Raw genomic sequence first — 57,671 nt, forward strand, 5'->3', positions numbered from 1 at the left:
ATCAAGATGCAAAAAAAGAGGGTGTGTAGCAGGACTTGCTACAATTTAGAAGTTGATTAGGTAGATGCTTGATGGAGAATGCACCATCTAAAGGGAATGAAGGTAATCATCGTCCAAGAAAATCAAGATGCAAAAAAATGAAGGTGTGTAGCAGGACTTGCTACAATTTAGAAGTTGGTTAGATGGATGCTTGATGGAGAATTCGCCATGTAAAGGGAATGAAGGGAATCATCAACCAAGAAAATCAAGATGCAAAAAAAAGAGGGTGTGTAGCAGGACTTGCTACAATTTAGAAGTTGGTTAGATGGATAATTGATGGAGAATGAGCCATGTAAAAGGAATTAAGTGATCATCGACTAAGAAAATGATGACACCAAAAAACGAGAGCATGTAGCAGGTTTTGCTACAATTTAGAAGTTGCTTAGATGGATACTTGATGGGAAACGAGTCATGTAAAGAGAATTAAGTGGTCATCGACCAAGAAAATCAAGATGCAAAAAAAAATGAGAGTGTGTAGCGAGAATTGCTACATACTAAAAACGCCAATGATAAGATAGTTTTATCAAAACGCTGTTGTAAAGGTATTTAGGATTAATAATAAGTCTTTCAAAAAGTGTGTAGGTAGCAAGGCCTGCTACCTTAAATAAGGGCGCTAGGATGATGAAAGGACGGCAGAGTAGCCTGACATTAGTTGTGGTCTTTTACCGATTTTGATCAGATGTAAAAAGAAATAAGCCTTAAGCCAAGTAGCATTTACTTGGTTTAAGGCTTATTTTATTTGTCAATTAGAAATGAGATGCGAGGTTTATAGGCCAAATAAATCCCCAATTTGACTGTCATCAATCGTTCTGTCAGATTGTTTATTAGCATTTTCCAATAACATCTCCAAGCGGTTCTCGACCGCTTGTTTCAGTAACGCCTCATAAGGCGCACTGCGCAAGGTGAAAAATAAGGTTGGATCTTCGTCAAGGCGAGCACCTACGCCATAGAGGACAGCAGCCACGTGTTTGCACATGACAGCCCAATCAGGGCAGGAACAATCTAGGTTAATTTCGTTTGGTGTGGGAAAGAGACCGTCTCCTTTCAGGGTAAACAAGGAGTCCAGTTCTTTAGGAAATTTTCCCAAGGCTAATTCTTCCAAACTATCGATGGAGTGGCCACATGTTTTGGTAATTAAGAATCTAGATTAAGGTGCTAATAGTTTAAGCCTTTTGTACCGCCTAAAGAAAAAAGTAAGCCTAGGGGAAAACAATCAATTTAAGGGATTTAGCCTTTGAGTGGAGAATTAATAGTAAATATTAAATTGGGTCAGATTGATAATGCCATTTTTACTGCTGGTTATGTTGGAGTGGATACAGTTGGTGTTGTAGAAGGCCTAATCTTTTTGAGTATTATCAAGAGTTGCTGGATGCCGTTTTAGCTGATGATTATGAGGGAGATTACCTTTGTCAGGTACAACGGGCTCGCTTGAATTTTTTTGTGAAGTATTGAATGATGTCAGACATGATTTTGTACAAATAAAGAGCAACCTATAACTCATGGGAAACGATTACTTGCAAGGGGGAAAACCGAGCCAGGTTATGATCTGATGACCGGTCTGGCAGGGATTGGTTATACACATTTAAGAAGTAGCACTAATAGTGTTTCTAATATTCTAGTATTAGAATAATAATATAGATGGAAGGATGTGTCACATGAGCAAGAAAGATGATAATTTAGAAAAAGAGGTGCCGGAAAATGAATTTTCTGGTAAAAAGTTTGAGGATTTAACAGAAGAGGAAATGGATGTTATCCAAGGCAGCGGTAGCGATGATGTAAAAGTAGAAGGCATCAGTATTATGATTAATTTATTACAGTCAAAAGCACCCATTAAGTGTCGATAATGATAAACAAAAGCAAAGAACGTCATCGGATTAATAACTACTCCTGATGGCGTTTTTTCCTTTGTGTTTTGAAAAGTGCTCGCTCTACCCAAAATCCAAATAATACCGATACTTACTGCCAATGTAAAAGCACTCCGTATACTCAAAAAAGTTCATTTCTTTTTGAGAGGTAAAACGTACTCGTTTCAAAATGGGCTCATTATCCCCAATTTTTAACAATTTCTGCAGTTCCCGTGTCGCAGAAATCGCTTCGATGTATTCATTTTCCTGATTGACTCGAATGTCTTTTGTGGCCAGATAGTCATAGAAAGAGCCGTAGTAGTCTTTTGATTTTAAGGAATAATCCTCACGGAAAATGATATGTGTCTTAAAGAAGGCCACAATGTTTTTGCCGTCTCCTCTAACCCGTTTTAGAATTAAAATATCATCTCCTGGTTTAATCTGCAAATATTTCGCGATTTTATGATCGGCATGGCTTTTGCTAATGTCCGCTTGTAAGGTGGTGGCATTTTTGCCTTGTTCTCGTAATTCCTGGGTAAAGCCTTTGACGACAGTCGCGTATTCGTTAGTGTCTGGGCTAAACTGTTTAACGAAGGTCCCTTTAGCCCGCTGGCGATACAAGAGGTTTTCACTGACGAGTTCATCAATGGCTTTGCGAATGGTGATACGGCTGACGTGATAAATGTCGCACAGGTCCATTTCTGTTGGGATGCGTTCTCCTTCTTGCCATTTTTCTGTTTGAATATTGGCTCGTAGTTGATCGGCAATTTGGGCATAGAGTGGGTAGGCTGAGTCATGGCGCATGTCTTTGGCTCCTTTCAATCTACAGTAGTTGTTATCAGTATAGCATAATAAAATTGCGTCTATAGTTCTATTGTTATAACAATAGGCGAGAAAGCCCGTAAACAGTGAGGTTGAAAAAGACATTTGCGGCTTAAAAGCTGTGCTATAATTTTGTTAAGTTAGTTTTTAAGGAGGAGACTGTAGTGGTTTATGATTTTTTTCCGGAAATAAAGGTAGGAACACAGGGATCGGTTTATTCTGGCGGGGAAATAGTTTCGCTGCTTAAAGAGCGGATGGACACTGAAGAGCTTAATGTTATAACAATGGAAAGTTATCCCTTGGTTGATACAAGGTTATTGCAAGAGTCATTATTGGCGTTATTGGATCTCGATTTAATTATTGAGAGCCAGTCGATTTTTTATGACAGTCAACAGGTGACGGAGATGATCGCTGATAATTTAACGGATGATCGGGTTTTTGGGCGTATGTCTCATCATTCGTTGAGTGACTTCGTTGACCCCGTCAAGCAATCTGCTGTGGTTAAGGGAATTGAAACCGCTCTAAAGTCGGGGCAGCGGGTGGGGATTGTTGGGGTTGGGGCTAGTTTAGTTTACCCAAGTGACTTGCTACTGTATGCTGATTTACCTCGGTGGGAGATTCAAACCCGCTATCGGTCGGGGGAGTATAGTAATTGGCAAGGGAATAATGCTGGTGAAGATCCTTTGCGGATGATCAAGCGTGGTTATTTCTTTGAATGGCGGGTGGCGGATAAGCAGAAGCGTCGCATTTATCCTCAGGTTGACTATTTTCTGGATACGTTACAAGCGGACTGGGTGATGGTTGGCAGAGAGACTTATGACCAGGCCTTGCAGGAAGTGGCCTATCAGCCTTTTTCCTTGGTGCCCTTTTTTGATCCTGGGGTCTGGGGTGGTCATTGGATGCAGGAGCAGTTTAACTTCCGTCGGGATGAGGTTAATTTAGCTTGGAGCTTTAATGGGGTACCAGAAGAAAACAGTCTGATTCTCAACTTTGGTTCGGCTAAAATGGAAGTGCCTGGTAATAATTTGGTGTACTTCCATGGGGAGACCTTGATGGGGCCTCGTGTCTATGGTCGTTTTGGGGCTGATTTTCCGATTCGCTTTAATTTTCTGGACACGGTTGGTGGTTCTAATTTAAGCTTACAAGTCCATCCGACGACGGAGTATGCTCAGGATGTTTTTGGGGCTACCTACACGCAAGATGAAAGCTATTATATTTTACATGCAGAAGCGGATGCCAAGGTTTATTTAGGGGTCAAACAAGGGGTGACGAAACCAGCTTTAATGGCGGCTTTGGAGCAAGCAGCGAGTGAAGGCAATTTCCCAGATGAAGCCTTTATTTACCAGCAGCCAGTTAAAACCCATGATCATTATTCGATTCCAGGTGGAACCATTCATTCCAGTGGGGCCAATTCCGTTGTACTGGAAATCAGCGCCACTCCCAATCGCTATACCTTTAAGTTGTGGGATTGGGGACGGGTTGATTTGGATGGCTTGCCGCGGCCGGTTCACTTAAATCACGGGGAGCCGAATATCGACATTCGTCGTGATGAGGAGTGGGTTAAAAGAGAGTTGGTCAATCCTTTTGTGGTAGTGGCTGCGGGGGATGGCTGGCTGGAGGAGCGGACGGGGTTGCATGAAACGGAATTTATTGAAACTCGTCGCCATACGTTTTCCGTTCCGGTTGTCCATGACAATCATGGCAGTGTTAATGTCTTAAATTTAGTGGAAGGTCAGGAGGCTCTGGTGGAGAGTGTGGATGGTTCCTTTGCTCCCTTTAAGCTTCACTATGCTCAGACGGTGATCATTCCTGAAAGCATTAAAACTTACCGCATTAGCCCCAGCGGCGACAGTCTAGGGCAAACGCTGCAAACAATGAAGGCTTATGTCAGATAGGGAAGTGATGAGATGAGTGGTTATTATTTTTTAATGGATGTGGGAGGAACCACGGTTAAGGTTAATGGGCTAAATGAAAAAGGAGAGCCTTTATTGATTGTTAATCGTGAGTTTCCCGCTCAAGCCCAGGGAAGCCAAGCGATGATTTTGGCTAATTTTAAGGAGATTATCGTCTCGGTCAATCAGGAGTTGCTAGCTCAAGGCTATGAGCTTCTCGGTGTGGGAGTGGCATTTCCTGGTCCCTTTAATTATCTGGAAGGCCATAGTTTAATGAAGGGCATGCGGAAATATGATGAGATTTACGGGGTTAATTTAAAGGCGTTAATCAAGGGCTGGCTAGCCGAGTATTTTCAGCTGGAAGTTCCGATTATATTTGAAAATGATGCCACTTCTTTTGGGTTAGGCGAGTATGATCAACGGCACAGTCAGGCACCTGGCCGAGGGATTTATCTGACATTGGGCACAGGCTGTGGCTCGGCTTTTATTGCCGATGGCCAATTGATTCATGGCTATGGTTTGAATGAGCAAGGCATGTTATATGACAGTCCTTTTAAGGAGAGTCGAGTGGATGATTATCTGTCGGCTAATGGGCTGCAGCTCTTAAGTCGGGAATTCTATCCAGAAGGGTTGACAGGTTACGAGTTATTTCTTAAAGCTGAAGAAGGGGAGGCAGGAGCTTTAAGGGTATTTGCTGAGTTTGGTCAATGGATTCGTGAAGCATTGGACCCTTTTATTACTGAGTTTAAACCAGATGAGCTAGTTTTTGGTGGTGAAATAAGTGGTAGTTTGGCTTATTTTTCTAGGGCCTTAGCTAGGGAAAATCTGGCGATTCGTAAAAGTCAAAACACCAGTTTAGCCACACTTCAAGGATTAGTCACGTTGCTTCAAGCCAAATAAAACAGTCGAAAAAAGAAGCGAAGGAGAAGATTATGTCAAAACGTACATTGTATTTAGTCCATCATTCCCACACAGATATTGGGTATACGGATCGTCAGGAAAAAATTAGTCGCTATCATGTTGATTTTATTAAAAGTGTTATGAGGTGTTTGACGGAGATTGAAGGGGGAACTCGTCCTGAGTGGGAAGGCTTTAAGTACACCTGTGAAAATTATTGGCAAGTGGAACAATTTATGGCCAACAGCTCCCCGGAAGAACAAGCTCAATTTGAGTATTTTGTTAAAAAAGGCTGGATCGATATATCACTGAGCTATTTAAATATGACGGAATTAGTCGATGATGGGGTTCTGAATAAGATGTTTGCCAAAGGCCGTCGTTATGTGGCGGGACTGGGACTAGAGGCTAATTCAGCGATGACGGCTGATATTAACGGCTTTTCCTGGGGCTATGCCGAGGCTCTCTATCAAAATGGCATTGAGAATCTGTTTTCTTGCCTTCACACTCATCACGGGATGTTTCCGCTATTTAAAAAGCAACTGCCTTTTTGGTGGGAAACGCAGCAAGGGAATAAAGTTTTAGTTTGGAACGGCGATCATTATCAAACGGGCAATGATTTTCTGTTAGTGCCTAATTCTGATCAGTCGAAGCAATATGGGCTTGATGGTTATGGTGAACGGGAGGCAGAGGCTCAGTTTAAGGTGACAGAAGAGCGTGTCTTTGCTCACTTTGAGCTCTTGGCTGAAGAGGGCTATCCCTATGATTTTGTGCCTGCGATGATCAGTGGGATCGTGACAGATAATGCGCCGCCAAATCCACGGATGATGGAAACCATTCATAAGTGGAATCAACGCCATGGCTCGGAGATTGAAATCAAGCTCGTGACCTTAAATGAGTTTTTTGTTTTCTTGCGCCAGCAACCCTTAGAGATACCAACTTACAGTGGTGACTGGGCTGATTGGTGGGCCGATGGTGTGGGGTCAACACCGGCTCCTACAAAAATTTATCGAGACGCTCAACGCAAATATCGTCTTGCTAATAAGTTAGATCCGTCAGTTATATTAGGCAAAAAGGACTGGTTGGTGGAGGCGGAACAAGACTTGATGATGTACGCCGAGCACACTTGGGGCTATCATTCTTCTGTGGGCCAGCCGTGGAACACGTTCGTCAATGATTTGGATTATCGTAAGGCGGCTTACGCCATTAACGCCAACAGTGCGGTTTCCCGTCATCTAGATGAGATTTTGGCTAGGATGGGGGAAGAGTCGATTCAGATGAATCGCCAGCCTTATTATAAGGTGATCAATCCTCATCAGCGACCGGTCACAGAACATGCCAGAATTTACATCAAACATTGGGAGCAGGTGGATGATTCCTATTTCCATCTGGAAACAAATGGCTTTGTTGAGGTGGTGGATTGTCAGACAGGGGAGGTGATTCCCTCTCAAGTAGCGGATACGTCATTAGGCAAGGAAATTGAGTTTTTGATTCCTTTAGAAGCCAAGGAAGAACGGTTGGTTCGCTTACGTCGGACAACTAAAAGCGCTCGAAAAAATTGGAATCACGCTTACATTGGCACAGAACAAGTGGCTGATGTGGCTTCTTATGAAGGGTATGATCATCTAGTCTCTCCTTATGGGATGGAGACGGCTGATTTTAAATTAACCATTAACCATGCAGGGATTGAGTCGTTAATCGACAAGAGAACAGGACAAAGCTTGTTGCAAGAGAATCGTGAAGCGCCTTTTGCTGGGGTCTATGAAGTGACGCCGATTACGACTGATGCCTGTACGGAACGACGTATTATGGGGCGCAATCGTAAGGGCCGGGTAACGGAGCGATCTTTTGCAGAATTGACTGGTGTGAAAGTCACGAGTGACGGTCCTTTATATACGGTTTTTGAATTGACTTATCAATTAACAGGGACTCAGATGTATACGGTGGTCTTGCGTGGGTATAAAGATTTGCCTCAAATTAATGCCACCCTTAGAATTCAAAAGGACAATCAGTGGGCACCGGAAAATCTTTATGTGCCACTGCCCTTTAGCTATGGAGATGACAGTCAGTTTTATGTGGAGAAGAGTGGCACGATTTTCCGTCCTGCCATCGATCAGCTACCGGGAACGAATACGGACTTCTATTTGTTAAACAATGGCTTAACGTTTACTGACGGTCAAAATGCCTTAGTGGTAGCCATTAAAGATACACCTTTGATTACTTTAGGGGCGCTGGACAGTCATTTGGTGGAGTTATGTTCACGGTCAACGGCCTCCAAAAATAAAGAGATGGTTTATTCCTGGCCGATGAATAATTTTTGGGAGACCAATTTTAAAGTGGACTTGTCTGGTTTTTACGAATTTGAGTATCAGTTATTCCTAATGGCAGGTCAAACACCGACTGAATTAATTGAAAAAGCCACCGAGTTAAACGAAGGCATTATTACCATTGCCTATAATCCGACTGATCTGGAAAGGGAGACAAGATAATGACAAAAACCTTGCATGTGGTATTTAAAACCCATTTGGATATTGGGTTTACGGATTTAGCGAAAGAGGTAGTTCAGCAGTACTTAACGGATTTTATTCCCCGAGCTTTACAAATTGGAGAAGAGGTACCGGAACAGTTTGTTTGGACGACAGGGTCTTGGTTGATTCATTTCTATTTGAATCATCCCGAAGTCAGTGAAAGTGACAAGAAGCGCATGGTCAAGGCTATTAAGCGAGGTACAATTAAGTGGCATGGTTTGCCAGTGACCTTCCATAGTGAATTGATGGACCAGCCTCTATTTGAATATGGGCTGTCACTGTCTCAAAACTTGGATCAGGCATATGGTACCCGAACAGTAGCGGCTAAGTTAACGGATGTACCTGGGCACACCATTGGGATTGTGCCACTAATGGCCAAGGCTGGCTTGAAGTACCTTCACATTGGGGTTAACGCCAGCTCAGCTTTACCTAACGTGCCTGAAATGTTTCTATGGCGCAACCAAGATGGTTCGGAACTAGTCGTCCACTATGCTCAGGATTACGGGGAGACGTTTATTCGTGAGGGCTGGGATGAGATGTTATACTTTGCCCATAGTCACGACAATGCAGGGCCACCAAAGGACAGTCAGGAAGTGATTGAGTTGATGGCTCGGTTAGGGAAAGAACATCCAGAGGCAGTGATAGTGGCCTCAAGTTTGGATGATTTTGCCGAATCAGCTTGGGAGAAGCGGCAGACTCTGCCGGTGATTGAAGAAGAAATTGGTGATACGTGGATTCATGGTGTAGCCTCAGATCCGAAAAAAATTGCCGATTATTTGAGCTTGCTGCGGTTGCGTGATCAGTGGCTGGCAGATGGGCAATGGACGGTATCAAGTCAGGAATATCAGAATTTTTCAGAGCAACTGATGTTAGTGGCAGAACACACTTGGGGTGGCAATGGTAATGTCTTTTTGCCGGATTATACCAATTATTTAATCGAGGATTTTCAGGCTGCTCGCCAACGAGATGTCATTACGTTTAATCACGATCGCTCTACGATGGACTTTGGTGATTTAATGGCATTGATTAGCACAGACATTGAGTCAGAAGTCTTTCGTCCTAAACGTTCTTATGGGTTGTATGAAGAATCCTGGCAAGAACAGCGGGATTATCTAACAGCGGCAGTTGCTTGTTTGAGTCAGGAACGGCAACTGGTAGCGAAAAAAGTCTTGTCTCTGCCTTCGATAATTCCTTTGGAAAAGGGAGAGAACGTGATGCCGGGTCGTCTGTACCAATTCGGTGAGCTGACCTTAAGCTTTTCGACAACAGGGGGGCTCAATCGGCTTCAGCTTAATGGACGCAATTTAATAGCTGAGGGTCGGGAATTTGGGGGACTCTCTTATGAACGGTTTGATTTTGCTAATTATAGCGACTTTTTAAGTCGCTATAGTCGGTTGACAAGGTGGACCTCTAGTTGGTGTTTAGTTGACTTTGCTAAGCGGGGGATTGAAGCTTTTCAGGACATTCGTTATGAGTTAATCAAACCGATGATCGCCGACTCCGTGATTCAGTCTGATGGGCAACTGGTGACCATTGCCTTTGATTTGAGTTACACAAGTTACCAACAGAAGATGTGGGGGTTACCAACGAACAACCGCTTAGTTTACGAAGTTGATTTAGCTAAGAAGACGGTTAAACTGTGTCTTCAGTGGCATGGTAAGCAAGCTAATAAGATGCCAGAAGCTTATTGGTTGGAAACTAGTTTGCAAGTTGCCAACCCTTATCGCTGGCAAATGGATAAGCTGGGAACGAGCGTATCCCCTTACGATGTGGTGGAAAATGGCAATCGCAATCTCCACGTCTCCCAGAAAGGATTATCCTATGACGGCATCGAAGGGCAGAGACGTATTAAGAGTGTGGATGCCCCCTTGTTTTCTTTTGGTCGTCGAGGGTTATTGCAATTCGATAATCAACAGTTATCATTAAATGAAGGGATTTACGTTAACTTGCACAATAATGTCTGGGGCACTAATTTCCCAGCTTGGTTTGAAGATGATATGTTGTATCGGGTTGAAATGACATTAGCGTAAGCTAGAATATCTTAAAAACACGGAACCTCTAGAGGTTCCGTGTTTTTAAGGTCATGAGGATATGACATACCTTGCAAAAGTTACATATTGAGGCCCTGGCTGACTTGCATTAAACTGGTAATAAGCTTATTTTTTGTTATCGGATGGACGACGAGGGAAATCAATTTGGTTATGCTGAATTGATAGCGTCTTCAAAAGGGAAGTAAGTCTTAGTAGTGGTCATGACTTTGTGAAATGACGCAGTATATTGCTTTTTTTTATTGAGAACGGTATAGTGTAAACTATGTTTTTCTAATAGCGCTTACATGTTTAAAGAAGGAGGATCAGAATGAACGGTTTTGCGAAACAAAGTGTTAGAATAGGTGAGTGGCTGTTAAAATTATGGCAGTTACAGTTGTTTTGGGTCCTTTATACCCTAAAAGGAGGGGTGGTTTTAGGCCTATTCCCGGCTACCGGAACTGTGTTTAAAATCGTTTATCAGTGGTTAAGCGAACCTGCTTCAGACCGGTCGATAAAAGAAGTCTTTGGGACTTTTTACCGTCAAAATATGAAGGTGCTCAATCAGCTAGGCTATGGCTTGACGGCTGCTCTTGGAGTGGTTTTATTGGATTTGCAAATATCCAAACAGTTTATACACGTCTATCTTTTGCACTATTTTTTAGTGGCCTTATTTATTTTAGTCTTAGGGACCGCTCTTTATGTTTTTCCGATTTTTGCTCGCTATGAGCTATCGACGGTTAATTATTTGAAGCAGGCCTTTTTCTTTTTCTTTACCAATATCATCGAAACGATTGCCATGTTATTAGGTTTTTTACTGGTGGTTATCGTAGTGACTTTTTTACCGATCTTGGCAGTTGTCGCTGGTATGCCCCTCTTTTGTTTGCCGGTCAGTTGGTTTGCTTATCAAGCCATGAAAAAAGTGGAGTTGCGGAAGCTAGTGTAAGGAACGTTCTTTGTTCAATTATTTAAGCGTAGACAATGTCAGGAAAGGAACTATGAGGGGGAGAGAAAGTGAAGAAGTTTATTAATAAATGTCGCAACGGGTTGTTATTTAGGTATTTTTTTTCATATTTAGCCATCTTTTTGATTCCTTTTTTAATTTTAACCTTAGCTCTCTACTATTCCTCTGTCTTGGGGATGGAGAAGCAATTGAAAACGGCCAATTTAAATAGTTTACGACAAGTGGATACCATGCTAAATGAGCGCTTTAGCGAATTGGACAAACTATCTGATAATATTAAGTTAAATCCCAGTTTGAGTAATTTTATGTTGGAACACCCTTATTATAGTATTGAAGGACGTTCTGAATTAGGCAAATTACAAGCCAGCAACACCTTCATCAGTGAGATGTTTATTCACTATCGCAACAGTGATCATATCTATTCCAGCAATGGGACTCAGAGTTTGTCTTCTTTAACGGAAAAAAAGTACGCCCGCTTTGAATTGGATAATGCTAGTTTGGCTGCCAGTTTTGAAGAAACGATTCCGACTGTTAAAGTCAGTTACGGTAATCTTGCTGGGCAAAGTGATTCTCTTCTTCAGTATTACCGACCGCTTACCAGTGGTGGCTCGATGTATGGCACGGCTTTTTATTTTATTCAAGAGGCGGAGCTTCAGCGAATGTTAAACAATTTGATGATGGATTATACTGGCAGTGCCTTGATCATTAATCAAGAAGGCCAAATAATTAATGCCTCAGACGCCTCAATCCCCTTTAAAACCTTTGATACCTCCTTGTTAGGGAAAGAAGAAGTGGTCTTTGATAAACAAACGTACCACCTATCATCGTTAACGTCTGAATTGACGGGACTGACCTTTGTCAAAATAGTGGATGCCAAACAATTTTTACAACCACTGGCCAACATTCGCAATTTGTTTTATGTCTTAATTGCCCTCTTTTTGCTGATGGGATTTGGCTTAAGCTATATTATGGGCTTGCGGCAATACCGTCCCATTAAGCAACTGGACAATGCCTTTAAAAAAATTACGAATCAAGAAGAAAAAACAGAAGATGATGAGTTGACCTTAATCGAGCGTCGCCTGAGTCATTTTGTAACCGAACAGCAGACGTTAAATGCTGCCTTAAGTCAGCAACAGGCGTATTTGACTGATTATTTTTTTGGTAAGCTCATTGATGGCAAATTTAAAGATGAGTCTCATTTAGAGGCTAAGATGGCTGAATTATCCATTGAATTAAAGGGCAATCACTTTTATGTGATGTTGCTAGATAGTCAGTTTTCAGCCAAAATCGAAGATAATGTTAAGAAAAAGACCGTTCTTTTAAATGGATTTCCTCTAAAGATGGGCCAAACAGAGATTCATGCTGTCGAGTTGCCCTTGAAAAAACAGTTGGCATTGATTGTTGGCACTAATGTGACGGATCATCTAAAGCAAGTCAAGGAAATGAAAGAAATCTTGGATGAGCGCTTGGATGAAGATGTTCAGTTGGATGTAGGGGGTGTCTATCATCAGCTAATATATGTTAACCGTTCTTATATTGAGGCGATTTCGGCAAATGAGTTTCATCAAACCAATACGAAGGCCTCTGTGTTTTTCTATAAAGACATTATTTATTCCCAACCTCAGTTTCTTAGCATCCCTAGCGAGTTAAAAAGTAAGCTAACTCAAAGCCTTCATCAGGGGGATGAAACAGTGGTAACCGAAACCCTTCACACGATTTTTAGCCACTCGTCAATCGCCACGATGACCACCTTTGAAGCTAAGTATTATTATTTTGATGCCTTAAGCACTGTGATTAATGCCATTAGTTCATTAGGCTTTGAAGAGTTACTGGATCATTTTAATGAAATTGTGGAGTATCGCTCACCGGAAAGTCTTCGTCAGGAGTTGTTAGAATTGGCGGCAAAGTTGTGTCAAAATATGTCGGCTCGTAAGGTGGCTGAAACCACGCAGTTAGAATCGGCTATCATTGTTTATTTGAATCAACATTTTCGTTCTCATGATCTGTCCTTGGAGCAAATTGCCATTGAATTTGATTTTTCCATTTCTTATTTAAGTCGTTTTATTAAGGAAGAAACAGGGATTACGTTTTCAACATACATTCAAGAGCGACGTTTAAACTACATTAAGGATAAATTGATCAATACGGACGATGCCATCAAAGACATTGTCACCAGTGCCGGTTATTATGACGTGTCTAATTATACCCGCAAGTTTAAGAATATTGTGGGGGTGACACCTGGCCAATATCGAAAGCAAATGCAAAATGACCGCTTAAAGACCCAATCGAATTAATAAGAAAAGCCCCTTGAAAACCGTTTTAGGTTTTCAAGGGGTCTTTTATTCACTGATTTCCACAGGTATTAGGCATTGGTAATTAGTCGCTTCCACTGATAGATCAATCAGATGAGGGACTAGCTCCATGCGGTTGTTTAAGCTGTAAATCGGCCAGCTGTTCTCGGGGATTTCAATTTGAATGGTTTGTTCTTCGCCGGGATCTAGCCAGATTTTTTTGAAGGCTTTTAGCTCTTTGACTCGTGGTACGATTGGCAGTTGCCTGCGTTTAAAGTAAACTTGAACGACTTCAGCTGCCGGATACTGGCCGGTATTTTTAATGGTTAGGCTGACGGTTAGGTTCTGACTAGCAGTAGGCTGAGCTGACAGCACTTGCCGGTTAACTGTGGCTGGGCTGAGTTGGAAGCTGCTGTAAGACAAGCCGAAGCCAAATGGAAAGGCGGCTTTGCCGTCATCATCAAAATAGTTTTCTTTGTGTTGGCTGTCTTTGTAATTATAATAAATCGGTAGCTGACCACTGGAAGTTGGCATGGACATGGCTAATTTACCCGAAGGAACGCTTTTGCCGAAAAGTAGCTTGGCAATCGCCGTGCCTCCTTGTTCTCCAGGGTACCCACAATTGAGTATGGCCTGAAAGTGGTGGCTAATGGCACTAATGCTGTGTTGTCGACCTTGAATCAACAGGGCGATCATCGGTTTATTTAGGGGAGCCAGGGCTTCAATTAGCTCAATTTGAGACGAGGGCAAAGCCAGTTGACTTAAGTCGATGTTTTCTCCACAGTTCATTTGGCCTGACCCACTGAGGGCGGCGCCGTTGTCATCGAATTCGGTATTGAAATCACGGGCGCTAGAACCTCCTAGTGTTAAAATAATCACCTCGGATTGGGCCGCTAATTTAAGCGCTTTATCGATCCCTTGCGGAAGCGGACTAGTAACCTCAGAGCCTTGTTCATAGCCTAATGTGATAGTTGATTCTTGAATGGTTTCTTGTATGCCTTCTAAAACGGTTCGGCAGTTGGTTTCTTTTTTGTAAGGGGTGTAGTCTCCCAACTGATTATAAAGTTTATGGGCATTTGGTCCGATTAAGGCAATGGTTGTGGGCTGGCCTAAGTCCAATGGCAAAATGCCCTGATTTTTTAATAAAACGGTGCCTTCTTCCGCTAGTTGGACGGCTAGTTCTTGCTGCTCTTTTGGGGAGACTGTTGTGGTGGCAAACAAGCTGGGTGACTCCCTTAAAAGGCCGAGTTCTTCTTTTAATTTAAGGACTCGCAAGACGGCACGGTCAAGGGCTTCTTCTGTCAGATAGCCCTTTGTTAGAGCTTCCTCAAGATAGGGGAAAACATTGTCCCATAAACTGATATCGACACCACTAGTTAAGCCCAGAGCAGCGGCTTTGGCTGGGGAGCCCGTTAGTCGAATCAAGCCATCAAGAGCGCAGCCGTCAGACATAACCGCTCCAGTAAACTGGAGTTGCTCTCTTAAGATAGTGTTTAATAAATGGCTATTAGCGTGGCATAAGACTCCGTCGATTTCATTGTAAGCAGCCATGCAGACTTTGGCGCCTGCTTCAATGCCGGCAGCCATGGCAGGTAAATGAATTTCCCACAGCTCTCGTGGGCCGATCGACGCCGGAGCTGCGTTGTGACCACCCATGCCATCTCCTTGGGCGGCAAAGTGTTTCAGGACTGCTAAGACGTTCTCCGGTCCTACGTCCTGCCCTTGAAAACCTTTGACCGTTGCTTGGGTATAGACAGAAGCCAAGTAGGGGTCTTCGCTAAAGCCTTCTTCCGATCGTCCCCAGCGAGGGTCTCGAATAATATCCAAAGTTGAGACTAGTCCTAGATGAGCCCCTTTTATTCTCAGTTCTTGGGCAACTAATCTTTGGGAGCGTTCCAGAAGCTGAGGATTCCAAGTTTGGCCGGTGGTGATGTTTGCTGGCATGGAGGTGGCATCCAGAGCTTGATGGCCATGAGGCGCTTCCTCTGCCAGAAGGATAGGGATTTTTAAGCGAGTGTGTGTCTGAATATAGTCATTGACTAGCTTGACGTATTGTTGGGCTTCTTCTGTGGATAAGCCTGTGGTTAAATCTCGTCCTGACCAGGGATCTGAACGAAAAGCGCCGTAAAGAACACCCATACCGTCCCAGCGAGCGACTTCTTCTTTAAAGAGTTCTGTCAGTTGAATGCCTTGGTCAGTTTTCTCGAATGTTTGCCAGCCATAGAGCCGTTGGTTTAATTGGCCTACTTTTTCTTTTAAGGTCATTTCTTTTAACAGTGATTCTGCCTTCATGTGTAACGTCCTTTCTGTTGTCGGGATGATGGGGCGAAGCCGATTACGGTGAACCCTAGATAAAGCGAGTATCGCTCATGGCGGTTTCGGCAATTTTCCATTGTCCCTGTTCTTTAATTAAGGTGTGATTGGCTTCGGAAATATGATTGCGATAGTTTTTTTTCTGTTTTTGACCTGGTTGAGTCACGGTTTGTTGACTGACTTTCAGCATGATTTCCGAGGGTGTTTGTTTGACTACTTTAACCTCGAGAATGGTGTGTTCCAAGCTATAATCTTCAAAAAATTGCCCGATTTCAGTTCGGGATTCTTCCTGGGCAGTCTCGATCAAGGTGCTGACGTAGGTATCAATGTCCTTAGTTGTAGCGGCATCTAAATTCTGTTGAATCACATCGATGGCGGCAGCTATCTCGGTTTCATCGGTTATGGAGCCAATCACATCGACAGGCGTTTTTCCTAAGAGCAGGGGTTTTGGTTGGTTTAACACGCCGATGAGCAATAACCCGAATCCCACCAGCAACCATTTGTATGTTCGATTCATGTGGCAACCTCCTTTCATCTAAGTGCTACATCATCATTGTACGTCCTTTACCTAAGAGATGAAAGGGGTTTCCATGTAGTACATAGTCAGAAAAAAACACACATTGATGAAAGGGGGATTGCCCTTTATATTGAAAGTATCACGTAAGAAACGAGGGATGAGAATGTCAGAGAATCGCGGCGATATTGAATTGACTAAAGAGACAGTAGCTGTTGAAGGGACATACCCAGAAACGGCTATGTTAAAAGAACGCTTGGAGTGGTTTCAGGATTTAAAGCTGGGCGTTATCATGCATTGGGGCTTATATGCCGAGGCGGGAATCGTGGAATCTTGGCAGTTGTCAGAGGAGGATCAGTGGGCCAGAGAGCCCATCCCTTGGCGAGAGGACATGAAAGAACTGCAACGAGATTACTGGGACTTAAATAAAGTGTTTAATCCAAAGGACTTTGATCCAGTGACTTGGGCTAAGATTTGTAAAGCAGGAGGCGTTCAGTATCTCTTAGTCACGACTAAGCATCACGATGGCTTCAATATGTATGACACCCAGACAACGGATTATAAAATAGGTGGCAAGGACAGTCCTTATGAAGGTCCAGATCCTTTAAAGGCCATATTTGAGGCCTTTCGCCAGGAAGGAATCGCCGTTGGAGCTTACTATTCAAAAGCAGACTGGCATTCTCCCTATTATTGGTTACCAGATGAGTCTGTTAAGGGGCGACGAGCTAGTTATGATACCTCACGCTATCCGGAAATTTGGGGAAAATATGTGACATTTGTCCATGAGCAAATTTATGAAATCACCCATGACTATGGTGAACTAGATTTTCTGTGGTTGGATGCCGGCTGGAGTGGGCAAGGCAAAGAAGACTTGCAGATGGACAAATTTGCGGAGATTGCCAGAGAGATCCAGCCTAATTTGATTATTGTCGATCGGACAATGGGTGGGCGTCATGAAAATTACGTGACACCGGAACGGAAAATTCCCGAGCTATCAGAGTTGCCGGAAAAAGTCTGGGAAAGCAACATTCCTTTGGGAAATGACTGGGGCTTTAATCCTGATGATACCTTTAAAAGCAGTCAAGAGGTGATTGAGACCTTGGTTAAGGTAGTGGCTAGAGGAGGCAATTTAGTTTTAGGTGTTGGACCGACCCCTCAAGGAACCATAACGGATCAAGAACGTCAGATTTTAGCAGATTTGGGAAGTTGGCTGAAAATTTATGGCCAGGGGATTTATGGCACCCGTATGTTTGGGACGATGGGCAGTTGGTTAGTCACCCGCAAAGAAGACGCCTATTACGCTTTTATATCTGTGGCGGAATCTTTTCCTAAGATGGTAACTCTTGCTGAGTTGTCTCTGAATCTTTCTGAGATAGACAGAGTCATTGACATGAAAAGTGGCAAAGAGCTGAATATCGAGGGAGCCATCCAATTACCGGAAAGCTGTCCGGAGACCCTGGGTTATTATGGGATTAAACTGCTAAAAAAATGACAAGAAAGACATAGTTTGATGATGAAAAGGCTGTCATTAAGGACTTTTACCATCAGATAATCAAAGCAAATCTTACATATTGTGAAATGAGGACCAAAGGAATTATGATGAAGGAGTCGTGAATCCGATTACACAATTGGGTGAGACTGATTGCCTCAATAAAAAGCAGTACTTATGAAAGGAGTTGACAGAATGGCAGCGGAAAAACTTGGACCTGCTAGCAAAAAGAAAAATGGTGGCCTGAAACGAGTCTTGTCGAGTTGGCAATTATATGTCTTTGTATTACCAGCTTTTCTATTTTTCTTGATTTTTCATTATGGGCCGATGTACGGGGTCATTATTGCTTTTAAAGATTATATGCCTTCTTTAGGAATCTGGGACAGCCCTTGGGTAGGGTTCAAACATTTTCAACGATTTTTTGATTCTTATTACTTTTGGGAATTAATTAAGAACACCTTAGGGATTAGTTTTTATTCCTTAATTGTTGGTTTTCCCTTGCCAATTATTTTAGCCTTGGCATTGAATGAAGCCAAGGAGGGTTTTTTTAAGAAGTTTACTCAAACCGTTACTTATGCGCCGAACTTTATTTCAGTCGTCGTATTAGTCGGGATGTTGATTTCCTTTACATCACCGTCAACAGGTCTGATTAATCACTTTTTGGAATGGCTTGGCATGGAGCGAATTCCCTTTATGACCGATCCGAAATGGTTTAAACACATTTATGTCTGGTCGGGTGTTTGGCAGTCTACAGGTTGGGGATCAGTTATTTATTTAGCGGCCTTATCAGGAGTAGACACACAGCTTCATGAGGCGGCAACCGTCGATGGGGCTTCCAGGTTACAACGGATTTTCTACATTAACTTGCCGACGATTATTCCTACGATGGTCATTTTATTGATTATGAATGTGGGAAGTTTAATGGCCATGGGTCACGAGAAAATCTTATTGTTGCAGAACCCGTTGAATTTGGAAGCATCCAACGTGATTGCGACCTTTGTTTATAAGCAGGGGTTGTTGGACGGTCAATATAGTTATGCCTCAGCAGTTGGGTTATTTAATTCCGTTATTAATGCCGCCTTGTTAATCATCGTCAATAAAATATCCCGTAAAGTCAGTGAAGTTAGTCTATGGTAAAGGAGGTCACGAGATGTTAACGACAAAAACAATCAAGGAAAGTAAAACTGATAAAATATTTACAGGCGTGGTCTATGTCTTTCTTGTCTTGGCTTTAATTGTGGTGCTCTACCCGCTGTTGTACATTATTAGCGCATCAATCAGTGACCCACAGTTGGTTAATTCGGGGAAAATGTGGTTATGGCCTAAAAATATTACCTTTGAAGGGTATAAGACGATATTTGAAAATGATAGTATATGGAGAGGTTATCTAAATACCATTATTTATACAACATTAGGCACTACCATTAATTTAATTGTGACATTGCCGTGTGCCTATGCCTTGGCTCGAGTGGATTTTTACGGCAGAAAATTATTTATGAATTTTTTGATCGTGACAATGTTTATCAGTGGTGGTTTAATTCCTAGTTATTTAATCGTCAAAGGATTGGGGATGAATAATACGATTTGGGCGTTGCTTATTCCCAATGCAGCCTCTGTCTATAATATTGTGGTGACAAGAACCTTCTTCCAGTCAACGATTCCTAGAGAAATGGAAGAAGCAGCGATAATTGATGGCTGTACGGATTTTAATTTATTCTTTAAAATTGTCTTGCCCTTGTCGATGCCGATTGTCGCTGTTATGGCCTTGTTTTATGGTGTGGGACATTGGAATAGCTACTTTAGTGCGTTAATTTATTTATCGGATAAAGCACTTTATCCCTTGCAGATGGTCTTAAGAGAAATCTTAGTTCTGCAAGATCTGTCATCCTCCCAAGTCGGCAATATGTCAGCCAGTATGGCAGAGATGTTGTACAGTAAGCAACAGTTGGTTCAAGTCATTAAATACGGGGTGATGTTAGTATCGACCTTACCTATTATTGTGGCTTATCCATTTTTACAAAAATATTTTGTTAAAGGAGTTATGGTTGGTTCGCTTAAGGGCTAATCCAGCTTTTGGTAAACCATTTGTATCTTAGGAACACAAACAGATGAAAGAAAAGGAGAAACGGATCATGAAAAAAGCATTAACAGGGTTAAGCATCTTGCTCTTGTCGACGATCTTAGTCAGTTGTGGTAGTAAAGAAAGCAAGGATGAGAAAAAGCAAAGTAATGTGAAAGTGGAAGAAACAGGTTTTCCGATTACCAAAGAGAAGCTTGAGATGACCATGATGGGGCCAGGCACAGGGATGGCAGAGTGGAAAGATATGCCAACCTTAACGGAGTATGCGGATATGACTAATATTAGCTTTAAATATACTACGCCACCTTTAACGGATTTCCCAACTAAACTTAATTTGGCATTTGCCAGTGGTGATTTGCCGGATATTATCTTTGGTGCTGGTACCTCGAATTTAACCCCTGCCATGGAAGTGGATTACGGCTCTCAAGGGATTTTAGTGGCTTTAGAGGAGCTGATTCCTAAGTACGCACCTAATTTAAATAAATTAATGGAAGAAGATCCAACGATTAAACAGTCGATTACGACACCAGATGGTCATATTTATTCCTTGCCAGTTGTGTCTCGTGGAGATTCAGCGATTTGGCCTCGTGGCCCAATGTGGTACCGTGGTGACTGGTTAAAAGCGGTAGGTGTGAAAGAGTTGCCTAAAAATACCGATGAATTTTATGAGTTGCTAGTGAAATTCCGTGATGAAGACCCAAATGGAAACGGCAAAAAAGATGAAATTCCTTTGACAGATACGAAACTAGATAGTACGAGACCGTGGTTGATGGCTAGTTTTGGCATGAAAAATCAGGGGATTGAAGAGATAAATGGCAAAGTTCGTTACAGTCCTGTGACGGAAAACTACAAAGAATTTGTGACTTTTATGAACAAATTATACACAGAAGATTTATTGGACAAAGAGGTTTATTCTCAATCGGATGAACAGCGCAAAGCCAAAGGTCAAAATAATGTCTTAGGTGTTTTCCCAGACTGGTTCTCTTTCTTCACAACGGGCCAGACCGAAGAAGAAGCCTTAGCCAATCCAATGTTTTATCCTCTCTCAAGTGACATTAGTAAAGAGACCGTTGTCCCTGGTAGTCCTCGACTAGTCCGTGGTGCCTTTGCGATTACTAAAAATAATCCAAGCCCAGAAGCCTCTTTACGTTGGGTTGATTACTTCTTCACGGAAGAAGGGTATCAATTCCTTAATCAAGGGCCAGAAGGGGAATTATGGGAATACGCGGAAAATGATAAGGGTGAAAAAGTGCGGGTCTATGCTGAAGGCGTCGACGTTACGAAGACCGAAGAAAAACGTGGCACAATCACACCGGCATACGGCATTGCCGCACCAGCTTTAGATATGACGATTCCCTCACCTAAAGTGAATGCCAATGATCCAGATCAAAAACCTTTTGAATTATTTATTAAAGAAGAAACAGAAGCAAAAATCGTGCCTTTCGCAGAAGTGCCTTATCCGTTAGTCTACTTGTCAAAAGAAGAACAGGATAAAGTAAGTGCCGTGGAAGTGGACTTGAAAACCTATGTGGAGCAGATGGAAGCGAAATTTATTACTGGCGTGGAACCAATTGCCAATTGGGATAAATACGTGGAAACCATTGAATCAATGGGTTTAAAAGAGTATGTTTCGGTTTACCAATCAGCTTACGACACGTGGGCCAAAGCTAAGTAGTAGGTTATTTAGGCAAACAGTTATGAAAATTAAAGGAAGTGGGACCTCTGTCTCACTCCTTTTTAAATTAAGCTAAGGAGCTCAGTAAGATGAAAACACTTTATTTGATCCATCATTCCCATACAGATATTGGCTATACGGATCGTCAGGAAAAAATCAGTCGTTATCACCGGCATTATATTAAAGAAGTGATTGGTGTACTTGATCAAATAGAAGCAGGTGAGAAGGCGGAATGGTCTGGTTATAATTACACCTGTGAAAATTATTGGCAAGTGGAACAATTTTTAGCACACAGTACGGCAGCAGAGCGGGAAACGTTTAATGAGTACGTCAAAAAAGGGGCCATCGATATTTCCTTGACCTATTTAAATGTGAATGATCTAGTGGACCGTGATAGTTTACAAGAAAAGTTTGTCGAGGCAAAAGCTTACGGGGATCAGTTGGGCGTTAGCTTAAATTCTGCTATGACAGCTGATATTAACGGAGCCTCTTGGGGTTATGGAGAAGCGATGGCGGAGACGGGGATTGAAAACTTTTTTAGCAATACGCATACTCATCATGGAATGTTCCCTCTGTATCAGAAGCAAGTGCCTTTTTGGTGGGAGATGCCAAAGGGTGAAAAAATTCTGGTGTGGAGTGGCGATCATTATCAAATTGGCAATGATTTCTTCTTGATTCCCAATAGCGATCAAAGTCAGCAGTACGGCTTGGACGGTTATACAAAAGCCGAAGAGGAGCGCCAATTTGCTTTAACGGAAGAGCGGGTGGCTGATTTATTCCAGCGTCTAGCAGAGGAAGACTATCCCTATGATTTTATTCCCCAAATGATTTCCGGCATTGTGACCGACAATGCGCCGCCAAATCCGCGGATGATGGAAGGGATTCATCGTTGGAATCAGGTCCATGGTCAAGAGGTTGAGATAAGATTGGTGACCTTAAATCAATTTTTCAAGGAGTTACGCCAAAAAGAGCTATCATTTCCAACTTATCGTGGTGATTGGCCGGATTGGTGGGCTGATGGAGTGGGAACGACGCCAGCCGCTACTAAATTATACCGTGATGCCCAACGGAAACGCCGCCTTGCTAAGAAGCTGGCTCCGAAAAAAGGCAGTCGCTTTTTAGCAGAAGGGGAAGAGGCCTTGCTGATGTACGCGGAACACACATGGAGTTACCATTCGTCTACGGCTGAGCCATGGGACTCCAATGTGAACGAGCTGGATTTTCGGAAAAGCGCTTATTCGGCGAATGGTCACCGCTTGATTTCGGAACATCTTGATGATGTTTTAGAGGAGCGAGGGGAAGAGCCTTTACAAATGAACCGTCAAAGTTATTTTAAAGTCATCAATCCTCATGAAACATCTCTTAGTGATGTGGGGCGGATCTACATGAAACACTGGCAGACCGTAGATGATTCGTATTATGCCGGTGCCAAGGAAGACTTTGCCGAGTTAGTTGATTGTCGGACAGGAGAGGTAATTCCCAGTCAAACGCGGGAAACATCTAAGGGCAAAGAAGTGGCATTTTTGATCTCTCTGGAACCAAAGGAAGAACGTTTGGTCCAATTGAGACGAGTCATCAAGCCTAATCGTTACCCTAAATTTCTTAACCAGGCTGCTGTGGCAGCTGATTCGATTGCCGATTTGGTCTCACACAAAGGGTATCACAATTCAGTGACGAGTCATCAAGTTGAGACGGCTTATTTTATCTTGCAGTTTGATTCTGACAAAGGGCTTAAAAGTCTCTGGGATAAACAAAGCAATCGTGAACTAGTATCTCCTGATGGGGTTCATGGGCCATTTCAAGGGGTCTATGAAAAAACCCCTATTCGCACAGACCCTTGTACCGAAAGACGGCGAATGGGCCGCAATCGCAAAGGTCGAATTGCGGAGCGCCATGCTGCTCGCTTAGTTTTTGTGGAAGTGGTTGCCGACGGGGCGGTTTTTGCCACCATAAAACTGGATTATCAGTTAGAGGGAACTCAGCTGTATAGTGTGTTTTACAACGTCTATAAAAATAGTCCTAAGATTGAAGTTAGCGTGCGCGTTCAGAAGGACAATGAGTGGGCGCCAGAAAGTCTTTATGTGCCACTACCATTCAGCTATGGTGAAGAATCAGAGCTCTTTATTGAAAAAGCGGAGGTGTTGGTTAGACCAGCGATTGATCAGTTACCTGGCACAAACATCGATTTTTATATGCATGATACGGGCTTGGTTTATACCGATGGGACAGGGGGCATCATCATTGGCATAAAAGATACCCCTTTGATAACTTTGGGAGACTTAGAGCATCATGATATAGAGTTAGCTAGCGAAAGGACTCAGTCGAAAAATAAGGCTGATGTTTACGCTTGGGTGATGAACAATATTTGGGAAACTAACTTTAAGGTAGACTTGGCTGGTTTTTATGAGTTTGCTTTTGATGTGGTAAGCGTGAGAGGTGAACAAAGCCCTGAGGACTTGGTGGTGCTGGCCCATGAAGTGGATGAAGGGATTGTGACCATTGCCTATAATCCGCGTGATGAGGAAATTGCTACTGGCATTCTTGGTAATTAGTTTTTGTTCTTGGGGAAAAGCTTCACGCTGATTCTGGCGTGAAGCTTTTTTGAGAAGAGGGGTGATAAGAGATTATTTTTTGAAATGGTGTTTACAACATAGTATATACTAGTTATAATCGAGTATAATAACAGAATTGAAAGGGGTTTACTACATGTCATTTGGAATGATTGCAACTTGGCGAATGGCCTATGAAGGGGTTGTGAAAATGACAGCAGAATTAGCAAAAGGTGTGACTGCTAATCAAGCACTTGTCGAAGCGATTAAAATGGTGGAAGATTATCCCTATTATAAATCAGTGGGGTTTGGCGGTTTGCCAAATGAAGAGGGGCAATTAGAGTTAGATGCGGCTTTTATGGATGGGGATACCTTGGATATCGGTGCTGTAGCAGGGATTCAGGAGACTAAAAACCCGATTGTTGTGGCTGAAGCCTTAAGTCACGAACGATTCAATTCGTTTTTAGTTGGTTTAGGTGCGACTAAATACGCGAAGGAACAGGGCTTTGAGCAACAAGAGATGGTCACAGAGCGTGCGAAGCGTCTCTGGGAATTACGATTAGAAGAGGTTCAAAAAAATAATTTAAGTCCATATGATGGTCATGATACAGTTGGAATGATTTCTTTGGATCAAGCAGGGAAGATGGTGGCGGGGACCTCTAGTAGCGGCTTATTTATGAAGAAAAGAGGACGTGTCGGTGATTCCCCTTTATCTGGTTCTGGTTTTTATGTGGACAGTCAGATTGGAGGGGCCACAGCGACAGGTTTAGGAGAAGATTTAATGAAGGGCTGTTTGAGTTACGAGACGGTACGCTTAATGGGAGAAGGACTCTCACCTCAAGCAGCCGTGGATCAAGCTGTTTATCGTTTTAATGATAAGTTGGTTGAACGGAAGAGCAAAGCCGGAGCTTTGTCATTAGTGTGTATGAATCCTCAAGGTCAGTGGGGGATTGCCACCAATGTGGAATTTTCGTTTGTAGTAGCCACAGAGACAGAAGCCCCAGAAGTTTATATTGCTAGACCAGAAGGCAATCGGACTGAGATAGTGGTAGCCACTAAAGAGTGGTTAAAGGCGTATGATTTGCGAATTAAAAAGCCTTTGAGTTAGTCGGATAGCAAGCCGGGACATAAAGTCGTGAGATTGAAGCGTAAAGCCTTAACTCTCTGCGATGTCCCTTATTTCTAAGACAATAAATTGGCAAGAATAACGGCAGCAAATAAAGATAAGGGACACTACACTTCGTTCCGATCGCATCAATCGCTAAACGCTAAAGCCTTAAGCCGTGACGGTCGAAGAGAGCAGACTTTTGGAGCGCGTCTATTGTACAATGTACGTAAAAATATCGGAGGGTGGGACAATTGTCCCACCCCCTTCAGATGATCAATAGTGACAGCCGGTTAGGCATTATGTTAAGGAGGATGAAATGAAAACGATTAAACAAAGGCAGGTCCATTTGGATTTTCATACGAGTGAGTATATTGAGGGGATAGGGAAAGCCTTCGACAAAGAAGTGTTCGCGAGTACTTTAGAGAAAGCGGCGGTTAATTCGATTACCTGTTTTGCTCGTTGTCATCACGGTTGGCTTTATTACCCGTCTAAATTACAGCCAGAGATGATTCACCCTCATTTGGCGAATCATAGCTTATTATTGGAGCAAATTGAGGCCTGTCACAGCCGAAGAATTGATGTACCGATTTACACAACGGTCCAATGGGACGGCTACTTGGCCCGTCAACATCCTGAGTGGTTGTGCCTGGATGGCCAAAGAGACTTTATCAACAGTCAAGGAATACCGGAGCCTCATTTTTATTACAGTTTGTGTTTGAATAGCGGCTATCGTGACTACTTTAAAGCTCATTTGCTGGATATCATCGATGTGGTGGGGGAAGAACAGATTGATGGGATTTTCATGGATATTTTATTCCGAGTGGCTTGTGATTGTCAACATTGCCAAAAAGAGATGAAAGGCAAAGGGATTGACCATTTCAGTGAAATAAATCGGTTGGCTTATTCAGAAATCATGTTAAATGAGTTTAAATCAGAAGTCACGGAATTGATTCGCCAAAGGGCACCCAAGGCCACGATTTTTTATAACGGTTCCCATGTGGGGTTTGCAGATAAACAAAACGTCGATGCTTATAGTCATTTAGAATTGGAAAGTTTGCCTAGTGGTGGGTGGGGTTACGATCACTTCCCAATTACCATGCGATATGCCCGTAATCTAGGGAAAGAAGTGATCGGTATGACAGGTAAATTCCACACATATTGGGGGGATTTCCATTCCTTGAAAAACCAAGAGGCGTTGGAGTTTGAGTGCTTTAATATGCTGGCTTTAGGAGCTGGTTGTTCCGTTGGCGACCAGTTACATCCAGATGGTGAGCTATCGCCAGGGGCTTATAGCTTAATAGGCAATGTCTATCGACAGGTGGCTATGATGGAGGAGGCTTGTCAGTCAGCAGCTATTCCAGAAGTGGAAATTGGCGTGATGACACCTGAGGAAACCTGGGTGGCAGGTGGGCATAGTTTGCGGATTGATCCAAGCTTGATTGGGGTGAACCGAATGTTGCAAGAGTTGAATTATCAATTTGATATTATTGACAGTCAAATGGACTTTAGCCGCTATAAGGTGTTAATTTTACCAGATGTGATTGGCTACAGTCCCCAGCTACAAGAGAAGCTAAATGCTTATACGGAAAATGGTGGCGCGGTGATTGGCAGTTATCATTCTTTACTTGATGAGGACCATGCCCAGAATGATTGGTACGGCCTTGATTTTCTAGGGGAAGGGGATTTTGAGCGTGATTTTATCATGCCCAATGAGCGGATTGGCAAAGAGTTGCCAAAGGAAGAGTTTGTGATGTATCTAAAACCTGCTAAGGTGAAGGTGACAAGTGGGGATGTGCTCCTTGAGTCGGTAAGGGCTTATTTTAATCGAGAAGGAGAGACCTTTTGTTCTCACCAACATGCACCATCAAGGAGACAAGCTGGGGCTCCGGCGGCAACGATAAATGGTAAGGTTGTTTATTTTGCTCATCCAGTGTTTAACATTTATCGAAAGAACGCTCCTCGATGGGTTAAGGAGCTAGTGAAGGATGTTTTAAGTGAGTTAATTCCGCATAAATTATTAAGGCACAATGGACCAAACACCTTGCTGACGACGGTTAACCGATCAGAGGATGGGAGGCAACATCTGATCCATGGGCTTCATTATATAACGCAAAAAAATTCGGAAGAGATTTACACGGTTGATGGAATTATTCCTCTGTATCAGATAGAAATCAAGTTGTTAATTGGATGTCAAAAGGTGGCGAGGGTGACGGATGTTGTGACAAAGGAAAGTCTTCCATATCGCATAGAAGGAAATTATGTGGTAGTTGAAATCGAAAAAATAATGGGACACAAGTTAATTGAGGTTGTGACGGATTGAAAGGAAAGAACACAGTTCCCAGTAAAATAGGGGTGCCCTGGCTTAAGGCGTGATCGTCTTTATAGAAGGGTTAGCCAAAGGAAAGGTGAAAATAGAAATACCAACTATTACATACCTATTAGCAGATGATTTAGGGGATGACGCTAGCAATCTTGCTGAAGGTAGCCAATACAGGTTGGGATTCTTGGAAAGAGCTGGAAACTATTGTTGATTTCTCGTTTCCATAATCAGTTATTTGAGAAAAATTAACTATGGAGGTGCTGTGTTAATGTATCTAGTCATCGATATCGGTGGTAGTAGTGTGAAAAGTGCCATCTGGCATCAGGGAGAGCTGCTGGAACAAGAGCAGTTTCCTTCAGGGGGTGATTGGGAGGAGATGCTAGGGCAGATAATCGCCTTAAAGGAAAGAAAAAGTCAGTTTTACCGATTAGAGGCAGTTAGCTTTAGTTTACCTGGAATTGTTAACGAAGCAACGGGTGTTCTTGAAGGGGCCAGTTCTTTGGCATATTTACATGGCTTTGCTTTTCGGGAGGTCATGTCCAAGGCATTGGACTTGCCTGTTTATATGGAAAATGATGCTAATTGCGCCGCCTTGGCTGAACAGCGTTATGGTGTGGCAAAAAAGAAACAAAATGTGCTATTTGTTGTGATTGGAACGGGGATTGGTGGTACAATTATCAGCGATGGCCAGATTCGCAGAGGGCATCATTTATTTGGTGGTGAATTTGGCATGATGTTAATTAATGGCCACGATGAATGGGCGATTTTAGGATCTGCCGTTCATATGGCCCGAAAAGTTTCGCTAGCCAAAGGATTGTCTGAGCCTCTTAGTGGTCAGGAAATCTTTAGATTAGCTGATGAAGGTGACCAATTGGCCTGTGAAGCGGTGGAAGAACTCTATCATTATTTGGCTTTAGGAATATATAATTTACAGTACATCATTGATCCGGAGATGATCGTCCTCGGTGGAGGGATTTCTGCCAAAGCGGGCTTGATTGAAAATATCCAGCGGCATTTGGCTTTAATTATGGACTACGGGCAGCGTTCACCTTTATTTCCTAAACTTGCGTTATGTAAATTTGGCAATGAGGCTAACTTAATTGGCGCGGCAATTACAGCGATGGAGGTATCGCAATAAAGTGGACAAGGAAGGGACGAGAGTGATGGCAAAAAAATTAAGTGTCTATGAAGATGTGGCGGCAGAATTAATGGCCCGAATCAAGGATGGGTTTTACAGTTTGGCACAAAAGCTACCATCAGAATACGATTTAGCCAAAGATTTTGGGGTTAGCCGACTAACGATTCGAAAGGCCATTGATTCCTTAGTCTCAAGAAATAAATTAATGAAATATAAAGGCAAGGGGACTTATATTATTTCCCAGCAAAAAATTCAAAGTGGGTCTTTTGGTTTACAAGGATTCACTGAAGTGGCCGAGAGTCGTGGTATGAAACCTCAGACTCGAGTGATTGACTTTGTCGACGAGCATCTGCCTACTGAGGGAATTCGGATCCAACTGTCATTGAAAGAAGATGAGACGGTTTATTATATTACCCGTTTGCGTCTAGCAGATGACGAGCCTTTGGTTATTGAGGAATTGACCATTCCCACACGATATTTGCCGAATGTTAGCCAAAGTGATATTGAATCTAAGTCAATCTTTTCATTGATTGAAAAGGTGGTGGATATTGGGTATTCCCATCAGGAAGTGGGAGCGGAAGTGGTCAATCACGTGCAGAGTGAGCTGTTGGGCATTCCTCTTGGGGCGCCTATTTTGCAAGTGAATTCAATGACTTTTTCGATTACCAGTGTGCCAATTTTACTGGATGCTTCTTATTATCGAGCAGACAAGTACACGTTTAAGACAATCTTACAACGAAAACATGATTAAGAGGGGATTTGAGATGAGGGAGAAACGTAGCGAAATAAAGGAAAAAGTGGCCTCACTTGAAACAGACTTTTTAAGAGCCTTGAGACGGGTGATGAGGATTCCTAGTGTAAAGGGGATTGAGGAGAATGAGGCGCCTTTTGGCTTATATCCAAAGCTGGCTCTTTTAGAAGCGCTGGAAATTGGCTGCGAATTAGGCTTTGAGACGAAATTAGTTAATAATGCCATGGGTTATGTCCAATATGGGACGGATGAAGAGTATGTTGGCGTTGTGGGGCATCTTGATGTTGTGGCTGCTGGAAGTGGCTGGACCCATGATCCCTTTGATTTGACGATTGTTGATCAGATCGCCTATGGGCGTGGTGTCTTAGATAATAAAGGTCCGGTGATGAGCACGCTGTTTGCTCTATATGCCTTAAAGGAGTTGCAGATACCCTTGAGTCGGAGTATTCGAATTATCTTTGGTAGTGACGAAGAGAGTGGTTCCGCAGATGTTCCACTTTACTTGGCAGAAGAAGCAGCCCCTGTTTATGGGTTTACACCGGATTGTAAATATCCGGCTGTTTATGGGGAACGGGGGATTGTCGGTGTAGAGATTCGAACGATTTTTGCTGAAGGAGAGCTAGAGGTAATTCTTTCAGTCTCCGGAAATTTTGATCCCAGTGCCATTCCTGATAGTCTTACCCTGATATTAGCAAGTGGTCAGATTCAAGCAAGGGGAAAGCGGGCCCCCAGTAATGCGCCAGAATTAGGGGTGAATGCGATTACCTTATTGGGTCAGTTAATTAGCTCAGACCAGTTGTCTGAGCCTTCGTTATTGGCTTATTTCCACTGGCTAGGAACGCTTCACGACCAGCATGATGGCAAGAGTCTGGGCATTGATTTTGCGGATCAAGATTCAGGAAGATTGCAGTTGTCACCGGTGTCTCTAGAAAGACATGGGTCAGAGTTGGTCCTTAGTTTGTCGATTCGTTACCCGATTTCGGTAACGGAGGAGCAATTGTTAAAGCAACTAGAGAGGCAGTTGCCAGCAGCCAGCTATTTGAGAGTGACTCGAAGCCTACCGTCGACGGTTTTTCCAAAGGATCATCCGATGTTGCAGGTGATGCAGGAAGTCTACGAACAAGTAAGGGGAGAAGATGGGACACCTGTTACCACAACTGGTGCGACATATGCTCGTCGTATGCCAAATATCGTTGCCTTTGGTCCATCTTTTCCTGGCCAAAAAGGGATTGCTCATAATAAAGATGAGTATATGTCGGTGGCGGATTTAATGAGTAACATGGAAATTTATGCGCTGACCTTAGCTGAGTTAGCTAAGTAATCAAAAAGCAGCTTCTCGAGAAGCTGCTTTTTTTTATTACAACTACCTTTTATCGGGTTCTTTTGACGGATTTAGTTCTTATAATATAAGTATTTATGAATATTTCGCTTAAAACATTTTCAAACGGCGTTAAAACCAGTATAATGGTTAGAGTATGGGGAAAAATATAAAATCAGTTTAGCTTGAAAACTCTGGAGGAGTTAGAACGACTGAACGCGGTGGGGTCAGTTAGTCAATGCTTTAAGCTATTCAGTAAGGATGTTACAACAATGAATGAACAATTAATAAAGCTCGTCAAGCACAAGTATCAAGTTGAATTTACCGATCCAACACTATTGGAGCAAGCTTTCACTCATTCATCTTATGTCAATGAGCATCGATATTTGCAATTAGCGGATAACGAACGTTTGGAGTTTTTAGGAGATGCCGTTTTAGAGTTAATCGTGTCAGAGTTTCTGTTTGGTTTTTATACGAAACTACCAGAAGGCAAGTTAACCAAGATGCGAGCAGCGATCGTCTGTGAGGAAAGTCTCGCAAAATTCGCGAAAGAATGCGAATTTGATCAGTATATTCGTTTAGGAAAAGGGGAAGAAAACTCAAATGGTCGGAAACGTCCGTCATTATTGTGTGATTTATTCGAAGCCTTTTTGGGTGCGTTATACTTGGATCAAGGCTTAGCTGAAGTTGAAAAATTTGTGGCTAAAGTTGTTTTTCCTAAAATTAAATCTGGTGCTTTTTCACATGAGATGGATCATAAGACCGCTCTGCAAGAAATACTGCAACGGAATGGTGATATCGACATTGAATACCGCTTAGTCCACGAAGAAGGGCCAGCTCATGATCGGCAGTTTTCAGTTGAGGTCAGTGTTGGTGGCAAGGTGATTGGAACGGGGATTGGCAAATCCAAAAAAATGGCGGAACAACGGGCAGCCGAGTTCGCCATTATGAATATTAAGAAATAACAATCAGCTGGACAGGTGAGGCAGTTTCCCATCGGTTCAGCTGGCTTTAGTTTGAAGAAGGGGGCCTTGGATTCGTGTATTTAAAGAAAATCGAAATTGCGGGGTTTAAGTCCTTTGCTGAGCGGACGGTGATTGAGTTCGATCGTGGCTTAACGGCTGTTGTTGGGCCAAATGGTAGCGGCAAGAGTAATATAACGGAAGCGATTCGTTGGGTGCTAGGAGAGCAGTCGGCCAAAAGTTTGCGTGGTGGCAAGATGCCGGATGTTATTTTTGCGGGGACGACTAAGCGGAAGCCTTTGAACATTGCTGAGGTGACGGTGGTATTGGACAATGAACAACGTTTTTTACCACTTGATTTCAGTGAAGTCAGTGTGACTCGCCGTCTTAAGCGGACGGGTGAAAGTGATTTTTATATTAACAAGCAAAGTTGTCGTTTAAAGGACATTATCGATCTCTTTATGGATTCTGGTTTAGGGAAAGAATCTTTTTCGATTATCTCTCAGGGTAAGGTTGAAGCGATTTTTAATAGTAAACCAGAAGATCGTCGAGGTATTTTTGAAGAGGCGGCCGGTGTCTTAAAATACAAGCAGCGTAAACGACAAGCCGAACAAAAATTATTTGAAACGGAAGATAATTTGAATCGGGTTCAGGATATTATTTATGAGTTGGAAGGTCAGTTGGAACCTTTAGGTGAGCAGAGCCATATCGCCAAGAAATACTTGCAACTGCGAGAGCAATTAACGTCGATTGATGTGAGTGTCACCGTTCATGAAATTGATCAGTTAAAGGATGAATGGCAACTTCGTGAGGTTGAATTAACCGAGGTTAACCAAACCTTGGAAAGTGTCAGTGCTTCGATAGGTGATTTTGAACGGACGCTGATCAATTTGCGAGATAAGCGAACACGTTTAGATGAAAAACTCGACTTGGAGCAACAGCATTTACTGTCTGTCACGGAAGCTTATGAACAAGCAGAGGGTCAGAAAAATGTCTTGGTGGAGCGTTCTAAAAATACTGAAAAAACCACTAGCGAATACGATCAGACCTTGCAAAGTGTTCAGGCCAAGATTCTTGGGTTTGAAGCAGAAAAAGCCAGTTTGACGGAAGAGTTAAGCAAAAAAGAAAGTAAAAAAGCAGAATTAGTTGCTACAGTCAACGAATTGACTGCCTTAGTGGAAACTTACAGCAAATCAGCTAAAGAGCGTTTGGCAGAGCTTCGTAGTGAGTACGTGGAGTTAATGCAAAATCAAGCGAATACTAGCAATGATTTGAAGCATCTGGATAAACAGTATCAACAAGAGAGTACCAAAAATCAAGTGGCCATCGATCAGCATCAGCAGTTAATTGAGCAACAAGCGCAATTGAGTGAGCGTGAGGAAGCGGGCCGCTTGCAGTTAGAGACCCACACGACAGCTTTAGAGCGTTTGCGTCGCGAGTATACGGCCGCCCAAAAGTTAGCACATAGTTCCAAGCAAGACCTAGGTTTAAAAGAAAAGCAAATGTACGATGCAATGGGGATTTTACAGCAGGCGAAAGCCCGTCAAAAAAGTCTTCAAGAGTTGCAGGAAAACTATGCTGGTTTCTATCAAGGGGTCCGAGCAGTTTTAAAGGCCAAAGATGAGTTATCCGGATTAGTCGGTGCAGTAGCTGAGTTAATAACGGTTCCTCAAGAATTGGCTTTAGGAATTGAAACGGCTTTAGGTGGCGCCGCTCAAAACGTCATTGTTGAGGATGAAGGAGCAGGTCGCAGTGCTATTGCTTATTTAAAAAATAAACGATTGGGGCGGGCGACTTTTCTGCCTTTAACCACAATCAAGCCTCGTACGATGAACAGTACCGTTCGTCAAGACTTAAAGGGAACGACTGGATTTATTGGGATTGCTAGTGAGTTGGTCACCTATGAACCACGGATCAAAAATGTAGTGGAAAATCTTTTAGGTGTTACGATTTTAGCTCGCGACTTAACCAGCGCCAACCAAATTGCTAAGCAGGTTCGTTATCAGTTCCGAGTGGTTTCTCTCGAAGGTGATGTTATGAATCCAGGAGGGTCCATGACCGGTGGGGCCACTCGCAAAGGCAATCAGGGAAATCTGTTTGCCCAAGCGGGAGAGTTGCAGACTTTAACGGAGCAGGTAGCCAAGATGTCCGCTGAATTAGTTAAGCGTGAAGCGATTGTTCGTCAGTTAAAAGAAGAAGTGGCGGATGCCGATATTCAGTTGGAGCAATTGCGTGAAGCAGGAGAAAAAGCCCGTATTAAGGAACAGGAATTAAAAAATAATATCGACATGCTGGAGGCGGAGCGTAAACAATTAACCCGTGAGCAGCAAGCCTTTGAAAATGACTCTCAGGGATTAACTAATTTTTTGGCGGATTATGAAGAGCAAAAGACAGCTTTAGAAGCTCAGATGGCGGCGATTCAAGAATCTCGTCGGCAATTAGATGAGGAAATGAATCAAACGGATGCACAGGAAGCAATTAATACGACCTTACGTGAGGAAGCCCAAGAGAAGTTGAAAAATCGTCAGTCTCGTGTCGCAGTTGTTTCGGAGCAGATGGTTCATTCGCAACAACTAATAGCCGACAAAGACAACCAGTTGCAAGAAGCTCAGGCAGAAGCTGCTAAATTAGCGGAACAAATCCGTTCTTTAACAGATGCTAGTTCAAATCATGCAGAGTCTCAGGAATCGATTCAGGGACGGATGGCGGAATTAAGTGAACGCAAAACTAGCTTGCAAGCTCTTTTAGTCAGTTTAAAAGACGAACGTGAAAGTGTTCATCAAAAGATTGCTGAGTTAGATGCAGATTTAATCACGGCTAACAAAACTCAACAGGAGCTGTTGGGGAAAAAAGCGAAGGCTGAAGTGGTTAAAAGTCGTTCGGAAGTGGGCATGGATAATGCTTTGCAACACTTACAGGAAGATTATAGTTTAACTTATGAAGCAGGCAAAGAGCTTTATCCCTTAGAAGTGGCATTTGAAGAAGCTAAAGGTAAAATCCGCAGCTTAAAACGGGAAATTGATAGCTTAGGACCTGTTAACATGGGAGCCATCGAGCAGTATGAAACAGTGAATGAGCGCTACACTTTCTTGGTGACCCAGCGGGATGATTTATTAGATGCCAAAGAGAGCTTATTTGAGACGATGACTGAAATGGATGATATTGTCAAAGAGAAGTTTGAAGAAGTCTTTTCGGCTATTCGTGAAAAATTCAGACTTGTTTTTCCTAATATGTTTGGTGGTGGTCATGCAGACTTACGTTTGACAGACCCGACAGACTTATTAAATACTGGGATTGAAATTGTGGCTCAGCCTCCAGGCAAAAAACTACAAAGCTTGAGCTTGTTATCGGGTGGCGAGCGTGCCTTAACGGCGATTGCCTTACTATTCTCGATTATTCAAGTGCGTCCAGTGCCCTTCTGTGTGCTGGATGAAGTTGAGGCGGCTCTTGATGAGGCCAATGTGGCTCGTTTTGGTCAGTATTTAAGTCATTTTGAGGATGACACTCAGTTTATCGTGATCACTCATAGAAAAGGGACGATGGAAGCAGCCGATGTTTTGTACGGTGTGACCATGCAAGAGTCTGGTGTATCGAAAATTGTCTCTGTTCGCTTGGAAGAAATTAACGAGCGTGGTGACATTGAAATCGAGACGACAGCTTAATGAATTTAGTTGAATTAGTCAACTAAAAAAGAGAGGAAGTTGCTGACATGATTAAATTAATTGCCATTGATTTAGATGGGACATTATTAAGGGATGATAAACAGATTTCGGCTCGTAATATTGAGACCTTGCAACAGGCGAAAGCTCAAGGGGTGAAAGTGGTTCTGTGTACGGGACGTCCGTTAAATTCGGTTGTGGGACACTTGGAAACACTGGGGCTAACAGAACCGGGCGATTATGCGGTGACCTTTAACGGCGGATTGGTTCAAAAAAATGATACTGGTGAGATCCTATCGAAAGATATTATGAGCTTTGAAGATGTGGAGACGATTTACGGATTGACTCACGAGTTGGCGTTACCTCTAGATGTGGTTTCCAATGATACGGTCTATCGTATTCAGCCTCAACCAGTGGCCTATCCGTCCCTCTATCATCAACTGAACTCTATTTTGGCATTTGAAGACCGAACATTAGCAGACTTACCTCAAAATCGTGATTTTAACAAAATGGTTTGTGCGATTGAAGGGGATTATTTGGAACAGCAACTGCCGAAAATCCCAGCTAGTTTTCATGAACGTTACAATATTGTTCGCTCTGGTGAACGACTGTTTGAATTTTTAAACAAGCATGTGACGAAAGCCAATGGCTTAGTGAAGTTAGGGCAGATATTGGGAATTGACGCCAGTGAGATGATGGCTTTAGGTGATGAAGAAAACGATTTGTCCATGATTGAATATGCTGGCTTAGGCGTCGCTATGGCCAACGGGTCAGCTGCAATCAAAGAAATGGCTCAGCATATTACAGATTCCAATGAAGAAGACGGCGTCGCCAAAGCCGTTGAGAAATTTGTGTTAAATGGAAAGCCATAAATAATGACAACCAGTAGTGGCTGATAGACTAAGGGTTGAGTTAAAGAACACGAACAATAAGCAGTAAAACGGATTGTCGCGATTTATAGAACAATCGTAGAAGGAGGGGAAATCGTTTGGGATTTTTTGATAAAATAAAAAGAGCATTTACTGGCGAACAAGAGGAAACAGTGGAAGAAGTCGTTGAAACTGATGTGGAGCAAGATGAATCAGATGAGCAGGCTGTTGTGGTGGCTGACACCGATGGACTAGGCGAAGGGCCAGAAGCTAGTGAAGATGAAGGGGAAATAATACCGGATGTCATTGAAGCAGAAGTGAAGCCGGCGGATGTGATGCCTGAAGTGGAGACGACAACTGAAGAGATTGAAGCGGAAGTCGAACCAGTTGAACTAACAGAACCGATTGCGGTTGTGGAAGTGGCTCCTGTGGCACCTGAAGAGGTTCCAGAGCCAGTGGAAGCAATTGAAGAAGTGGCGGAAGTAGAGGTCTCAGCAGAATCAGAAGCCGCTCAGAAAATGGATAAGGGGTTGAAAAAAACCCGTCGAACGTTCTCACAAGTCTTAAATGAATTAATGGCTAATTTCCGTAGTGTTGATGAAGAATTTTTCGAAGACCTTGAGGAAACATTGATTACAGCAGATGTTGGGTTTGAAACTAGCATGCGAATTACAGATGAGTTGCGTAAAGAAGTTAAATTGCGTAATGCTAAAAAGAACAGCGACGTTCAAAAGGCGATTGTTGAGAAGATGGTCGAGATATACGAAGAAAACAGCGAAGGCGAAAATAACCAGTTGAATATTCAACAAGGGTTAACAGTTATGTTATTCGTTGGCGTTAATGGTGTGGGGAAAACCACGAGTATCGGAAAACTTGCCAATCAGTATCGTTTAGCAGGTAAAAAAGTTCTGTTGGCGGCGGCGGATACCTTTAGAGCTGGGGCGATTGACCAATTAGTTGTTTGGGGTGAGCGCGCGCAGGTTGAAGTAGTTCGTGGCAATGCTGGAGGCGATCCTGCTGCTGTTGTTTACGACGCAGTGGAGAAAGCCAAGGCTCAGAATGCGGATATCTTATTAGTGGATACTGCAGGTCGTTTGCAAAACAAGGTGAACTTGATGAACGAGCTGGAGAAAATCAAACGAATCATTCAGCGGGAGATTCCAGATGGACCTCATGAAGTTATGCTGGTAGTCGATGCAACCACGGGGCAAAATGCCATGGTTCAAGCGAAACAGTTTAAAGAAACCACGGATGTGACGGGATTAGTTTTGACTAAATTAGATGGGACTGCCAAAGGTGGTATGGTTTTGGCGATTCGCAATGAGTTGCACATTCCTGTTAAACTTGTTGGTTTAGGTGAAGGGATTGACGATTTGCAACCCTTTAATCCGAATGACTTTATCAATGGCATGTTTAAGGAATTATTGGAAGACAATTAGGGAACAGCAAGTACAGTGAGTGACATCATTGTACTTGCTGTTTTTTTTTAGCTTAATAGAGTAATTCAAAATCGTAGTTATGGGCGCTTTCCAGATAGTCGATACTTGGCTCGGTATTGGTAATGAGGACATCGATATGCCGATAGTTTGATAGATTAAAAAAGTGTGGTGAGTCGAATTTTGTTTCATCACAGAGAAGGATGGATTGTTTGGCGTTGGCCATCAGATGTTGTTTGAAAAGGGCCTGGTTTAAGCTAGCCTCGTAAGTGCCCTCAGAATCGATTCCGCGACATGACAAGAAGCATAGGTCGGCTTTAAAGTTAGTTAAAAAATTACTAGCCAATTCACCGACGATTGAGGTAGAATTGGTTTTGAGTTCACCACCAGGTAGGTAGACTTTAACATTGTCCATGGAGCTTAAACTGATGGCGTTACGTAAGCCGTTTGTTACTACGATGATATTGTGAAAGTGTTGCAGGTGCTCACAAATATAAAAAGAGGTGCTGCTAGAATCTAAAAAAATCGACATGCCATTGCCAATAAAATCGGCAGCAAGAGAAGCGATGTATTTTTTTGCTTCATTATTTTCAGTTTCCCGATAAAAGTGCGAAAACTCAGTATTACTTTTGGAAATAATGGTAGCGCCACCATGGTGACGTTTGACTAAGCCGTTGTTCTCTAGTTCTAATAAATCTCGGCGAAGGGTGGATAAGCTACAGTACAATTGATCGCATAATTCTGCATTGCTCATATTTTTTTTTCTACTCAGTAAGTTCAGAATAGTGGTTTGTCGGATGGTTAAGGTCAAGATAAAGGCCTCCTAAGGTAAATGCTAGCGTAGATTGTGCTAAAAAAATCAGACAAGTTACATCGGGTACTTCCATAATCCTCAGCAAAGAACGGCAGGATGATGTTTAGTTTACAAGAATGATTGTTGAATAGTTTTGACTGGTTATGACCTAATTTTAGAATAAAAGCGGTAACAATTCAACTTATTGTTCAAATCTATTTTTTCTTTTCTAAGACCTTATAATAAAAGTATGAAAAATCAGTTGGAGCAAAAGCTGAATTTGGTTTAATTTAGGAGGAAATGATGATGAATGAACAGGCAATCAAGGAACAAATATGTGAAGTGTGTAATAAGATGTGGCAGTTAGGTTGGGTAGCGGCGAATGATGGCAATGTCAGCGTTAAGCTGGATGAGGAGACTTTTCTTGCGACTCCGACGGGCATTAGTAAGAGTTTTATTACCCCAGATAAATTATTGAAAATCAATGGTCTGGGAGAGATTATTGAAGGCGCCGAAGGGTATCGTCCTTCAAGCGAAATAAAAATGCATTTAAAATGCTATCAGGAGCGGGTTGATGTGGGGGCAGTCGTTCATGCACATCCACCTGTGGCCACTGGGTTTGCTTTGGCAAACATTCCTTTGGACAGTTATTCGTTAATTGAAACGGCTATTGCCATTGGCTCTGTGCCAATCACCCCCTTTGGCACCCCTTCGACAGATGAGGTACCAGATGCGATTGCCCCTTATTTACCAGAACATGATGTCTTGTTATTGCAAAATCATGGCGCTTTAGCCGTTGGAGCAGATCTAATCACCGCCTATTATCGCATGGAATCATTAGAATTATGTGCGAAAACGACTTTTTATGCTCGTATGTTGCTTGGGGGCAAGCAGGAGGAAGAAATTGAACGGGACACGTTGGAACGTTTGTTTTCAATGAGAGAAAATTATAAAGTGACAGGTAAACACCCCGGTTATAAAAAATACAGCTAATAACTCTCAGAAAGAAGGGGAATAATGAAAAAGAATGTCTTAGCCATTGATTTTGGCGGATCAAACGGACGTGTCATCTTAGGTATTTTTGATCAGGGGAAGTTGCGTTTGGAAGAAATTCACCGCTTTCCCAATCAACCAATTACCAAGCAGGACAGTTTGTATTGGGATTTCCCTCAGCTGTGTCATGAGCTTGTGGTAGGGATCCAAAAAGCAACGTCCCGCTATGAGATTGATAGTATTGGGATTGACACCTGGGGAGTGGATTATGGCTTGCTGGATGATAAAGGATTGTTGGCTTATCCGAGACATTATCGAGATCCACGGACTCTGGGACATTTGGCAAAGGCTTTGGAAAAAATATCTCCAGAAGCTTTATACGCTGCTACAGGCAATCAACTGATGGAGATCAACACCCTCTTTCAGTTGCTAGCCGAGAAGGAGGTTCTGGAAAAAGCGACGACCTTATTGTTTATGCCTGATTTATTTGGTTATTTTTTGACAGGCAAACGTCAAACTGAAATGACCATAGCGTCGACTTCCCAATTAATGAACCCCCTAACGTCAGATTGGAATTGGGAAATCATCGAGTTGTTTGACTTGCCGAAAGGGCTCTTTCCAAGAATTGTTTCGCCGGGTACGTTATTAGGGGCGATTAAACCAGAGCTGGGATTACCTGAGATTCCCGTGCTTAATGTGGGATCTCATGATACAGCCAGTGCCGTTGCCAGTGTACCGTCCGACCATCGTTTTTTATTTGTTTCTTGCGGAACCTGGTCCTTGGTTGGGACGGAATTGCCGGTCCCTATTTTAACCAAAAAAGCTCAAGCCTATAATTTAACCAATGAAAAAGGGCTTAATCAGACAACTCGTTTTTTGAAAAATATTACAGGCTTGTGGATTTTACAAGAGGTTAAAAGGGAATTTGATTCCTTAGGTCGTCATTATAGTTATCAGGAATTGGAACAATTAGCCTTGGAGGCTGAAAGTATGGCTTGTCTGATTGATACGGATGCACCGGTCTTTCTAGGGCCAGGTCAGATGATTGAGCGAATTCAATCTTACGCCAAAGAATCTGGTCAGTCGATTCCTATTACAGATGGTCAGTTGATCCGTTGTATTTATGAAAGTTTAGCCTTTAAATACAAATACACTTTTTTGGAGATTATTGACACGGTAGGTTATGAGTTTGATGGTGTAAACATTGTTGGCGGTGGGGCTAACTCTCAGCTGTTATGCCAAATGGTGGCCTCGGCTAGTCAGATGACTGTCTATGGAGGTCCCACAGAAGCGACTGCTATCGGCAATATTAATATGCAATTGGTTTATCACGGCGCTTTAGGCTCGTTGAAAGAGGGGCGTCTTGCTTTAAAGGTCAGTGAGGCTGTCAAAGGTTATTCGCCTCAGAAGGAATCGAAATGGGATCGGGAATTTGGACGCTATCAACAGTTATTAGCTGCTAATAGCGGAGAGGATCGAATAAGATAGGGAGGACAAAAATGTTAAAAAACATACCAAAAGTACTATCACCGGAATTAGTTAAAGTTTTGCTGGAAATGGGCCATGGGGATGAGTTGGTGATTGCAGATGGTAATTACCCAGCTGCCTCTAATGCTCAGCGCTTAATTAGGCAAGATGGCCTTGGGGCTGTGGAATTATTATCGGCGATCTTAATGTTGTTGCCAGTCGATACCTATGTGGACTGTGGCATGGCTTTAATGTCAGTTGCTGAAGGGGAGGATGAGCCGATTATTTGGGAAGCGTTTCATGGCGTTTTTAAGCAGTCGTCCGTTGAAAATAAGAGGGTTGAGTACTTGGAGCGAGGCGCTTTTTATGAAAGAGGTAAAAAAGCATACGCTATCCTGGCAACGGGTGAGGAAGCCCTTTACGCCAACATCCTCTTACGTAAGGGCGTTGTCAAATAAGTGTAAGGGGTGAGGAAATGAAAACGGAACCAATTTTAAAGATGGTAGGGATCAGTAAACAGTTTGGCCCGGTCAAGGCTCTTAAGGGAGTCGACTTTGACTTGTATCCAGGGGAAGTCCATGCCTTGATGGGGGAAAATGGAGCAGGGAAATCAACCTTAATGAAAGTCTTAACGGGTATTTATCCGCGAGATGAAGGTCAGATTATCTATCAGGGGCAAGAGATTGCCTTTAAGCTACCGAAAGAAGCTATGGATCAAGGGGTTGTGATTGTCCATCAGGAGTTAAACATGATCAGTCATTTAACAGTGGCTCAAAATATCTTTATTGGTCGAGAGGACCTGAAATTTGGCTTGTTTACCACAGATGACACCATTAATTGTCAAGCACAAGAACTGTTTGCCTTATTAAATATTGAGATTAATCCTAAAGAGTTAGTTGGCAAATTGACAGTAGGGAAACAACAGATGGTGGAGATTGCTAAAGCGATATCCATGAATGCTAAAGTCATCGTGTTTGATGAACCGACAGCGGCTTTAACTGAATCAGAAATTAAAGAGCTCTTTAAGATCATCGCTGATCTGAGAGATAAGGGAATTGGGATCATTTATATTTCCCATCGGATGGATGAAATTAATCAAATTACCGATCGTGTGACGGTTATGCGAGACGGTGAATATGTGGGAACACTAATGACAAAGGCATCAACAAAGGATGACATCATCAGTATGATGGTTGGTCGTGTCATTTACGAGGACCCAAAAAGTCAGTCAAATGTGCCAGAAGGAGCGGAAGTGGTCTTAGAAGTTAAAAATCTTAACAAAGGCCGCCAAGTTATTGACTTAAACTTTACTTTGCGTAAAGGGGAAATTTTAGGGGTTTCAGGTTTGATGGGAGCGGGACGGACGGAGATGGCTCGCTTGATTTTTGGTGCAGATACCCGTGACTCGGGTGATATTAAGATTCATGGGAAATCAGTTCTGATAAAGAAACCGACAGATGCTGTCCAGTATGGTATTGGGTATTTATCAGAGGATCGTAAACGTTATGGTGTGGTGGTAGATATGTCAATTGCCAACAACACGGTGTTAACCTGTTTAGATCGATACAGCCATGGCATGTTAATTAATGAGCAAAAACTGATTAAAAAAAGCGACGAATACGTTAAAGCTTTAGGTACGAAGACTCCTTCGTCACGACAGTTAGTTCGCAATTTGTCAGGTGGAAATCAGCAAAAAGTGGTCATTGCCAAGTGGTTGGAGCAAGATAGTGAGATTCTGATTTTTGATGAACCGACTCGAGGCATTGATGTTGGTGCCAAAAATGAAATTTATAAATTAATGAACGAGTTAGCCGCTCAAGGCAAATCGATCATGATGATTTCTTCTGAACTAACCGAGATATTGCGAATGAGCGATCGAATTATGGTGATGTGTGAGGGGCGGAAAACGGGCGAATTGGATATTTCCGAAGCCAGTCAAGAAAAAATCTTACATTACGCCACATTAAGAAATGGAGGAGACGTGGATGTCAGAACAGGCACAAAATAAAAAACTAGCTAAATGGAAGGACATTATCCAGCGGATAGGGGTGCAAAAAGTAATTGCAATGATTGTTTTAATTGTAATCTATGGTTTTTTCTCTCTTTCAAGCCCTGCTTTTAGAAGTACGGATACATTGGTAAGTATTTTTGATGCCTCCTATTACATCGGCTTTTTGGCGATTGGGGTGACTTTTGTTATTATAACTGGCGGTATGGATTTATCGATTGGTACTGTGATGATGTGTTCGGCCATTTGTGGAGGTGTTTTGTACACGAAGGTTGGACTGCCTCTGTGGTTATCACTGATTTGTATCGTTTTAGTCGGCAGTTTGTTTGGGTTGTTAAATGGTATCATGGTGGCGAAATTTAAGTTGCCTGCTTTTATCGCCACTCTAGGAACGATGATGATTACGAAAGGGCTTAGTTCAATCGTATCGAATGTTCAGAGTATTACGTTTCCTTTAAGGGGGACAGCAGATGGTTGGTACAAAAGCATATTTAGAACAGCTAATAATTTTTCCATTGGGATAATTGTCTTATTAACCATTGCCTTAGTGGCATCGATTGTTTTGAACCGCACTAAAATTGGTCGTTATATTTTTGCGATTGGCAGTAATAGCGAGGCAACGCGTCTTTCAGGGGTTGATGTGGTGAAGTGGCAGGGATTGGCTTATGTGTTTAGTGGCTTCTTTGCTGGTTTGGCGGGGATTGCCTATGCCGCCACTTATACGACGATTTTACCGGGTTCTGGCGGCGGTATGGAGTTGGATGCCATTGCAGCTGTTGTGGTTGGAGGTACGTCTCTGGCTGGCGGAGTCGGTTCGATTTCTGGCACACTGATTGGGGTATTTATTATGACGGTCTTAAAAGTTGGGTTGCCTTACATTGATTTGCAGCCGCACTATCAAATTTTCATTACCGGTTTTGTGGTGATCTTTGCAGTTTATGCAGATATCTACCGAAATCGTAAAAAAGATTTATAAAAAATGGGAGGAACACAGAATGAAGAAAACGGTTAAGCAAGTCCTATTAGGCAGCGTGGTGTTGTTGAGTTCATTGTTAGTCGCGTGTGGCAATCCAACTGATAAAACAAACGCATCAGGGGCTGAGGGAGAGATGACAGTTGAAGTTATTGCCAAAGGTTTTCAGCATGATTTTTGGAAGGCTGTTAAGTCTGGTGCGGAAAAAGCAGCCAAAGAAGATGGGGTAAAGATGAATTATGTGGGACCGAAAGATGAGGTAGCTGTTGCTGAGCAAGTGGAGATGTTGAATAACGCCATAAACAAAAAGCCAGCGGCAATTGCCTTAGCTGCTCTAGACACCAATGCGGCTTTGGATGCCATCACTCAGGCCATGGATAAGGACATTCCGATTATCGGCTTTGATTCCGGAGTGCCGGGGGCGCCAGATGGGGCGATTAAAGCTAATGCCTCAACGGATAACTATAAAGCAGGGGAACTGGCAGCTGAGAAGACCTATGACCAGTTAAAGGGTAAACTGACAGATGCTAGTAAGGAGTCTAAGCGAATTGGCGTTGTTTCTCAAGAGGTCAATTCATTGTCGATTACCCAGCGGACAGAAGGGTTTGTTGATAAGATGATTGCATTAATGGAAGAAGACACTAATGTTGGAAAAGGTAAAGTGGCGGTTATTGGCCATGATAAGTTTAAAAATGATGTGAATGAAAAAGAGGCATTTGTAGCAATTGAGGTTCGCGTGCCAGCGGAGGTGACGGATTCGGCTGGGAAAACCGAGGCTCAGTCTCTACTTGAGAAAAAAGACATCATCTGTATGTATGGGTCCAATGAATTTGCGGCAAAATCGATCATTAACGCCGATGCAGGAATGTCTGGTGGGCGGATTGGCAAGGATAAGGTAATCGCCGTTGGTTTTGATTCAGGTGCGTTGCAACAAGATGCAATTCGCAATGACAAGTTCTTAGGCTCGGTTACTCAAAATCCTGTTTCGATTGGTTATAATGCGGTTAAGTTAGCAGTCAGTGCTGCTAAAGGAGAAAAAGTAACGGATGTGGATACGGGGTCTGAATGGTATGATTCAACGAATATTGATGACGATGATATTCAGGCTTTGTTGTATGAATAGACAGAGGGTCGAAAGAAAAAAATAGAGAGAAGGACAAAAAATGAGACAATACACTCGAATTGGCATTAGACCAACTATTGACGGACGGAGACGGGGGGTCAGAGAGTCTTTGGAGAAACAGACGATGGACATGGCCCAATCAGTGGCGGATTTCTTAAGGGAGTCATTGAGGTACCCTGATGGTAGCCCTGTTGAATGTGTGATTGCAGATTCGACCATAGGGCGGGTTCAGGAAGCCATGGATTGTCAGCGTCAATTTAAGAGGGAAAATGTTGGGCTGACTATTACGGTTACGCCTTGCTGGTGCTATGGGACGGAGACCATGGATTTAACGCCAGACATGCCTCATGCTATTTGGGGATTTAATGGCACGGAACGACCTGGAGCCGTTTATTTAGCAGCGGCTATGGCGGGCTATGCACAAAAGGGCATCCCGGCTTTTGCGATTTATGGTAAAGAAGTCCAAGATGCTGATGCTACGGATATTCCAACAGATGTTCAGGAGAAGTTGTTGACCTTTGCTAAGGCGGGATTAGCGGTGGCGAATATTCGCGATTATTCTTATTTGTCCATGGGAAGTGTCTGTATGGGAATTGCCGGTTCCATTGTTAAAGACGATTTTTTCCAAGAATATTTAGGGATGCGCAATGAATCAATTGATATGTCGGAGTTTACCAGACGGATGGATGAAGGGATTTACGATCCTGAAGAGTATCAGGTGGCGCTTAAATGGGTGAAAGCAGAGTGTATCGAAGGACCGGATAATAATCCCGAAGAATGGAAATGGAATCGTGAAGAATTGGATAGCCAGTGGGAAACGGTGGTTAAAATGACACTGATTGCTCGGGATCTGATGATTGGCAATCCTCGTTTAGCTGAATTGGGTTTTGTGGAAGAGTCTTGCGGTCACGGGGCGATTGCGGCTGGTTTCCAAGGGCAACGTCAATGGACGGATCATTTTCCTAATGGCGATTTTATGGAAACGATGTTAAACACATCTTTCGATTGGAATGGCAGGCGCGCCCCTTATATCTTAGCCACAGAGAATGACAGCTTGAATGGGGCGACGATGTTGTTGAACCACATGTTGACAAATACGGCGCAGATTTTTGCAGATGTGCGGACATTTTGGTCTGCTGATTCTGTGGAACGGGTCACGGGACATCGTTTAACCGGCCATGGTCAGGGTGGGTTGATCCATTTGATCAATTCAGGGGCAGCAACCTTAGATGGAAATGGTCAAGCAATCCAGGATGGCAAACCGGTGATGAAACCTCACTGGGAATTAACAGATGAGGATCAAAAGGCTATTTTAGCTAATACTTCTTTTAGACCAGCTTCAAAAGGGTATTTCCGTGGTGGCGGTTTATCAACTAATTACTTAACCAAAGGTGGGATGCCACTAACTATGGCTCGTATTAACATCATTAAAGGGATTGGTCCAGTCTTGCAAATGGCTGAAGGGTATTCAGTCGAATTACCTGAAGAGGTCCATCAACAGCTAGATGATCGGACAGATCCAACTTGGCCGACCACTTGGTTTGCTCCAAAAGTGACAGGTAAAGGAGCTTTTACGGACGTTTATAGTGTGATGGATAATTGGGGTGCCAATCACGGTGCCATTAGCTATGGGCATATTGGAGCAGAGTTAATTGCATTGGCTGCCATGTTACGAATCCCGGTTAATATGCATAATGTGGCTGAAGATAACATTTTCCGCCCACGAGTTTGGGGGATGTTCGGCACAGAGCAATCAGAAGGAGCCGATTACCGTGCTTGCCAAAACTATGGTCCTTTGTATAAGTAGTTAGGTAGGGGAATTCGTCAGTTGACTTCACCACTTCCTAAGTATTTGGGGAGTGGTGAGATGCAACAAAAAATTAGAGGAGGTCTGTTAAGGATGGTCAACAGAATGATTTTAAATGAAACAGCTTATTTTGGAAAAGGAGCAATCGGCAAGATTGTTGAGGAAGTGATCAATCGTGGATTTAAGAAGGGCTTAGTTGTGACGGACAAAGGGTTAATGGAGGTCGGGATAACTGACCGAGTTATAGCTGTTCTAGAGGACGCTGGCTTAGGTTATACCATCTTTGATGGGATTGTGCCAAACCCTAGCATTGAGGATGTTCAAGCAGGCATTGAGGCCTTTAAACTAGCAGAAGCTGACTATCTATTGGCAGTTGGTGGTGGGTCGCCGATTGATACGGCTAAAGCTATTGGCATTATTGTTGCAAACCCTGAATTTGGAGATGTGCGTAGTCTAGAAGGGGAAGCCGCAACGAAAAAGCCGAGTGTACCAATTTTAGCGGTTCCCACAACATCGGGAACGGCGGCAGAGGTGACAATCAATTATGTTATTACAGATAAAGAGCGGCAGCGTAAGTTTGTTTGTGTAGATCCTCACGATGTTCCAGTTGTGGCTTTTGTGGACAGTGATATGATGATGGGGATGCCTCAAGGATTGTGTGCGGCGACGGGGATGGACGCTTTAACACATGCGGTTGAAGGGTACATCACTAAGGGAGCTTGGGAATTATCTGATATGTTGCATATTAAGGCCATTGAGATAATTGCTCGTTCACTTAGAGCATCTGTCGATGGCGAGCAAGGGGCCCGTGAAGCGATGGCTTTAGGCCAGTATATCGCTGGTATGGGATTTTCTAATGTGGGTCTCGGTTTAGTCCATGGCATGGCACACCCGTTAAGTGCTTGGTACGACGTGCCTCATGGCGTTGCCTGTGCCTCTTTACTGCCGGATGTCATGGCATACAACAAAGAGGCGACAGGTGAAAAATACCGAGATATTGCCGTGGCTATGGGAGTTGAAGGTGCTGATAGCTTAAGTTTGGCTGAAGTACGTGACAAAGCAGTGGCGGCGGTTCGCCAATTGGGGAAAGACGTGGGGATTCCACAACACATAAGAGAGCTAGGTGTGAAGGAAGAGGATCTTGCGGCCATTGCCAAGGATGCCTTAATCGATGTTTGTACGGGGGGCAATCCAAGGGACACCAATTTGGCGGACATTGAGATGATTTATCGTCAGATGATGTAGGGAATACAGGTTAGTGAGGTGACTCTGGCATGGTCAAAGCAGTTGGTTTTGGCATGAAAAAGACAGGAATCCGTGTCCATTTCCTATAAAATGGTACAATAATCATAGAAAAATATCAGCGCTGAAACATTGATCTTTAGCTTAGAGCTAACCGTTCTAAGAACGGTGGCAGAGCTGAACAAAAAGACTGTCAAACCCTGGGGAGAGTTTGACAGTCTTTTTTTGTTTTGTTTTTTGCAACTGATCTTCAGAATAAGATCAAGAAATGACACGATAAACATGCCAAAACTTACCATTAATCCGATCGCTTCAGCGACACTCACAAGGCACCTCCTTTCATTGGGATTTGTACGCACACTCATACGCATCAACTCCTTTTTGAACTGGATATGCCATCGTCTTAAAACCCCTCTGTGCCCAAATTATAGCAATGTTTTTTTCGATTAACCATGCTTTTTTTTAGTGGGAATCGTGAAAAAGCTAGTGTGTCTTATTTCAAATGGACGAGAAGAAACAACGTTTAGGGGATGGATCATCCCGAATGTCTGACAAAAGGTGACAAAATCAGCGCTCATAAGACTTTTCTTGGAACGCTTGAAAAAACCTAAATCAATTCACAGCTTTTTAACAGATAGAATGCTATAATCATCTCAAAGAGACCAAAAAATCTAGAGGTGAATGAACTAAATGAAGACATTACAAGCAGCATTAAAGACAGATAAAATCAGCGCTTTATTTAAAGAAGCGCGTTTTGGCATAGAAAAAGAAAGTCAGCGAGTGACCTTAGATGGCGCATTGGCTACTACCGATCATCCTAGTACATTAGGTAGTCGTAATTTTCATCCGTCGATTCAAACGGATTTTAGCGAAACACAAATGGAATTGATTACGCCGGTAGCTAATTCGCCAAGGGAAGTCCTGGAGCATTTAGCGGCTATCCATGAAGTGGCATTGCGTTCCATGAACAAAGATGAGATGTTGTGGCCCTTAAGTATGCCACCCATTTTACCTGAAAAAGACGAAGAGATCATCATTGCTAAGTTAGAACGCTTTGAAGACGTCCTCTACCGTCGCTATTTAGCGCGTTCTTACGGCAAGCGAAAGCAGATGGTCAGTGGCATTCATTATAATTTTGAATTCTCTCCAGAGATGATTGAGCGGTTATATGCAGAGCAGACGGAGATTATTGATTTTGAAATGTTTAAAACAGAAGTCTATTTAAAGGTATCACGGAATTATTTGCGTTACCGCTGGTTTATTACCTACTTACTTGGAGCGTCCCCCTTGTCGGAGGAGGGCTACTTTACCGGCTGTGACAATGAAGTACCTGATGAACCTGTTCGAAGTATTCGCAACAGTAAGTTTGGTTATACCAATCACGATGACGTGTTTGTTTCTTATCGTTCTATTCAAGCCTATGTAGAGGAAATTGAAGCCTTGGTCGATCAAGGCGTCATGTCGGAAGATAAGGAGTTTTATTCACCTGTTAGGTTACGGGGTGGCAAGAAAGTCTCGGATTTAAAAGAGTGTGGCGTCCAGTATATGGAAGTTCGCAACATTGACAATGATCCGTTTGCTCCTTATGGTATTTCTGAAGAAAATATTGAGTTTATTCAACTGTTTTTAATGTATATGTTGTGGTTGGATAATCAAGAAGCGGATAAAGATCAGCTGTTACATGACGGTGATCGATTGAATAATCAAGTCGCACTGGAACGTCCTCTTAGCCAGACTTCCTTAAAGGCTGAGGGCTTAGACCTACTTAGAGGAATGCAAGAGATGGCCGAGGCTGTTAAGCTCTCAGATCACTTGAAAACCTTGATTACTGAAGCGGTCAGTTATTTTGATGATCCGGCCAAAACATTGGCGGGCCAATTAATGACACGGGTCTCAAATGGTCAAAGCCAGCATGACTTCGCTTTGGAAAAAGGACGTCATTATTATGAAAAGGCTTGGGAAAAACCTTATCAGCTAGCTGGTTTCCGTGATATGGAGTTGTCGACTCAGATTTTGATGTTCGACAGTATGCAAATGGGGGTGGATGTGGAGGTTATTGACCGCCATGACCAATTCTTGAAATTGAAATATGGCAAACATATTGAATACATCAAAAATGCCAATATGACCAGTCAGGATACCTATATTGTGCCATTATTAATGGCTAATAAAACTGCCACTAAAAAAGTTTTAGCACGAGCCGGCTTCCAAGTTCCGGGCGGTAAAGAATTTGCCACGATGGAAGAGGCTGTGGACAGCTATGGTTATTTTGCTGAGAGAGGGATTGTCATTAAACCGAAGTCGACGAACTACGGCATTGGCATTTCGATTTTTAAAGATGGTGCTAGCTTGGAAGATTATCAGGCTGGTCTGAGAATTGCCTTTAAAGAAGACTCCGAAGTGCTAGTAGAAGAATTTTTACCAGGCACGGAGTATCGTTTCTTCGTGATTAATGGTCATGTCAAAGCTATTTTATTGCGTATCCCTGCTAATGTGACAGGTGACGGCAAACAGACTATTGCGGAACTGGTGGCTGAAAAAAATCAGGATCCGTTGCGTGGCACCCACCATCGTTCTCCTTTGGAAATCATTCAATTAGGCGATTTGGAAAAGTTGATGTTGAAGGAACAAGGTTATCAGGTTGAAGATGTTTTACCAAAAGGAGAGATTGTCTATTTGCGGGAAAACTCCAACGTTAGTACTGGTGGAGATTCCATTGATATTACCGATGATTTTGATGAGAGCTATAAACAAATTGCGGTGGAAGCTGTGGAAGCCCTTGGAGCGAAGATCAGTGGCATTGATCTGATTATTCCGGATAAGACGATTCCAGCTATTAGAGACAGCCGCGCCTATGGAATTATTGAAGCTAACTTCAATCCAGCAATGCACATGCACGCCTATCCATTTGCCGGTCAAGGCCGTCGCTTAACCCAAGATGTGTTACACCTCTTATTCCCAGAAGTACCTCATTAAGCAAACACTGGAACCTAACTTTTGGGTTCCTTTTTTTGATGCTTTAGATAACGACTATTAATCTTGTGACTACAAAAGGCAGATAATTGCCGTATCTCTCACAAAATAGTATGATTAAAGAGAAGAAGGTGATGAGATGGAAGCAACGAAACACTATGTTCAATCTTTTGACGGCACGTCGTTATTTTATCAAACCTACGGTGAAGGAGAACCTTTACTACTTTTACATGGGAATGGAGGTAGCTCAAGATACTTCAAAGAACAAATTTCGACTTTTAGCCGTTATTTTAAGGTGATTGCCATGGATAGTCGGGAACATGGCAAATCCGGTAACCAAAAAAATTATCTTTCGTTTAAATTGATGGCGCGGGATATCTTAGCTATTTGTCAGCGAGAGGGGCTTTCACGTGTTAATTTATTAGGGTTTAGTGACGGGGCTAATTTGGCTATGACCTTTGCGGTCCTTTACCCTCAGCATGTGGATCGTTTAGTGCTGAATTCAGGTAATTTAGAGCCAGCAGATTTAACTTGGTGGACCCGTATGTTATCTCAAGTTGGTTACTGGTTAACCTCAATGGTGTCAGGAATTTCTAGTTTAGCTGCCCATTTTGCTCGTTTGCTCAGCTTGATTGTTCGCCCCTTAGAGATTACAACAGCTGATTTAAGCCGCCTTAATCGGCCAACCTTGGTGATTGTTGGCCAACGGGATAGCATTAAGTTAAGCCATACAGCTGCGATTGCTAAGGCGCTACCACAGTCAGAATTGGAAATTGTACCGAAGGTTGGCCATACCTTAGCCAAGAAACGGCCGGAAGTCTTTAACCAACGGGTCTTAAGGTTTTTGATGGAACCCTTTACTCGTTGAAAAATAGTCAGTTGCTCATGATGTCAACGGATTTTGGCTGAAGTGATGAGTTGCTGACTAGTTTATTTTGTTCATACAAGCTTGACAAAGAAAGGTGATGTGAGATGCAAGTGTTAGGGTGGCTAAAAAAACGTGCCAAACTGTTTAAATTTATCTTTTTACTATCGGTTAGTGTGATCGTAGTAAGAGAAGTGTTGACGATTGCTAAAACCACGTCTTTATCTCAACTACAGGATGTATTAGCGACACTTCATCCTCTGGCGGTTGTAGCCATGGGTATTATTGGTCTGGTTGCTGTGATGCCAATGTTATTATATGATGTGATTTTAACGGGTTTATTGCCTGAAAACCCAACTCTGCCTTATGTTTTGCAAACCAGTTGGATTACCAACACTATCAATAATCTTTGTGGTTTTGGTGGGTTGATTAGTACGGGGTTACGGACACAGTTTTATGGAAAAAAGACGGAAGGCAAAGAATTGCTGAAAGCTTTATCGAAAGTTCTGCTTTTCTTTATGTCAGGAGTATCCATTTATTGTATGATCTCGTTATTGATTCTGTGGTCGGGCCAAGGTGGTCCATTCTTGCATAAATACTGGCCTTGGTTGGCTGGTGGCAGTCTTTATTTCCCACTATTGTTACTAGTTACCCATCGAAGTGAAGCAGGCTTTTTTGACGATTTAACGGTAAAAATCGAAGGTCAGTTGGTGGGAACTTCTTTTCTAGAATGGACAGGCGTTTTGACGGCCTTTATTAGTGTGGGAAAATTAATGGGAATAGAGTTTTCCATTGGCAAGATTATTCCCCTTTATATTGCTTGTTCAATCATTGGGATGATTTCCATGATACCAGGGGCTTTAGGTAGTTTTGATGTGATGATTTTATTGGGGTTATCAGCTTTAGGCATCCCGCATGAAACAGCAGTCATTTGGATTTTACTGTACCGTCTTTTTTATTATCTCATTCCTTTTGGAATTGGTTTATTACTGTTGACACATAATGTTGGCGGACAATTTAATCAACGGTACAATGGCATTCCTAAAGAGGCAGCTAGTAAGGTGGCTCATTATGCTTTAGTGACAGCTTTGTATGTGGCGGGAATCTTATTAGTCTTATCAGCAACGATTCCAGAAGCCTTTAGTGATTACCCTGTAATTGGCAAACTGAATCCAGCTTCTTTTCACTTTTTAACTCAAACCCCTAGTTTAATTATTGGTTTCTTACTCTTAGCCATGGGACGAGGAGCGGCTCAAAAGGTAAAAAAAACCTTTATGCCAACAGTTATTTTGCTTAGTGCCTCGATTATCTACGTTATTTGGAAAGAGTTTTCGTGGGCACTTGTTGTTATTTTAATGTTAGTGTTACTGTTTGTGCTGTTTTCCAGAAGTCAGTTTTACCGTGAAAGGTTGGTCTACTCATGGGAAATGTTGACCTTTGATGGCGTATTATATAGTGGGTTAGCCCTCTTGTATGTGATTATCGGCGTGTATAATTTGCCTAACAGACATCATCGCGTAAGGCATGATTTTTTGATTTTCCCTTCTGAACACATGTGGTTGTTGGGATTACTAACGATTGTGATAACAGCCACTTTATTGCTTATCTTTGGTCATTATTTATCCAAAAGCGACATTACCTTAGGTGAAACTGTTAATCAGGAAAAAGTGATGGGGCTACTCGATGAGTATGGTGGCAACGAGACGAGCCAGCTGATTTTTTTAGGAGATAAACGATTATTTTTTTATGAAAATTCGACTGGTAAACCAGTTGTGGTGTTCCAATACAAATTAAAAGCGGACAAGTGCATGGTCATGGGGGAACCAGTAGGAGATCCTGCTTATTTCTTAGAGGCGATTGAAGCTTTTATGGCAGCGGCGGATCTTTTGAGCTATCGGTTAGTCTTTTATGAAGTGCAGGAGTCTTTTGTTATGTTGCTCCATGAGCATGGTTTTGATTTCTTGAAAATGGGTGAAGAGGCTTATGTGGATGTCCAAAATTTCAGCTTATCAGGAAAAAAATTAAAAGGAGTTCGTTCTTTGCTGAATAAAATGGAGCGGGAACATTTTCAGTTTGAATTAATACAACCGCCTTTTTCAGCGGGAGTTGTCTCTCAGTTACGGAGTATCTCCGATGAATGGTTGGAAGGTCAGGGGGAAAAGAGTTACTCCATGGGGTATTTTGACGAGGTTTACTTAAATCGGGCGCCGATCGCTGTGATAAAAAATCAAGGGCAACTTGTGGCTTTTGCGAATATTATGCCAACGTATAATAAGGAGCAAATGACCATTGACTTGATGCGCCATTATCGTGACGCCCCTTCAGGTGTGATGGACAGTTTGTTTACCAATTTGTTTGATGTGGCGAAAGAACAAGGTTATCAGTATTTCAATATGGGGATGGCACCGTTGGCGAATGTTGGTTATGCGAAAAACAGTTTTTTTCAAGAACGGGTGGCCCATTATATATACGAGTACGGTACTCATTTTTATTCGTTTCAGGGACTACGTAATTATAAGAGTAAGTATGCCACTCGCTGGGTGGCGAAGTATACGGCTTATCCTAAAAACAGTTCACTCATTTACACCTTAATTCAGCTACTGATATTGGTGAATGCACCAAAGGATGACCATTAATTATAAACGCCCCGTTGCTGATGACGGGGCGTAATTTTTTCTTAAGATCGGAGTAGGGGAGGGTGTTTTTGTTCAACATAGGTATAATTAAATGAGGCGGTGGTTAAAATAAGCAAAAAAAGAATGGGATACGGTATATCTACGGTTTTGATTATGATTAGTGGCTTATTGGCACGAAAACTAGCTTTTCTTTTGCCAGAGGTCATCAACGATTATTTAGGTGATGCTTTATGGGCATTAATGGTCTTTTGGGGATGTTGTTTCTTATTTCCTAATTTAAGTAATCTAAAGTTGATAATGATGGCACTGGTTTTTTGCTATTTGATTGAAGTTAGCCAGCTTTATCAGGGGGAATGGCTCAATCAGATTCGACGGACGACCTTAGGTGGTTTGATTTTAGGTTATGGGTTTCTATGGCGTGACTTGCTGTCCTATACGGTCGGTGTCTTACTTGGAGGTTTTATCAACAAACGAAACACCCATCCTTGAAAAAAGGATGGGTGTTTTGATTACTGGGTCATTTCCAGTAATTTATTTTTCAAATCGTTTTCCATATTGGCCAGCTCAATTTCGGCAGCACGTCGTTTATCTTTACCTTCTTTTTGGATCCGAATGGTTTCTTGGATAGTTTCAACCAAGTCATTCTGAGTTTTTTGCAAGGTTTCAATATCGACGATGCCACGTTCATTTTCTTGGGCGGTCTCAATCGCAGAAATTTTCAACATTTCTGAGTTTTTCTTCAGTAAATCGTTTGTGGTTTCTGATACTTGACGTTGAGCTGTGACTGCATCTTTTTGACGTAGTAGGGTCAACGCAATCGCTACCTGGTTTTTCCATAAGGGAATCGCCGTGTTGATAGAGGCTTGGATTTTTTCTGCTAGAGCCTGATTAGTATTTTGAATTAAACGAATTTGAGGCGCTTGTTGAATGGTGATTTGACGTGCTAGGTTTAAGTCATAGGTCCGTTTGTCTAAACGATCTAAAAATTGATTTAAATCATTGACGGTCTGAACATCCATTTGATCTCCTGTTTGTTCAGCGTGCTTCATAGCTGCGGGAATTAACTCACGTTGTAATTCGTCCATCTTAACTTCACCAGCGGCGATGTAAATGTTAAGAGCATCGAAGTAATCTTTGTTTTTGTGATACAGCTGTTCTAGCATGACATTATCGCTTAATAAACCATTTTTTTCTTTATCTAATTTAACGGCAATTTTATCAATTTGAGCACCAATTTTTTGATACTTGGCAGTGATTTCATAAATGGACTCTTTAACCTTGCCAAACATCCGCTTAAAGACATTTGACTCTTGTGCTTGTAGCTCTGAAGGACTGGCCTCATTTAAACGATACATCAATTCATTAAGTGAATCACCTAAAGGACCGATATCCTGATTTTGAACGTGATTTAACATGGAGTGAGAAAACTCCCCTAGTTTTTGTTGCGCGGCGGCACCATAACTTAAGACTGCTTGTGAATCGGTGACGTCAATTTGTGAGGCCAGTTCCCGTGCTTGGCGTTGACGGTCTTCAGGTAAACGGTCCAACAATTTAGGTGCTTCCTTTAAGTTAGATAATTCATTAATCTCACTCTTTTGACCGGTTGTTAAGTTGGCGCTATTTGGATCTATAAAAGGGTTACTCAGTAAATCATCTAGTGTGCTTGTCACTGGCGTTGCTTGTTTAATCGGCTCAGTGGTCACTTCATCAAAATTTAATTCATCTGACATACATTAATTCTCCTCTTTCTCAGTATAAGCCATTTTTTCTTGATTCATCTGTTCTCTTGAGAGGTTTTGTTTCGCTAAAGTGATTTCAACATCCAGTTCATCTAAATCGTCTGACATAAAACGCTCATAATCGGATACGAGCAATTTAGAGACTTCATCAATCACATTGGAGCTTTTTTCCAAGGCATCGTAAGTATTTTTAGTTTTAATGTCGTGGGCGTTAATCTCAAGATACTTGTTAGTTAAGTCTACCAAATTAGGTAGGTGATTGTAAAGAAAGCGGTCAGCTAAATGTAATTTTGTTGGTTCTTTAACGAGTTCTTTAAACATGGCTTTAGCAGCTTTGACCGTGTCATTACGTAAATCAATGGCTTTTAATTTGGCGACAGCATTCATGTTGTCTTCCAATTGAACAATTTGTTTTTTTGCATGGGCCATGGTTTCACGGAAAAAGGCGATTTGCTGATCGTCCATGCCTAATTCCTGATAGTGTTGTTCCTTTTGAATGGAGACGATTGGAACGCTATCGTTGGTTTTTTTATTTTTAGGCAACATCTTTGTCATAACTTTTAACAGGGCTAAGAGAATTCCGACGATAATTAAAGCACCCAAAATGCTACCAGTGTCATCCAAGACCACAAAGAAACCAACTACAGCAAGTATATAGACGACAAATTTTGAGATTCTTTTTATATTCATTTTAACTTTCACTCCAATTCCGTTTGATTAACTTCCATGAATCTATTTTAGCACAGAAGTAGGTCGGAAGGGTATCAGTCGGAAGTTTGATTTAAATCAAACTTAGGACTTAGTTAAGAAAAAATTTACTATTGGCCGAAAAATGATACTTCTATAGTAGGTTTCTGTTAAAATAGGCTATATCAGCCTTTTGAGATTATTGAAAACAGGTATTGGCAATGGTCGCAAGTGATTTTTAGGGAACTAACAATAACGTAAGTTGACTTATTGCTTAAGTAATTGAAAAAAAGACCAGTAAACGGTATGATTAGGACAAGAAAAACTGACGTTACTGTTTGGGCGTCAGATTGTGAGGGTAAAGCATGAAATTTGAAGAGTTTGAAGAAGTAACAGTCAAGCGTGAGACGCTGTTTTCAGGTCAGATTATAGAGCTGGCTGTCGACGATGTTCGGTTACCAAATGGTGAGTTGGCCAAAAGGGAATTAGTCTTTCACAATGGGGCTGTAGGTATTATTGCCATAACAGCAGATGAGCGGATCGTGTTAGTCAAGCAGTTCCGTAAGCCATTGGAAAAAGTGATTTTAGAAATCCCGGCAGGTAAAATTGACGACACTGATGGCAATACCTTGGAAACAGCTCAACGTGAATTAGAAGAAGAGACCGGATTTCAAGGGAACAATTGGGAATTTGTGATTGAGTTTTCCTCAGCCCCGGGTTTTACGAATGAGATTTTGTATATCTACCAAGCTACGGGTCTGAAGAAAGTTGACAATCCGTTGCCACAAGATGAGGATGAATTAATCGAACTTCATTACTTGACCTTGGCAGAAGCCAAAGCGGCAATTGCCTCAGGGGAGATTTATGACGGGAAAACCATCTT

At 42.5% G+C, this 57,671-nt stretch carries 42 protein-coding genes (1 of these 42 running past the window's edge); 34 read left to right on the forward strand and 8 right to left on the reverse strand.

The genetic code is table 11. From position 1 onward, the window contains the following. Positions 1–805 precede the first annotated feature (805 nt). Positions 806–1,126 (reverse strand): SWIM zinc finger family protein, encoded by a 321-nt coding sequence (locus RWN13_RS09420; RefSeq protein WP_314062620.1) that lies wholly within the window; start codon positions 1,124–1,126, stop codon positions 806–808. A 568-nt stretch (positions 1,127–1,694) separates the two neighbouring features. Here RWN13_RS09420 and RWN13_RS09425 point away from each other — a divergent pair. Continuing rightward, positions 1,695–1,883, forward strand: a complete 189-nt coding sequence (locus tag RWN13_RS09425; RefSeq protein ID WP_314062623.1) for a hypothetical protein — start codon at positions 1,695–1,697, stop codon at positions 1,881–1,883. 84 nt (positions 1,884–1,967) lie between these two features. On the opposite strand, the gene RWN13_RS09430 is transcribed toward RWN13_RS09425, so the two are convergent. Further along, positions 1,968–2,687 carry a GntR family transcriptional regulator gene (locus tag RWN13_RS09430; protein ID WP_314062626.1) on the reverse strand — a complete coding sequence of 240 codons (720 nt, stop codon included), beginning with the start codon at positions 2,685–2,687 and terminating at the stop codon, positions 1,968–1,970. A 182-nt stretch (positions 2,688–2,869) separates the two neighbouring features. Between RWN13_RS09430 and RWN13_RS09435 the strand changes: the two genes are divergently transcribed. The 6 genes from RWN13_RS09435 to RWN13_RS09460 all read left to right on the forward strand — a co-directional run bounded on the left by RWN13_RS09435 (position 2,870) and on the right by RWN13_RS09460 (position 13,304). Continuing rightward, positions 2,870–4,600, forward strand: coding sequence for a class I mannose-6-phosphate isomerase (locus tag RWN13_RS09435; RefSeq protein WP_314062628.1), 1,731 nt, complete (start codon positions 2,870–2,872; stop codon positions 4,598–4,600). Positions 4,601–4,612: 12 nt separating this feature from the next. Beyond that, positions 4,613–5,497 (forward strand): ROK family protein, encoded by an 885-nt coding sequence (locus RWN13_RS09440; protein ID WP_314062630.1) that lies wholly within the window; start codon positions 4,613–4,615, stop codon positions 5,495–5,497. Positions 5,498–5,529: 32 nt separating this feature from the next. After that, complete coding sequence (locus RWN13_RS09445) at positions 5,530–7,980, forward strand: hypothetical protein (protein ID WP_314062633.1); 2,451 nt, start codon at positions 5,530–5,532, stop codon at positions 7,978–7,980. Next, positions 7,980–10,049, forward strand: coding sequence for a DUF5054 domain-containing protein (locus tag RWN13_RS09450; RefSeq protein WP_314062635.1), 2,070 nt, complete (start codon positions 7,980–7,982; stop codon positions 10,047–10,049). Before RWN13_RS09445 ends, RWN13_RS09450 begins: the two co-directional genes overlap by 1 nt. A gap of 328 nt (positions 10,050–10,377) precedes the next feature. Further along, complete coding sequence (locus RWN13_RS09455) at positions 10,378–10,992, forward strand: DUF624 domain-containing protein (protein WP_314062637.1); 615 nt, start codon at positions 10,378–10,380, stop codon at positions 10,990–10,992. Positions 10,993–11,060: 68 nt separating this feature from the next. Then, on the forward strand, positions 11,061–13,304 hold the full coding sequence (locus tag RWN13_RS09460) for an AraC family transcriptional regulator (protein WP_314062640.1): 2,244 nt from the start codon (positions 11,061–11,063) through the stop codon (positions 13,302–13,304). Between the two features lie 45 nt (positions 13,305–13,349). Here the strand turns inward: RWN13_RS09460 and RWN13_RS09465 are convergent, their stop codons facing one another. After that, entirely contained in the window at positions 13,350–15,593 is a 2,244-nt protein-coding gene (locus tag RWN13_RS09465) for a glycoside hydrolase family 3 N-terminal domain-containing protein (protein ID WP_314062642.1), read from the reverse strand. 55 nt (positions 15,594–15,648) lie between these two features. Continuing rightward, positions 15,649–16,131: a hypothetical protein gene (locus RWN13_RS09470; protein WP_314062643.1), complete on the reverse strand. Its 483-nt coding sequence runs from the start codon at positions 16,129–16,131 to the stop codon at positions 15,649–15,651. 163 nt (positions 16,132–16,294) lie between these two features. On the opposite strand from RWN13_RS09470, the gene RWN13_RS09475 reads away from it, so the two are divergent. From RWN13_RS09475 to ftsY, 14 genes are all read left to right on the forward strand, one after another. Then, a complete protein-coding gene (locus tag RWN13_RS09475) occupies positions 16,295–17,620 on the forward strand; it encodes an alpha-L-fucosidase (RefSeq protein ID WP_314062644.1) in 1,326 nt (441 codons plus the stop codon). 192 nt (positions 17,621–17,812) lie between these two features. Continuing rightward, complete coding sequence (locus RWN13_RS09480) at positions 17,813–18,754, forward strand: ABC transporter permease subunit (RefSeq protein ID WP_314062646.1); 942 nt, start codon at positions 17,813–17,815, stop codon at positions 18,752–18,754. Between the two features lie 13 nt (positions 18,755–18,767). Then, positions 18,768–19,682 (forward strand): carbohydrate ABC transporter permease, encoded by a 915-nt coding sequence (locus RWN13_RS09485; RefSeq protein ID WP_314062648.1) that lies wholly within the window; start codon positions 18,768–18,770, stop codon positions 19,680–19,682. A 67-nt stretch (positions 19,683–19,749) separates the two neighbouring features. Next, the gene (locus tag RWN13_RS09490; protein ID WP_314062650.1) at positions 19,750–21,372 is read left to right on the forward strand and encodes an extracellular solute-binding protein; all 1,623 of its coding nucleotides are present in this window, start codon (positions 19,750–19,752) and stop codon (positions 21,370–21,372) included. Between the two features lie 89 nt (positions 21,373–21,461). Next, positions 21,462–23,924 (forward strand): hypothetical protein, encoded by a 2,463-nt coding sequence (locus RWN13_RS09495; RefSeq protein ID WP_314062653.1) that lies wholly within the window; start codon positions 21,462–21,464, stop codon positions 23,922–23,924. Between the two features lie 154 nt (positions 23,925–24,078). Continuing rightward, positions 24,079–25,029, forward strand: coding sequence for a N(4)-(beta-N-acetylglucosaminyl)-L-asparaginase (locus RWN13_RS09500; RefSeq protein WP_314062655.1), 951 nt, complete (start codon positions 24,079–24,081; stop codon positions 25,027–25,029). Positions 25,030–25,345: 316 nt separating this feature from the next. Then, complete coding sequence (locus RWN13_RS09505; RefSeq protein WP_314062658.1) at positions 25,346–27,349, forward strand: beta-galactosidase trimerization domain-containing protein; 2,004 nt, start codon at positions 25,346–25,348, stop codon at positions 27,347–27,349. A 268-nt stretch (positions 27,350–27,617) separates the two neighbouring features. Next, the gene (locus RWN13_RS09510; RefSeq protein ID WP_314062660.1) at positions 27,618–28,487 is read left to right on the forward strand and encodes an ROK family protein; all 870 of its coding nucleotides are present in this window, start codon (positions 27,618–27,620) and stop codon (positions 28,485–28,487) included. A gap of 25 nt (positions 28,488–28,512) precedes the next feature. Continuing rightward, entirely contained in the window at positions 28,513–29,238 is a 726-nt protein-coding gene (locus RWN13_RS09515; protein ID WP_314062662.1) for a GntR family transcriptional regulator, LSA1692 subfamily, read from the forward strand. Between the two features lie 13 nt (positions 29,239–29,251). Next, positions 29,252–30,559 carry a Sapep family Mn(2+)-dependent dipeptidase gene (locus tag RWN13_RS09520; RefSeq protein WP_314062665.1) on the forward strand — a complete coding sequence of 436 codons (1,308 nt, stop codon included), beginning with the start codon at positions 29,252–29,254 and terminating at the stop codon, positions 30,557–30,559. A 269-nt stretch (positions 30,560–30,828) separates the two neighbouring features. Further along, the gene (rnc, locus tag RWN13_RS09525) at positions 30,829–31,521 is read left to right on the forward strand and encodes a ribonuclease III (RefSeq protein ID WP_314062667.1); all 693 of its coding nucleotides are present in this window, start codon (positions 30,829–30,831) and stop codon (positions 31,519–31,521) included. A 74-nt stretch (positions 31,522–31,595) separates the two neighbouring features. After that, complete coding sequence (gene smc / locus RWN13_RS09530; protein WP_314062668.1) at positions 31,596–35,180, forward strand: chromosome segregation protein SMC; 3,585 nt, start codon at positions 31,596–31,598, stop codon at positions 35,178–35,180. 47 nt (positions 35,181–35,227) lie between these two features. After that, positions 35,228–36,049: a Cof-type HAD-IIB family hydrolase gene (locus RWN13_RS09535; protein ID WP_314062670.1), complete on the forward strand. Its 822-nt coding sequence runs from the start codon at positions 35,228–35,230 to the stop codon at positions 36,047–36,049. Between the two features lie 116 nt (positions 36,050–36,165). Continuing rightward, positions 36,166–37,485: a signal recognition particle-docking protein FtsY gene (gene ftsY / locus RWN13_RS09540; RefSeq protein WP_314062672.1), complete on the forward strand. Its 1,320-nt coding sequence runs from the start codon at positions 36,166–36,168 to the stop codon at positions 37,483–37,485. Between the two features lie 52 nt (positions 37,486–37,537). Here ftsY and RWN13_RS09545 read toward each other — a convergent pair whose 3' ends face one another. Continuing rightward, a complete protein-coding gene (locus RWN13_RS09545) occupies positions 37,538–38,293 on the reverse strand; it encodes a DeoR/GlpR family DNA-binding transcription regulator (RefSeq protein WP_314062675.1) in 756 nt (251 codons plus the stop codon). A gap of 285 nt (positions 38,294–38,578) precedes the next feature. Between RWN13_RS09545 and RWN13_RS09550 the strand changes: the two genes are divergently transcribed. From RWN13_RS09550 to fucO, 8 genes are all read left to right on the forward strand, one after another. Further along, positions 38,579–39,268: a class II aldolase/adducin family protein gene (locus RWN13_RS09550; RefSeq protein ID WP_399553647.1), complete on the forward strand. Its 690-nt coding sequence runs from the start codon at positions 38,579–38,581 to the stop codon at positions 39,266–39,268. A gap of 24 nt (positions 39,269–39,292) precedes the next feature. Further along, positions 39,293–40,756: a rhamnulokinase family protein gene (locus RWN13_RS09555; protein ID WP_314062681.1), complete on the forward strand. Its 1,464-nt coding sequence runs from the start codon at positions 39,293–39,295 to the stop codon at positions 40,754–40,756. Between the two features lie 11 nt (positions 40,757–40,767). Next, positions 40,768–41,193, forward strand: a complete 426-nt coding sequence (locus tag RWN13_RS09560; protein ID WP_314062683.1) for an RbsD/FucU domain-containing protein — start codon at positions 40,768–40,770, stop codon at positions 41,191–41,193. A 17-nt stretch (positions 41,194–41,210) separates the two neighbouring features. After that, positions 41,211–42,743 carry a sugar ABC transporter ATP-binding protein gene (locus tag RWN13_RS09565; protein ID WP_314062686.1) on the forward strand — a complete coding sequence of 511 codons (1,533 nt, stop codon included), beginning with the start codon at positions 41,211–41,213 and terminating at the stop codon, positions 42,741–42,743. Then, complete coding sequence (locus tag RWN13_RS09570; RefSeq protein WP_314062689.1) at positions 42,721–43,719, forward strand: ABC transporter permease; 999 nt, start codon at positions 42,721–42,723, stop codon at positions 43,717–43,719. The genes RWN13_RS09565 and RWN13_RS09570 overlap by 23 nt, the downstream gene beginning before the upstream one ends. 19 nt (positions 43,720–43,738) lie before the next feature. Further along, positions 43,739–44,839, forward strand: coding sequence for an ABC transporter substrate-binding protein (locus RWN13_RS09575; RefSeq protein ID WP_314062692.1), 1,101 nt, complete (start codon positions 43,739–43,741; stop codon positions 44,837–44,839). 40 nt (positions 44,840–44,879) lie between these two features. Beyond that, the gene (locus RWN13_RS09580) at positions 44,880–46,646 is read left to right on the forward strand and encodes an L-fucose isomerase (RefSeq protein ID WP_314062694.1); all 1,767 of its coding nucleotides are present in this window, start codon (positions 44,880–44,882) and stop codon (positions 46,644–46,646) included. Positions 46,647–46,739: 93 nt separating this feature from the next. Then, the gene (gene fucO, locus RWN13_RS09585) at positions 46,740–47,891 is read left to right on the forward strand and encodes a lactaldehyde reductase (RefSeq protein ID WP_314062697.1); all 1,152 of its coding nucleotides are present in this window, start codon (positions 46,740–46,742) and stop codon (positions 47,889–47,891) included. Positions 47,892–47,974: 83 nt separating this feature from the next. On the opposite strand, the gene RWN13_RS23640 is transcribed toward fucO, so the two are convergent. Beyond that, the gene (locus tag RWN13_RS23640; protein ID WP_399553648.1) at positions 47,975–48,259 is read right to left on the reverse strand and encodes a putative holin-like toxin; all 285 of its coding nucleotides are present in this window, start codon (positions 48,257–48,259) and stop codon (positions 47,975–47,977) included. Between the two features lie 319 nt (positions 48,260–48,578). Here RWN13_RS23640 and gshAB point away from each other — a divergent pair, with 319 nt between their 5' ends. The 4 genes from gshAB to RWN13_RS09610 all read left to right on the forward strand — a co-directional run bounded on the left by gshAB (position 48,579) and on the right by RWN13_RS09610 (position 54,851). Then, positions 48,579–50,864 carry a bifunctional glutamate--cysteine ligase GshA/glutathione synthetase GshB gene (gene gshAB, locus RWN13_RS09595; protein WP_314062700.1) on the forward strand — a complete coding sequence of 762 codons (2,286 nt, stop codon included), beginning with the start codon at positions 48,579–48,581 and terminating at the stop codon, positions 50,862–50,864. 136 nt (positions 50,865–51,000) lie between these two features. Beyond that, positions 51,001–51,729, forward strand: coding sequence for an alpha/beta hydrolase (locus RWN13_RS09600; RefSeq protein WP_314062702.1), 729 nt, complete (start codon positions 51,001–51,003; stop codon positions 51,727–51,729). Between the two features lie 104 nt (positions 51,730–51,833). After that, on the forward strand, positions 51,834–54,362 hold the full coding sequence (gene mprF / locus RWN13_RS09605; protein ID WP_314062704.1) for a bifunctional lysylphosphatidylglycerol flippase/synthetase MprF: 2,529 nt from the start codon (positions 51,834–51,836) through the stop codon (positions 54,360–54,362). 99 nt (positions 54,363–54,461) lie between these two features. Then, positions 54,462–54,851, forward strand: coding sequence for a DUF2809 domain-containing protein (locus RWN13_RS09610; RefSeq protein WP_314062706.1), 390 nt, complete (start codon positions 54,462–54,464; stop codon positions 54,849–54,851). A gap of 20 nt (positions 54,852–54,871) precedes the next feature. Here the strand turns inward: RWN13_RS09610 and RWN13_RS09615 are convergent, their stop codons facing one another. Both RWN13_RS09615 and RWN13_RS09620 read right to left on the reverse strand, forming a co-directional pair. Beyond that, positions 54,872–56,092 (reverse strand): toxic anion resistance protein, encoded by a 1,221-nt coding sequence (locus tag RWN13_RS09615; protein ID WP_314062707.1) that lies wholly within the window; start codon positions 56,090–56,092, stop codon positions 54,872–54,874. A gap of 3 nt (positions 56,093–56,095) precedes the next feature. After that, a complete protein-coding gene (locus tag RWN13_RS09620) occupies positions 56,096–56,791 on the reverse strand; it encodes a 5-bromo-4-chloroindolyl phosphate hydrolysis family protein (RefSeq protein WP_314062710.1) in 696 nt (231 codons plus the stop codon). A gap of 362 nt (positions 56,792–57,153) precedes the next feature. On the opposite strand from RWN13_RS09620, the gene RWN13_RS09625 reads away from it, so the two are divergent. Continuing rightward, positions 57,154–57,671: the 5' portion of an NUDIX hydrolase gene (locus RWN13_RS09625; protein WP_314062712.1), read on the forward strand. 43 nt of this gene lie beyond the right edge of the window; 518 of the gene's 561 nt are visible here — the first part of the coding sequence; its start codon is at positions 57,154–57,156; the stop codon falls past the right edge of the window.

This window comes from uncultured Vagococcus sp. (genome assembly GCF_963518325.1).
Taxonomy (GTDB): Bacteria; Bacillota; Bacilli; order Lactobacillales; family Vagococcaceae; genus Vagococcus_D.

Coding starts and splice junctions, on each gene's coding strand:
- RWN13_RS09550 (WP_399553647.1), top strand. CDS start 38,579: ATGATGAATGAACAGGCAATCAAGGAACAAATATGTGAAGTGTGTAAT.
- RWN13_RS09465 (WP_314062642.1), bottom strand. CDS start 15,593: ATGAAGGCAGAATCACTGTTAAAAGAAATGACCTTAAAAGAAAAAGTA.
- RWN13_RS09440 (WP_314062630.1), top strand. CDS start 4,613: ATGAGTGGTTATTATTTTTTAATGGATGTGGGAGGAACCACGGTTAAG.
- RWN13_RS09475 (WP_314062644.1), top strand. CDS start 16,295: ATGTCAGAGAATCGCGGCGATATTGAATTGACTAAAGAGACAGTAGCT.
- RWN13_RS09555 (WP_314062681.1), top strand. CDS start 39,293: ATGAAAAAGAATGTCTTAGCCATTGATTTTGGCGGATCAAACGGACGT.
- RWN13_RS09580 (WP_314062694.1), top strand. CDS start 44,880: ATGAGACAATACACTCGAATTGGCATTAGACCAACTATTGACGGACGG.
- RWN13_RS09565 (WP_314062686.1), top strand. CDS start 41,211: ATGAAAACGGAACCAATTTTAAAGATGGTAGGGATCAGTAAACAGTTT.
- RWN13_RS09425 (WP_314062623.1), top strand. CDS start 1,695: ATGAGCAAGAAAGATGATAATTTAGAAAAAGAGGTGCCGGAAAATGAA.
- RWN13_RS09455 (WP_314062637.1), top strand. CDS start 10,378: ATGAACGGTTTTGCGAAACAAAGTGTTAGAATAGGTGAGTGGCTGTTA.
- RWN13_RS09500 (WP_314062655.1), top strand. CDS start 24,079: ATGTCATTTGGAATGATTGCAACTTGGCGAATGGCCTATGAAGGGGTT.
- RWN13_RS09620 (WP_314062710.1), bottom strand. CDS start 56,791: ATGAATATAAAAAGAATCTCAAAATTTGTCGTCTATATACTTGCTGTA.
- RWN13_RS09450 (WP_314062635.1), top strand. CDS start 7,980: ATGACAAAAACCTTGCATGTGGTATTTAAAACCCATTTGGATATTGGG.
- RWN13_RS09575 (WP_314062692.1), top strand. CDS start 43,739: ATGAAGAAAACGGTTAAGCAAGTCCTATTAGGCAGCGTGGTGTTGTTG.
- RWN13_RS09495 (WP_314062653.1), top strand. CDS start 21,462: ATGAAAACACTTTATTTGATCCATCATTCCCATACAGATATTGGCTAT.
- RWN13_RS09615 (WP_314062707.1), bottom strand. CDS start 56,092: ATGTCAGATGAATTAAATTTTGATGAAGTGACCACTGAGCCGATTAAA.
- rnc (WP_314062667.1), top strand. CDS start 30,829: ATGAATGAACAATTAATAAAGCTCGTCAAGCACAAGTATCAAGTTGAA.
- RWN13_RS09600 (WP_314062702.1), top strand. CDS start 51,001: ATGGAAGCAACGAAACACTATGTTCAATCTTTTGACGGCACGTCGTTA.
- RWN13_RS09570 (WP_314062689.1), top strand. CDS start 42,721: ATGTCAGAACAGGCACAAAATAAAAAACTAGCTAAATGGAAGGACATT.
- RWN13_RS09520 (WP_314062665.1), top strand. CDS start 29,252: ATGAGGGAGAAACGTAGCGAAATAAAGGAAAAAGTGGCCTCACTTGAA.
- RWN13_RS09445 (WP_314062633.1), top strand. CDS start 5,530: ATGTCAAAACGTACATTGTATTTAGTCCATCATTCCCACACAGATATT.
- mprF (WP_314062704.1), top strand. CDS start 51,834: ATGCAAGTGTTAGGGTGGCTAAAAAAACGTGCCAAACTGTTTAAATTT.
- fucO (WP_314062697.1), top strand. CDS start 46,740: ATGGTCAACAGAATGATTTTAAATGAAACAGCTTATTTTGGAAAAGGA.
- RWN13_RS09430 (WP_314062626.1), bottom strand. CDS start 2,687: ATGCGCCATGACTCAGCCTACCCACTCTATGCCCAAATTGCCGATCAA.
- RWN13_RS09480 (WP_314062646.1), top strand. CDS start 17,813: ATGGCAGCGGAAAAACTTGGACCTGCTAGCAAAAAGAAAAATGGTGGC.
- RWN13_RS09505 (WP_314062658.1), top strand. CDS start 25,346: ATGAAAACGATTAAACAAAGGCAGGTCCATTTGGATTTTCATACGAGT.
- RWN13_RS09535 (WP_314062670.1), top strand. CDS start 35,228: ATGATTAAATTAATTGCCATTGATTTAGATGGGACATTATTAAGGGAT.
- RWN13_RS23640 (WP_399553648.1), bottom strand. CDS start 48,259: ATGCGTATGAGTGTGCGTACAAATCCCAATGAAAGGAGGTGCCTTGTG.
- RWN13_RS09560 (WP_314062683.1), top strand. CDS start 40,768: ATGTTAAAAAACATACCAAAAGTACTATCACCGGAATTAGTTAAAGTT.
- RWN13_RS09485 (WP_314062648.1), top strand. CDS start 18,768: ATGTTAACGACAAAAACAATCAAGGAAAGTAAAACTGATAAAATATTT.
- gshAB (WP_314062700.1), top strand. CDS start 48,579: ATGAAGACATTACAAGCAGCATTAAAGACAGATAAAATCAGCGCTTTA.
- RWN13_RS09490 (WP_314062650.1), top strand. CDS start 19,750: ATGAAAAAAGCATTAACAGGGTTAAGCATCTTGCTCTTGTCGACGATC.
- RWN13_RS09470 (WP_314062643.1), bottom strand. CDS start 16,131: ATGAATCGAACATACAAATGGTTGCTGGTGGGATTCGGGTTATTGCTC.
- RWN13_RS09515 (WP_314062662.1), top strand. CDS start 28,513: ATGGCAAAAAAATTAAGTGTCTATGAAGATGTGGCGGCAGAATTAATG.
- RWN13_RS09510 (WP_314062660.1), top strand. CDS start 27,618: ATGTATCTAGTCATCGATATCGGTGGTAGTAGTGTGAAAAGTGCCATC.